Genomic DNA, 57,275 nt, shown 5'->3' with positions numbered 1-57,275 from the left:
CAGCTTTTATGGCGACCCTCAGGAAGCCGTCGAAATCTATACCCGCCAGTGTTCGGTGGATATCACCGTTGAGCAGCTCGCCAAAATGGGGGCCGTACTCGCCAATAAGGGCAAGTCGCCGTTCAACGGCAAGCAGTTGCTTAATGAACGTTACGTCCCGCAGGTGCTGGCGGAAATGGCGATTGCCGGACTGTATGACGGCAGCGGCAAATGGCTCTACACCGTCGGTATCCCGGCGAAATCGGGGGTTGCCGGCGGAATGGTCGCCGTCGTTCCCGGGCAATACGCTATCGCCGTCTACTCCCCTCCGCTGGATGCAGCCGGTAACAGCGTCCGCGCCCAGCAGACCATCGAGTATGTCGCACATGCGACGCAGGCCAATCTCTTTATAGCGAAATAGTGAGAAGTAAAATGTCGAAACCCTTTGTCTGGCAGGAACTTTTTGTTCAGAGTAACGATAGTACCGAATATGAACTGCTAACGAATCAACATGTTAAAGTGACAGAGTTAGATGGAGAAGAGGTTATTAAGGTTGCGCCCGATGCGTTAACATTGCTGGCTCAGCAGGCATTTTATGAGGCTTCATTTTTCCTGCGCGCCGGGCATTTAAAGCAGATCGCCAGCATCCTGCACGACCCGCAGGCCAGCGGTAACGATAAATACGTTGCGCTACAGCTGCTGCGCAACGCCGAAGTCTCGGCAAAAGGCGTGCTGCCAAACTGCCAGGATACCGGGACCGCCACCATCGTCGCGAGCAAAGGCCAGAACGTCTGGACCGGCGGTAACGACGCTGAAGCTCTGAGTCAGGGCATCTACACCACCTTTCAGGAAAACAATTTACGCTATTCGCAAAATGCCCCCCTTGATATGTATACCGAGGTCAACACCCAGACCAACCTGCCCGCGCAGATTGATATCAGCGCGGTGCCGGGCAGTGAATACCGCTTCCTCTTCGTCAATAAAGGCGGCGGTTCGGCCAACAAAGCGGCGCTATTTCAGGAAACAAAATCTATTCTGCAGCCGGAAAAACTCACCGCCTTTCTGATTGAAAAAATGAAGGCGCTGGGCACCGCCGCCTGCCCGCCGTACCACATCGCCTTTGTCGTGGGGGGCCTGTCGGCGGACCAGGCGTTGAAGGTGGCGAAGCTGGCTTCGACAAAATATTACGACAATCTGCCCACCAGCGGAAACGAACTGGGCCAGGCGTTTCGCGATACGTCGCTGGAAGCGGCGCTGCTCAAAGCCAGCCGCGAGTTCGGCATCGGCGCACAGTTTGGCGGCAAATACTTCGCCCACGACATTCGCGTGATTCGCCTGCCGCGGCACGGCGGCTCCTGCCCTATCGCAATGGCGCTTTCCTGCTCCGCCGACCGAAACATCAAAGCCAAAATCAACAAACACGGCATCTGGCTGGAGAAGCTGGAACATAACCCGGGCAAGTTTATCCCTGATTCTCAGCGCATAGAAAACGTGGCGCAGACCGTCCAGCTCAATCTGAACCGGCCGCTGCGCGACATCCTCCACGACCTGTCAGCCCTGCCCGTGGGCACCCGGCTGTCGCTGAGCGGTCCGATTGTCGTCGCCCGCGACATCGCCCATGCCAAAATCAAAGCGCGTCTGGATAACGGCGAACCGATGCCGGAGTACATGCGCAATCATATTGTTTACTACGCAGGCCCGGCGAAAACGCCGAATAATCTGGCCTGCGGCTCGCTCGGCCCCACCACCGGCGGACGCATGGATGGGTATGTTGACGCTTTCCAGGAAGCGGGCGGCAGTCTGATCATGCTTTCCAAAGGCAACCGTAGCCAGCAGGTGACCGAGGCCTGCCATAAACACGGCGGCTTTAATCTCGGCAGCATCGGCGGCGCGGCGGCCCTGCTGGCGCAGCAGTATGTGAAAAGTTTGCGCTGCCTGGAGTATCCGGAGCTGGGCATGGAAGCGGTATGGATGATGGAAGTCGAAAATCTGCCCGCGTTTGTGCTGGTTGACGACAAAGGCAACAACTTCTTTAGCCAGTTCGAGCAGCAGCACCGCTGCGCCACCTGTCCGGCAGGACACTAAGGAGCATTTATGCACGCGCGAGGCAATCCCGACCGCCATCGTCAGCGCCAGCAGAAGCTGAAAACGCAGGTTGCCACCCGCGTGGCGGCGGCAACGGAGCAAAAAGGCATTCTGATCGTCTTCACCGGCAACGGCAAAGGTAAATCCACCGCCGCCTTCGGTACGGCAACGCGCGCCGTCGGCCACGGTAAGCGCGTCGGTGCTGCCCAGTTCATTAAAGGCCAGTGGGATAATGGAGAGTACAACACGCTGCATCCGCTCGGCGTTGAGTTCCACATTATGGGCACCGGCTTTACCTGGGAAACGCAAAACCGGGAGGCCGATATCGAGGCGGCGTCGGCCGTATGGCAGGAGAGCAAGCGCATGCTGGCCGACCCGAGCTACGATCTGGTGGTGCTGGATGAACTCACCTATATGCTGGCGTATCACTATCTGGATACTCAGGAAGTGATCGCGGCGATAGAGAATCGTCCGCCGCGGCAGAACGTGATTGTCACCGGCCGCGGCTGCCACGCCCGGCTGCTGGAGCTTGCCGATACGGTTAGTGAGCTGCGGCCGGTGAAGCACGCCTTTGACAGCGGTGTTCAGGCGCAGGTGGGAATCGACTGGTAGTTTTACCCGGCTCGCGCTGCGCTTAGCCGGGCTACGGGTTCACAGCGTTCTGCGGGCCAGTAGCCCGGACAGATGCGCAGCATCGCCTCCGGGAAACTCAGCCACTCTGCGCTATGCTCCCGGGGGCGGCGCTCGACGCGCCTTGCCCGGGCTACGGGCTCACAGTTCTCTGCAAAGCGCCGTCAGGCAGCCGAGACCACCGATTTTTGCAGCAGCCACTCGCGGAATACCTGTAAATGACGGGATTCCGCTTTATCCTCCTGCCACGTCATAATGAAGCGGTTGCCGGTGCGAATCGGCACATCGCAGGGGATCACCATCTCACCGCTATCCAGGTCATGCTGAATGGCAAAACGCGGCAGCAGCGCCACCCCCAGGTTAGAACGCACCGCCGCAATCAGCATTGAGAGCAGGTCAAAACGCGGACCGATGTTGATCTGCGGGCTGGTGATATTCGACAGCGCAAACCACTCCTGCCAGCCGTGAATTCGCGTGCTTTGATGCAGCAGCGGAAACTCGCCCAGCAGCTCCTCGACCGCCAGCTTCTGCCCGGGTTCGGACAGCAGCCCGCAGCCGCACACCGGCAGAATTTCCTCTTCGAACAGATACTCAACCTCCGCCCACGGCGAGCAAAAATCCTCGCGCATAATGGCGGCATCGTACTCGCGGCTAAGAAAATCGCCAATATTAGCCAGCGAATGAATATTAACGATAATGCCCGGATGTAATTTATTAAACTCGCGCAGGTTGGGGATCAGCCAGTGGGTGCTAAAGGTAGGATTGACGGCCAGCTCAAGCACCTGCACCGTCGGTTGCCATGTCATAATGGAGTTGGTATCACGTTCCAGTTTGTTAAGCGTTTCCTTAACGATAGTCAAATAATGCTTGCCAGCCGCATTTAAAAAAATCCTTTTTTTAGCATGATTAAATAATGACGTATGGAGGAAATCCTCCAGCGCCGTGACCTGTCGGAACACGGCGCTTTGTGTTAAAGCCAACTCTTCCGCTGCTCGAGTATAACTTTCGTGGCGAGCCACAACCTCAAAGGTCACCAGTAATTCAGTTTTGGGGATTTTTCCTCTCATAACGTCTTCCATTTACGGCGTGCAAAAAATTGTTTAATAGATAAAAAAAGCGCGCAAGGACATCAGATTAGCCCCGGGTGTTATATTTTATTTTACCTTCAGATGTCATTGATCTATTCCATGATTAATGCACACTGCTATCGATCAAATAATAACCAATAATACCCAGGCACTACAATAAACACAATTTAAACAATGTGATTGCCATGCAAATAACAGCAATAAGTTGTCAATATTTTTTCACATTAACTTGTTTATTTGCGAAGTCAGTCAATGAGACGGTGAAATTTAATTGCCCGCTGGTGAGCATAAATGAAAATTTTTCCGCGATCGGCCACACATTATGAGCGCTCCAGGAAAAATCTGTATTAACGATAAAACGGCGGCTAATCGACTTACCGTGAAGCGGCTGCGAGATGCCGATCGCGGAACGACTGCGGGCTGGTGCGATGAGCGGCGCGAAACACCCGACAAAAGTAGCTGGTTTGCGCAAACTGAAGCTTACGCGCTACGCTGTCTACCGAATATGACGGATCGCCAAGCAGTTCTCCGGCACGCTGCATTTTGCGCTGATTAACCCAGACTTTAAAATTCACCCCCTGGCGTTTTTTAAAAAAACGACTAAAATAATTTGCGCTTAAACAAACGTGAGCAGCGACGGTCTCTAAAGACAGCTCACCATATAAATTTTCATCAATATAGCGCAATGCCGACAGCAGTTTTATTTCATACGACGATTTTTGCGAATAATAAAACTCTCTCTTATGCCGCAACGGTTTATCGTCCACTTCCCTGTTTTCTGTAATCGCAGACATATTATTAACGATAAAATGCAGTAATCTTATCGCCGCCGCCCGATGCTGGTTGTCGGTCGCGTTATGATGGTCGCAAATAATATAACCGGATAATGTATTGTTCTGAATCAGCGGTAAGGCAAAGAAATTTAACCCACCATAGCCAGCAGGTAATCGATTGTCATTCGCCTCAATCACCGTGGTCTCCAGCCCGGTAGCCCGCGAAAAAAGCGCTGCCAGCGAACTAAAGCCCTCCCATTGTTCATGCCTTTTCTTTCGCACCACATTATTCCCCACAGCCTTTTGCAAGCACTTAATATGCAAAATAGCGCGGATAAAAAGGATGATGCCGGACGCAAAAAATAATCTCATTTGCGCAGATGAATATGATTAAACGGCATGAAATCGCGGGCGAAAACGGCGTAACGCCTGATGGCGCAACGCCAGGCAAAAAAAAGGCCATCATCAGATGGCCAACCATGTCGAAATTGGACCAGCCCTTAACCATGCAGAACGTCAGGGCTGTTTTTTTTACTTATTACTTAATTACGGTTTTCAGCGCTTCGCCGATATCGGCCAGGCTGCGAACGGTCTTCACGCCAGCGGCTTCCAGCGCGGCGAATTTCTCATCCGCCGTACCTTTACCACCGGCAATGATGGCGCCCGCGTGACCCATACGTTTGCCTTTCGGCGCGGTCACGCCGGCGATGTAGCCGACAACCGGTTTGGTCACGTGATCTTTGATGTAAGCGGCCGCTTCTTCTTCCGCGCTACCGCCGATCTCACCGATCATGACGATCGCTTCGGTCTGCGGATCTTCCTGGAACAGCTTCAGGATATCGATGAAGTTAGAGCCCGGGATCGGGTCGCCGCCGATGCCCACGCAGGTGGACTGGCCGAAGCCGTAATCAGTGGTCTGCTTAACCGCTTCATAGGTCAGGGTACCGGAACGGGAAACGATGCCCACTTTACCCGGCTGGTGAATGTGGCCCGGCATGATGCCGATTTTGCATTCGCCTGGGGTGATCACGCCCGGGCAGTTTGGCCCGATCATGCGCACGCCCGCTTCATCCAGCTTCACCTTCACGGTCAGCATATCCAGCGTCGGGATGCCTTCGGTGATGGTGATAATCAGTTTAATACCTGCATCGATAGCTTCCAGGATGGAGTCTTTGCAGAACGGCGCCGGAACGTAGATAACGGATGCGGTTGCGCCGGTCGCTTCTACCGCTTCGCGCACGGTGTTGAACACCGGCAGGCCCAGATGGGTGGTGCCGCCTTTGCCCGGCGTTACGCCGCCAACCATTTGCGTACCGTAAGCGATGGCTTGTTCAGAGTGGAATGTACCCTGGCTACCGGTGAAGCCCTGGCAGATAACCTTGGTATCTTTATTAATTAAAACGGACATTATTTCCCCTCCACTGCGGCAACAACCTGCTGAGCTGCATCCGTCAGACTTTTCGCTGCAATAATATTCAGGCCGCTGTCAGCCAGTTTCTTCGCGCCCAGTTCGGCGTTGTTACCTTCCAGACGAACCACTACCGGGACGTTAACGCCCACTTCGGCTACCGCGCCGATGATGCCGTCGGCAATCAGGTCGCAGCGTACGATACCGCCGAAGATGTTAACCAGAACCGCTTTTACGTTGTCGTCAGAGAGGATGATTTTAAACGCTTCGGTGACGCGCTCTTTGGTTGCGCCGCCGCCAACGTCGAGGAAGTTAGCCGGTTCGCCGCCGTGCAGCTTAACGATGTCCATGGTGCCCATGGCCAGGCCCGCGCCGTTCACCATGCAGCCGATGTTGCCGTCCAGCGCGACGTAGTTCAGCTCCCACTGCGCCGCCTGAGCTTCGCGCGGGTCTTCCTGCGACTGGTCGCGCATTTCGCGCAGATCCGGCTGGCGGAACAGCGCGTTGCCGTCAGCGCCCAGTTTACCGTCGAGACAGATCAGGTCGCCCTGCTTAGTGATCACCAGCGGGTTGATTTCGATCAGCGCCAGGTCGCGCTCAAGGAAAATGGTCGCCAGGCCCATAAAGATTTTGGTGAACTGCTGAACCTGTTTACCTTCCAGACCCAGTTTGAACGCCAGTTCGCGGCCCTGGTAAGGCATCGGACCCGCCAGCGGATCGATGGCGATTTTGTGGATCAGGTGCGGGGTCTCTTCCGCCACTTTTTCGATTTCCACGCCGCCTTCGGTAGAGGCCATAAAGACCACGCGACGGGAGCTACGGTCAACAACCGCGCCCAGGTACAGCTCTTTATCAATATCGGTCGCCGCTTCAACCAGAATCTGGTTAACCGGCTGGCCGTTCGCATCTGTTTGATAGGTGACGAGGCGTTTGCCCAGCCAGTGTTCAGCAAATGCGCGAATGTCTTCTTTGCTCTTCACTACTTTCACACCGCCCGCTTTGCCGCGGCCACCAGCGTGAACCTGACATTTCACTACCCACGGACCCGCGCCGATTTTTGAAGCGGCTTCTTCTGCTTCACGCGGAGTAGTACAGGCATAACCCACCGGCGCCGGTAAGCCATAGCGGGCAAAGAGTTGTTTTGCCTGATATTCATGTAAGTTCATGTGTTCAGTCCATCCTTCAGGGAATAATTATAAACCTGTAGGCCTGATAACGGCGCTCGCGCGCTTTACCCGGCCTACGGTAGGTCATACTCTTGCTGACTACACGTCCAGCAGCAGACGAGTCGGGTCTTCCAGCAGCTCTTTAATCGCAACCAGGTAGCCAACCGACTCACGTCCGTCGATCAGACGATGGTCGTAGGAGAGCGCCAGGTACATCATCGGCAGAATTTCCACCTTACCATTCACCGCCATTGGACGATCTTTAATGGCATGCATACCCAGAATCGCGCTCTGGGGCGGGTTGATGATCGGCGTGGACATCAGAGAACCGAATACGCCGCCGTTGGTAATGGTGAAGTTACCGCCGGTCAGGTCGTCTACGGTCAGCTTGCCGTCGCGGCCTTTTACTGCCAGCTCTTTAATTTTCTTCTCGATATCCGCCATGCCCAGCAGATCGACGTCGCGCAGAACCGGGGTGACCAGGCCGCGAGGCGTGGAAACCGCCATGCTGACGTCGAAATAGTTGTGGTACACCACGTCGTCGCCATCGATAGAGGCGTTCACTTCCGGATAGCGTTTCAGCGCTTCGACGACCGCCTTCACGTAGAAGGACATGAAGCCCAGGCGGATACCGTGACGTTTTTCAAACGCGTCACCGTACTGCTTACGCAGATCCATAATCGGCTTCATGTTGACTTCGTTGAAGGTCGTCAGCATGGCGGTGGAGTTTTTCGCTTCCAGCAGACGCTCGGCAACGCGTTTGCGCAGACGGGTCATCGGCACGCGTTTTTCCGAGCGGTTGCCCAGCTGCGCCGCCGGAGCAGCAGCAGCGGGTGCAGCCGCCGGCGCTTCAGCTTTAGCCGGCGCGCTCGCCAGATGCTTCTCCACGTCTTCACGGGTCAGGCGGCCGCCAACGCCGGTGCCTTTAATGGCCGCCGCGTCGAGGCTGTGTTCCGCCAGAAGACGGCGAATCGCCGGGCTCAGCGCATCGTTGTTTTGTTCTTCCAGAGAAGCCTGCTGGCGCTGGGCCGGCGTCGACTCTTTGGCATCGGCTTTCGCACCGGACTCTTTGCCCGCGCTGTTGCCTTCACGCAGGCGGCCCAGGATCTGACGAGAGAGCACGGTGGCGCCTTCGTCTTCGATCACCGCGTCCAGAATGCCATCCGCTGAAGCCGGTACTTCCAGTACCACTTTGTCAGTTTCGATTTCTACCAGCACTTCGTCACGAACAACCGCATCGCCCGGTTTTTTATGCCAGGTGGCAACCGTTGCGTCAGCTACGGACTCAGGCAGGTCGGGAACCAGAATATCTACGCTACTCATTATGTATCCTTTAATTAATCGACGTTCAGCGCGTCATTGACCAGATCTTGTTGCTGTTTCTGGTGAACGGACAGGTATCCTACCGCCGGAGAGGCGGAGGCCGGGCGGCCTGCATAACGCAGAGAGGCCCCAAATGGAATCACTTCACGGAAGTGATGCTGGCTGCAGTACCACGCGCCCTGGTTGAGCGGTTCTTCCTGGCACCAGACAAAATCATGCACGTGCGCATACGGTTTCAGCGCTTCCTGTACCGCCTGGTGCGGGAACGGGTAGAGCTGCTCTATGCGAACGATAGCGACATCTTTTTGCTCTTTCTTGCGGCGCTGTTCCAACAGGTCGTAATAAACCTTACCAGAGCACAGCACAACACGCTTCACGGCTTTCGGGTCGAGATCGTCGATTTCACCGATTGCCGGCTGGAAGGTGCCGTTAGCCAGTTCGTCCATGCTCGATACCGCCAGCGGGTGACGCAGCAGCGATTTCGGCGACATCACGATCAGCGGGCGACGCATACCGCGCAGCGCCTGACGACGCAGCATATGGTAAACCTGCGCCGGCGTGGACGGTACGCAAACCTGCATGTTCTGCTCGGCGCAGAGCTGCAGATAGCGTTCCAGACGCGCGGAGGAGTGCTCCGGCCCCTGGCCTTCGTAGCCGTGCGGCAGCAGCATCACCAGACCGCACATACGGCCCCACTTCTGCTCGCCGGAGCTGATGAACTGGTCGATAACCACCTGCGCGCCGTTGGCGAAGTCGCCGAACTGCGCTTCCCAGATGGTCAGAGTACGCGGCTCTGCGGTGGCATAGCCGTATTCAAACGCCAGGACCGCTTCTTCCGACAGCACGGAGTCCCAGACTTTAAAATGGCCCTGACCGTTGTGGACGTGCTGCAGCGGCGTATAGGTTGAACCATTTTTCTGGTTATGGATCACCGCGTGGCGGTGGAAGAAGGTCCCGCGCCCGGAGTCTTCGCCGGACAGACGCACCGAAATACCTTCATCGACCAGCGTGGCGTAGGCGAGGTTTTCCGCGCCGCCCCAGTCGAACAGCTTCTCGCCGGCGGCCATTGCCTGACGATCGCCATAGATTTTCGCGACGCGCGACTGCATCTCAACGGCTTCCGGCACCGTACTGATGCGTTTCGCCAGCTCCTGCAGACGCTTAGGTTCAACTTTGTCCGGATAGCTCTCATCCCACTCGTGGTTGAGGTACGGGGACCAGGTAAAGGAGTGCATGTTCATCGGACGCCACTCCTGCACCACGCATTCGCCGGCATCCAGCGCGTCGCGGTAGAGGTTAACCTGCTCGGTAGCGTCTTCCAGCGTCGCGACCTTATCGGCTTCCAGCTTGTCAGCGTAGATTTTGCGCGGGGTCGGATGCTTTTTGATTTTCTGATACATCAGCGGCTGGGTTGCGCTCGGCTCGTCGGCTTCGTTGTGGCCGTGACGGCGGTAGCACACCAGATCGATGAAGACATCGCGTTTGAAGGTATTACGGAAATCCAGCGCCAGGCGGGTCACGAAAGCGACCGCTTCCGGGTCATCGGCGTTGACGTGGAAAATCGGCGACTGCACCATCTTACCGATGTCGGTGCAGTACGGGGTAGAACGCGCATCCAGCGGGTTAGACGTGGTGAATCCCACCTGGTTGTTAATCACGATGCGTACGGTACCGCCCACTTCGTAACCGCGCGCTTTGGACATGTTCAGGGTTTCCTGAACCACGCCCTGGCCGGTGACCGCAGCGTCGCCGTGAATGGTGATCGGCAGAACTTTGTTGCTGCTCGGTTCGTCGAGACGATCGAGGCGAGCGCGTACGGAGCCGATAACCACCGGGCTGACGATTTCCAGGTGCGACGGGTTAAACGCCAGCGCCAGGTGCACCAGGCCGCCTTCGGTTTCCATGTCGGACGAGAAGCCCATGTGGTACTTCACGTCACCGGTACCGAGGTGTTCTTTATGTTTACCGGCAAATTCGTCGAACAGGTCCTGCGGTTTTTTACCCAGCACGTTGACCAGTACGTTCAGACGACCGCGGTGCGCCATGCCCAGCACCACTTCGCGGGTGCCGCTCTTACCCGCGTGGCGGATAATCTCTTTGAGCATCGGGATCAGCGCATCGCCGCCTTCCAGCGAGAAGCGTTTTGCGCCCGGGAATTTCGCCCCGAGGTAGCGTTCGAGGCCTTCCGCCGCGGTCAGCTCGCTCAGGAAGCGTTTTTTCTCTTCGGCGCTAAAGCTCGCTTTGCCTGCTACCGACTCGATACGCTGCTGGATCCAGCGTTTTTCTTCGGTAGAAGTAATGTGCATATATTCCGCGCCGATGGAGCCGCAATAGGTTTGCTTCAGGGCAGAGATCAGATCGCCCAGCTTCATCGTGTCTTTACCGATGGCAAAAGAACCTACGTTATAGATCTCCTGGAAATCGGCCTCGGTCAGATCGTGGTAAGCCGGATCGAGATCCGCCACTCTCTCTTGCTGCCACAGTCCCAGCGGATCGAGATTCGCATGCTGGTGACCACGGAAGCGGTATGCGTTGATGAGCTGCAGGACTTTAACCTGCTTCACATTGGTGTCAGGGTCGGAAATCGAAGAAGTGTAACGCGAGGCATCCTTCGCCAGGCGGCGGAAATAATCACGCGTTTTGGAATGAAATTGATCCGGTTTGACTCCGGTGCCAGGTAACTGCTGGAACATAGAACGCCAGTTGGCGTCAACAGAGTCAGGATCGGTTAAGAAGTCTTCATAGAGCTGTTCTATCCAGCTCTGGTTCGAACCAGAGAGGTAAGAAGAGTCCAGCCAGGCTTTCATTGCGCCGTTCTGCATCGTGATCCCTTAAGCATTTATATGCTTATTTCGCCGTAGAAACTACCACGCACAGAAGTTGTACGTGCCGGGGTTCACTTGTTGCGGATGAGTTGTGGTTTCGTCCGCTAAGGAACCTTTAAAAACTGTCTAATAATCTTCTTTGTTCAGGCTGCGACTGTGTTGCGACCCTCACTCACTCCGGTCACATAGTTCACTATGCTCCCGGAGATTCGTTCTGCTCGCGCCTTGTCTCGCGCTGAACATCTCGATTATTACTATTAATGTGGCAGTTTTTAGAGGTTTCCTGCTATATCCCCGGCGGCACAAACGCTGCCGGGGCTACTGCTTTTGGTAGCCCGGATAAGCGCTAGCGCCATCCGGGACAGACCGGGTTACTTATGCACTGCGCTGCAGCAGCATCGACTTAATATGGCCGATGGCGCGCGTCGGGTTCAGCCCCTTAGGACACACACTGACGCAGTTCATAATGCTGTGACAGCGGAATACGCTGAAAGCATCGCTCAGCCCTTCGAGGCGCTCGCTGGTTTCGGTATCGCGGCTGTCGATCAGGAAGCGATACGCGGCCAGCAGGCCTGCCGGGCCGATAAACTTGTCCGGGTTCCACCAGAACGACGGGCAAGACGTTGAACAACATGCGCAGAGAATACACTCGTACAGACCATCGAGTTTCTCACGCTGCTCTGGCGACTGCAGATGCTCGCGAGCCGGAGGATTTTGCCCATTATTCAACAAGTAAGGCTTAATCTTCTCATATTGTGCATAGAATTGCCCCATGTCTACCACCAAATCACGGATAACCGGTAATCCTGGCAGCGGACGGATAACAATTTTCTTGCCCGGCTGATTCAGCGCGGAGATCGGCGTGATGCACGCCAGACCATTTTTCCCGTTCATGTTAAGACCGTCAGAACCACATACCCCTTCACGGCAGGAGCGGCGGAACGACAGCGACGGGTCTTTCTCTTTCAGCTGGATTAACGCATCCAGCAGCATCATGTCACGACCTTCTTCCGCTTCGAGGGTGTAGTCCTGCATGCGCGGAGCATCGTCTACGTCCGGGTTATAACGATAAACTGAAAACTCGAGTTTCATATTCCTGTCTCCGCATTAATAAGTACGAATCTTCGGCGGGAATGCCGGACGCAGCTTCGGTTCCATATTGACGCTACGACGCGTCATGGATTCCGACTCTGGCAGATACAGGGAATGGCACAGCCAGTTTTCATCATCACGATCCGGGAAGTCGAAACGGCTATGCGCGCCGCGGCTTTCGGTACGGTAGTTCGCAGACATTGCAGTGGCGTAAGCGGTTTCCATCAGGTTATCCAGCTCCAGACACTCAACGCGCTGGGTGTTGAACTCGCTGGAAGTATCATCCAGGCGGGCGTTTTTCAGACGCTCGCGGATGGCTTTCAGCTGCTCAAGGCCCTTCGCCATTGCATCCCCTTCGCGGAAGACTGAGAAGTTATGCTGCATACACTCTTGCAGCGCTTTGCGGATTTCGACCGGGTCTTCACCATTCCGGTTGCCGTTCCAGCGGTTCAGACGTTCCAGAGAAGCGTCGATCTCGTCATCCGTCGCATCGCGCAGTACGCCCTGCTCGGCGATAGACTCTTGCAGGTGCAGACCCACCGCGCGGCCAAAGACCACCAGGTCAAGCAGCGAGTTGCCGCCCAGACGGTTCGCGCCGTGTACCGATACGCAGGCGATTTCGCCTACCGCGAACAGCCCCGGAATCACCACGTCTTCGCCCTGCTCGTTGACGGTCAGCGCCTGTCCGCTCACTTTGGTCGGAATACCGCCCATCATATAGTGGCAGGTTGGGATAACCGGAATCGGCTCTTTTACCGGGTCGACGTGGGCAAAGGTGCGGGAGAGCTCCAGGATACCCGGCAGGCGGGATTCCAGCACTTCTTTACCGAGGTGATCGAGCTTCAGCTTGGCGTGCGGGCCCCACGGACCATCGCAGCCGCGACCTTCACGGATTTCGATCATGATGGAACGCGCCACCACGTCGCGACCCGCCAGGTCTTTTGCATTCGGGGCATAACGTTCCATGAAACGTTCGCCGTGTTTGTTCAGCAGGTAGCCGCCTTCACCGCGGCAGCCCTCTGTCACCAGAACGCCCGCCCCGGCGATACCGGTCGGGTGGAACTGCCACATTTCCATATCCTGCACCGGCACGCCGGCGCGGATCGCCATACCCACGCCGTCGCCGGTATTGATATGGGCATTGGTGGTGGACTGGTAGATACGACCGGCGCCGCCGGTAGCCAGCACGGTAGCGCGAGCCTTGAAGTAAACCACTTCACCGGTTTCGATACACAGGGCGGTACAACCGACCACCGCGCCATCGGCGTTTTTCACCAGATCCAGCGCGTACCACTCGGAGAAAATCGTGGTGTGATTTTTCAGGTTCTGCTGATAAAGGGTGTGCAGCAGGGCGTGGCCGGTACGGTCAGCCGCCGCAGCGGTACGTGCCGCCTGCTCGCCGCCGAAGTTTTTCGACTGGCCGCCGAACGGACGCTGATAAATCGTGCCATTTTCGAGGCGCGAGAATGGCAGACCCATATGATCCAGCTCCAGAATTGCTTCCGGGCCGGTTTTACACATGTATTCGATGGCGTCCTGATCGCCAATGTAGTCCGACCCCTTAACGGTGTCGTACATATGCCATTCCCAGTTATCTTCATGGGTATTACCGAGCGCGACGGTGATACCACCCTGCGCGGAAACGGTATGGGAACGGGTCGGAAAAACTTTAGAGAGCAGCGCACAGGTCTGGCCGCTCTGGGAAATCTGCAGCGCCGCGCGCATACCTGCGCCGCCGGCACCAATGACAACAGCATCAAATTCTCTGACAGGCAATTTCATTACACACCCCACACCACAACAAATCCATAAAGAACGTAAGCCACCAGCGCAACAACGATCAGCAGTTGCAGAATTAAGCGCACGGCCAGTGGTTTAACGTAGTCCGTTAATACCTGCCACATCCCGATCCAGGCGTGGATCAGAATGGAAACGAGAGCCAGCAGGGTGAAGACTTTAGTGAACGCGGAGGAGAAAAAGCCCGTCCAGACTTCCCATGAAATTTCACCGGTGGTGGCAAAAAAGCCAACCATATAGATGATGTAGAGGGTCAGAACGATAGCGGTAGCACGGACCAGAATAAAGTCATGTACGCCGTTGCGTCCTAGTGCTGAGGCGTTGCTTACCATACGAGGACTCCTGCGAGAAGTGAAAGCACGACAGTAATAACAAAAGAAATTTTGGCGGAGCGTGTCCCTGATTCAAGGGTTTCTTCAAGGTAGCCAAAATCCATCAGCAGGTGGCGAATACCGACCACCGCGTGATACGCCAGTGCGGTCAGGATGCCCCACATGATGAACTTCACAAAGAAGCTATCCATAATGGATGCCGCAGTGAGAAAACCTTCGGGAGAGGAAAGGCTGGTGCCCAGCAGCCAAAGCAGAATCCCGATCGCCACGAAGGTGATCACTCCGGATACGCGATGGAGAATGGACGCTATCGCCGTGATTGGGAACCGGATCGTTTGCAGATCCAGATTGACAGGTCTTTGTTTTTTCACATTTCTTACCATGAATAACGCCCACATGCTGTTCTTATTGTTTCCTTCCTCCGGTCTGCTTGCGGGTCAGACAGCGTCCTTATCTATAACTAAAAGTCATGTTAAAACGCCTTTCCAGGAGTTAAAGCGTGACAAAATAACGCTGGGTGGCTCGGGATTGCAGGGTGTTCCGGAGACCTGGCGGCAGTATAGGCCGTTCACAAAATCATTACAATTAACCTACATATAGTTTGTCGGGTTTTCTCCCGAACAGTGATCCATGTCACGATAACAACATATTTTTAATTTTTAATCATCTGATTTGACAAATATTAAACATTATTGTTACAACCATTACCAGATAAATGCAATAATACGCAAAAGTTATGGGGTCACTCTTTTACCTGAGAATAAGTTATGCAACAGTGAGAGAGTATTGACCGATGTAATCAGGACAGTTATTAGTGGTATATAGTTTTATAATATTCGGGCTGCTAAAACGCTGATTTGCTGTTGTTTCGTCGTAGGCTGAAGACGTACCATCAAGCGCCCTTGCTCTGTACCCTGCCCTTTTCGCGACGCAGAGCGATGTGCAACATAACAAACTGGTAATGTCATCTGCTACGGGCTGAATGCAAATCCACCACCCGGCAGCCTTAAGCAATAAAGGCGCTAAGGAGACCATAAATGTCTGATGCTAAAGCAAAAATCACCCTGGGTGGTGATACTGCTATCGAACTGGATGTGCTAAAGGGCACGCTCGGTCAGGATGTTATTGATATTCGTAGTCTTGGTTCAAAAGGCGTGTTTACTTTTGACCCTGGTTTTACCTCCACCGCATCCTGCGAATCTAAAATCACCTTTATCGACGGTGATGAAGGTATCCTGCTGCACCGCGGTTTCCCGATCGATCAGTTAGCAACCGACTCCAACTATCTGGAAGTATGCTACATCCTGCTGAACGGTGAGAAGCCGACCCAGGCCCAGTACGACGAATTCAAAACCATCGTTACCCGCCACACCATGATTCACGAACAGATTACCCGTCTGTTCCACGCGTTCCGCCGCGATTCTCACCCTATGGCCGTCATGTGCGGTATCACCGGTGCGCTGGCCGCGTTCTATCACGATTCGCTGGATGTGAATAACCCACGCCACCGCGATATCGCCGCATTCCGCCTGCTCTCCAAAATGCCGACGATGGCGGCAATGTGTTACAAATACTCTATCGGCCAGCCTTTCGTTTATCCGCGCAACGACCTCTCCTACGCGGGTAACTTCCTGAATATGATGTTCTCCACTCCGTGTGAAAAATATGAAGTGAATCCAATTCTGGAACGCGCCATGGACCGTATCCTGATCCTGCACGCCGACCACGAACAGAACGCTTCAACGTCCACCGTACGTACCGCCGGCTCTTCCGGCGCGAACCCGTTTGCCTGCATCGCTGCGGGTATTGCCTCCCTGTGGGGACCGGCACACGGCGGCGCCAACGAAGCGGCTCTGAAGATGCTCGAAGAGATCAGCTCCGTTGAACACATTCCGGAATTCGTCCGTCGCGCGAAAGACAAAAACGATTCTTTCCGCCTGATGGGCTTTGGCCACCGCGTGTACAAAAATTACGACCCGCGCGCCACCGTTATGCGTGAGACCTGCCACGAAGTGCTGAAAGAACTCGGTACCAAAGACGATCTGCTGGAAGTGGCCATGGAGCTTGAGCACATCGCGCTCAACGACCCGTACTTCATCGAGAAGAAACTCTACCCGAACGTCGATTTCTACTCCGGTATCATCCTCAAAGCGATGGGCATTCCGTCTTCTATGTTTACCGTTATCTTCGCGATGGCGCGTACCGTGGGCTGGATTGCGCACTGGAACGAAATGCACAGCGACGGCATGAAAATCGCCCGTCCGCGTCAGCTCTATACTGGCTACGAAAAACGCGACTTCAAGAACGATATCGCCCGCTGAGTCAGCTTTCGCAGCGACAAAAAACGCGCCTGAAGGCGCGTTTTTTTATTGCTGACATCCCGGGCACCAGTAAAACGGCCGCGACGATAGCATCGTTCTCTCGATTATTCCGCCGCAGCGCTCGCAGGCCTCACCCTGGCGATGAAAAACCTTAAAGCGAAACAGCGCACCGTGGTGCTTATTCTCGTCCACCAGACCGCGGGTGTTGTAGGACAAGCGCGGGATCTCCAGCAGCGCATGCGCCAGCGCATCGAGCTGATTTACATCCAGTTCAGCGGCTTTATGCCGCCCGGTCAGCCCCACCTGCCAGAGGATCTCGACGCGCAGATAGTTGCCTAATCCGGCAAGAAACGCCTGATCCAGCAGCAGACCGGAGAACTGGCGGTTGCGGAATTTCGCCGACAGCAGCCGCGCTTTGACCTGTTCAACGCTAAGGCGCAGATCGAGCACATCCGGCCCGACCCGCAGCAAAAACGGATGGCGGGCGAGCTGCTCGGGCGTCAGCATCTCAATATCAGAAGCGCTGTAGAGCAAAATCGCCCTGCGCGCGGTCTGCAGCCGAACGCGCAGAACGCGCGTGGTTTCTGGCTGCGCCCCCGCGTCCACCACTCGCCAGACGCCATACAGCTGATTGTGGCTATACAGCGTTAGTCCGCCGGAGAAATGGGTCAGCAGCGCCTTACCGCGAGTTTCAATGTGCGTCACTCGCTGGCCGACCAGCTGAGATTGGTAATGTTGTAACTGCGGGAAGGCGAACCACGCCCCGGTCAGGGGTTCGCCTTTAATCGCCGCTTCCAGGCTATCCGCCGCGCGGCGAATTTCCGGACCTTCCGGCATAATCTTGTCCTTGTGTTAATGCGTTGCCCCACCGCCGACTTTCACATCGCCATCCTGCTGCAGGGCAACGGCGATGGCCGTTTCCAGCGCGGCCTGCACCGTCTCTACCGCCATACTGGCGGCACCGGGGTGAGCCGCGGCCTGCTCCGGCAAATACGGAATATGGATAAACCCGCCCTTCGCGCCGCTGCGATGACGCAGGCTGTGCAGCAGGCCGTACATCACGTGATTACAGACAAACGTCCCCGCCGTCTGCGACACCGACGCCGGGATCCCCCGGCTGCGCAGGGCGGTTACGATCGCTTTTATCGGCAGCGTGCTGAAGTACGCCGCCGGCCCGCCGGCAGCGATCGGTACGTCTATCGGCTGCAGGCCTTTATTGTCCGGGATCCGCGCATCATCGACGTTGATCGCCACCCGTTCAACGGTGATATCGACGCGACCGCCCGCCTGGCCAATCGCCAGGGTCAGGACGGGATCCAGCTCATCCAGCGCGGCGTTCAGCGCCGTCAGGGCGTCGCCAAAGACGCACGGCAGCTGCCGCGCCGCCACCGACTGTCCGCAGATATTAGCGCCATCCAGCCGCTTTACCACTTCCCACGAAGGGTTAACCGCTTCGCCGCCGAACGGCTCAAAACCGGTAATCAATACGCCAGCCATGATCCCTCCTTACAGGAACATCAGGAAATAGAGCAAAAATACGTTCACGATAAGCAGCATAACGCCGGTCGGCACCTGGGCTTTGATGACCGCGTTTTTATCCGGCAGCTCCAACAGCGCGGCGGGGACGATATTGAAGTTCGCCGCCATTGGGGTCATCAGGGTACCGCAGTAGCCGGAGAACATGCCAATGGCCGCCATCACCGCCGGGTTCCCCCCGTGCTGCAGCACCAGAATCGGGATCCCGACACCCGCCGTCACGATGGGAAACGCGGCGAAAGCGTTGCCCATCACCATCGTCAGCAGCGCCATACCCAGGGTATAGACGGCCACGGCGATAAATCGGCTGTCTACCGCCAGATAGTGCTGGGTCAGCCAGGAGATGCTATTGCCGACGCCCGCGGCGGTAAACAGCAGCCCGAGCACCGCGAGGATCTGCGGTAAAATAAACGCCCAGCCCACTGAATCCAGCAGGCGACGAGCTTCCTGCAACGGCTGCGCCGCGGTTTCATGGGTCATGCGGATAGCCATCACCAGGCCGAGCAGCGTACCTGCGGTCATTGAAAACAGCGTGATCAGCGTGGCGTGATTGCCCGGACCAAAGATAGCGACCTGCAGCGAGGGGAGATTATTAAACAGCAGCACGCCGATCACCGTCACCACCGGTATCGCCAGCGCCGGGAGAAACAGCCGGTTGCCAAGACGCGCGGCGCTGGCGGTACGTTCTTCCTGCGAGCGCTGATGATAGCGGCCGAGGCGCACGCCGCCAAAACCGGCGATCAGCGCCAGTACCACCACCACCACGCCAACGCCGATATTGACGGTGCGCTTGTCGCCAACCAGCTCATAGGTCCAGTCGCCAAACAGAAACACCAGACCATACAGTCCCCAGAACAGGCCGGTTGTCAGCCTGCGCGGATTGGCTTTATCGCGCCATGACATCACTGCTACCAACAGCAGAACAACGCCCGCCAGCCAGTACAGCCAGGTTTGCTGAAAATTCATGCGGCACCGCCTTTCGCCTGACCGGCGTTAACCTTGTCCAGCTCGCGCTGGAGATGACGGTCGAGGCGCCACAGGCGGGCGGAGTGGATCAGGAAGGCGCAGACCGCCGTGGGTATCCCCCACAGGGCAATATGCAGCGGCTCGGTCTGAATGCCCCCCGACTCCAGCATAAAGTTATGCATAAAGATAATCGCGCCGAAGGCGACGAAAATATCTTCCCCGAAGAACAGGCCCACGTTGTCGGTCGCCGCCGACATCGCGCGCAGACGATAGCGCACCTCGCCGGGCAAGGCACCGAAGTTTTTCTCCGCCGCCCCTTCCGCCATCGGCGCCAGTAGCGGGCGCACCATTTGCGGATGTCCGCCCAGGCTGGTGAGGCCCATCGCCGCGGTTACTTCACGCACGAACAGATAGACGATAAGCAAACGACCGGCGGTGGCGCTGCGGATCTTCGCGATCCACGTCTGCGCGCGCTCTTTCAGGCCGTGCCGCTCCAGCAGGCCAATCACCGCCAGCGGCAGCAGCAGAATAAACGGCAGGTTGCGGGTATTGAGAAATCCTTCGCCCAGCTTCTCCAGAATGGTCGCGATCGGCATATGCGCCGTCAGACCCGTGATGATCCCGGAGACAATAACCACCAGCACCGGGTTGAAACGCAGAACAAATCCGACCACGATCGCGGCAATGCCGATCAGTGGCCAGAGAGATAATGACTCTCCCATAGTTACATCCTGTATGTTGTTGTGAGTTGTTGTCTAATTTTAATTGCTTGATAATATTGCTTTTATTCTTCTATTTCCGCACTGACCTGTATATTGCGCCCGGCAAACGCCGCGCGCAAGCGGCGCGCAAAATCCAGCGCGTGCTCGCCGTCGCCGTGCAGGCAGACGGTTTCCGCCACCACGTGCGCCCATTCGCCGGTGATGCTACGCACCCGGCTGTGCTGCACCATTTCCAGAGTTTGCGCCAGCGACTGCTCTTCGCTCTCGATCAGCGCGCCGGGCTGGGTGCGCGGCACCAGGCTGCCGTCCGCCAGATAGCCGCGGTCGGCGAAGACCTCCTGGCGGGTGGTCAGCTGATAACGCTGCCCGGCGCGAATCAGCTCGCTGCCCGCCAGGCCTACCAGCACCAGACCCGCGTCAACGTCATATACCGCTTTGGCGATAGCGTCAGCAAGCTGCGGATCTTTTGCCGCCTGGTTATAGAGCATGCCGTGCGGCTTGACGTGCTGCAGCTCGCCGCCCTGCGCGCGCACCAGTGCCGCCAGCGCGCCGACCTGATACAGCGTTTGCGCATAAACCGTTTCCGGCGGCAGCTGCATCGCCGTACGGCCAAAATTTTCCCGGTCAGGAAAGCTGGGATGCGCGCCCACCGCGACGCCATATTTCAGCGCTTCGCGGACGCACTGCAGCATCATCACCGCATCGCCCGCATGGAAACCACAGGCGATATTGGCGGAAGAGACCAGCTGCAGCAGCGCGCTATCGTTGGCGCAGCCTTCGCCCAGGTCGGCGTTTAAATCAATCTTCATCGTTCAGTCTCCATGCCAGCTGTTCAAAATAACGTTGTCTGTCGGCGCGCGCCTTCAGCGCCTCCTCCAGGGAGCAGGGAACAAAGTGGATCGGCTGTCCCAGCGGGATCTGCGCCAGCTGGTACATGTCGGCTTCGATAATGGTCGCAATCCGCGGATAGCCGCCGGTGGTCTGCGCGTCGTTCATCAGTACGATGGGCTGGCCATTATGCGGAACCTGTACCACGCCGGGCAGCAGGCCGTGCGAAAGCATCTCGCGGTCGGTCGTCCGCTTCAGCGGTTGCCCCTGCAGGCGATAGCCCATGCGATTGCTCTGCGGGCTAAGCTGCCACGGCGAGCGCCAGAACGTGTCCTGCGACACGCTATCAAACTCCTGGTACTCGGGCCCGGGCAGCGCGCGGATGCGGTTGCCGATGGGGAGCTGCTTCACGCCGCGCGGCCCGCGGAACTGCTTATCCGATTTCCCCAGCTTCAGCCGGTCTCCGTCCTGCAAACGTCGACCTTCCAGACCGCCAATCCCTACTTTCAGATCGGTGCTGCGCGAACCCAGCACCTTCGGCACCGCAATCCCTCCCGCCACCGCCAGGTAGCTGCGCACGCCGTGCTGCGGGTTCTTGAGCACCAGATGCTGCCCGGCCTTGACCGCCGTTCGCCAGCCCACCCATACCGGCTCGCCATCGAGCTTCGCCTCGCAGGCGGCGCCGGTCAGCGCAAACCAGCCGCTGCGTTCAAACTGAATATCCACCTGACCCAGCGTTATCTCCAGCGCCGCGGCGTTAGCGCCGTTACCCACCAGCAGATTAGCGGTGACCAGCGCCGGCTTATCCATAGCGCCACAGCGGCTGATGCCCAGCTGACGCAACCCTTCACGCCCGCCGTCCTGCACCGAGGTATACATACCGGCGCGGATAATTTTTAACATACGCCCTCCTTTTGCGGCACGAAACGCACTCTGTCGCCGGAACGCAGCAGCACCGGCTCCTTGCGCTTCGGATCAAACAGCGCCAGCGGCGTACGCCCCAGCAGCTGCCACCCCCCCGGCGTCGCCAGCGGATAGATCCCGGTTTGCGCCCCGCCAATACCGACGGACCCGGCGGGCACCAGCAGGCGCGGCTCCGCCCGTCGCGGCATCGCCAGCTGCTCCGGCAGGCCGCCGAAGTACGGGAACCCCGGCTGGAAGCCGAGGAACCACACCACGTACTCCACCGACGAATGCAGCTCAACCACCTGCTTTTCGCTCAGGCCGCTGTGGCGGGCAATTTCTCCCAGATCCGGTCCGTATTCGCCGCCATAAACTACCGGGACCGAGACCTCCCGCGATTCCGGTTCGAGCGTATCGCACTCCTCCCACCAGAGCTGCAGGCGCTCAATCGCGTCCCACGCCGTCTGCTGCGGGTTGCGCAATATCACGGTAATGTTGTTCATGCCCGGGATGGCTTCCACCACCTCGGTATGGCCTACCAGCCGCTGGGCTAACCGCCAGATCCGCTTCTGGCTTTCCAGCGTCACCGGAGGCTCAAGCTCCAGTACGACTGCCGTTTCACCTAATAAATAACAACGCGCTCGCTGCACTTTTGCCTCCGTTCATCAGGCCGGGTTCGGGATATCAATAAACGTGACGTCCAGTTCGGTATTTTCCGTCAGCCATTCGCTTAACGCGCGAATGCCGCCGCGCTCGGTGGCATGGTGCCCGGCGGCGTAGAAATGCAGCCCCTGCTCGCGCGCCGAGTGTATGGTTTGCTCTGAAACTTCACCGGTAATAAACGCATCGACGCCAAAGCGGGCCGCGCTGTCGATAAAGCTTTGCCCACCGCCGGTGCACCAGGCCACGCGGGCGACTTTATCCGGCCCGGTGTCGCCGCACCACAGCGGTTTGCGACCCAGGCGCGCTTTAATCCATGAAGCCAGCTCCAGGCCCGATACCGCCATCGACAGTTCGCCCCACGGTACCAGCGGTTCAATTTCCCCTATCACATTGATGCCGAGCAGCGACGCCAGCTGAGCGTTATTGCCCAGTTCCGGGTGAGCATCGAGCGGCAGGTGCCAGCCATAGAGGTTAATGTCGTTAGCCAGCAGCGTTTTGAGGCGATTGCGCTTCATGCCGCGAATGACCGGCGATTCGCCTTTCCAGAAGTAGCCGTGATGGACGATCACCGCATCGGCCTCGAGGCGGACGGCTTCATCCAGCAGCGCCTGGCTGGCGGTCACGCCGGTGACGACTTTTTGTATCGTTTCGCGCCCTTCCACCTGGAGCCCGTTGGGGGCGTAATCACTGATGGCCGCGCTATTGAGTTTTTCATTAATCAGTTGTTCCAGTTCACTATTTTTCATTGCCGTTCCACCAGGTCATCGTTCTGTACAGAGGAATAACATAACGGTATCCGTCCGGTCAGTCGATAGTTCTGCCGCTTCGCCGTCCATTTTGACTTTTCGCGAAATCCCGCAATTTGTCTACTCCCTCCTTCGCGCATTCGTGTATATTTATGCACTATTACAGCATATTAAATAACCAGAAAACCCATAAGGCCATGAATATCGCTAGTTAATAGCTATTCATGCAGAAAGATCGACTTTCTTTTTTACGGCAGGACAAGGCATTACATGAACACACAATCCTCACAGCCGCGGGCGATTTATTACGTCGTCGCGCTGCAAATCTGGGAATATTTCAGTTTTTACGGCATGCGCGCGCTGCTGATTCTTTATCTCACCAATCAGCTCAAGTATGACGATAATCATGCTTATGCGCTGTTCAGCGCCTACTGCTCTTTAGTCTACGTCACGCCGATTCTCGGCGGCTTCCTGGCCGATAAGCTGCTGGGCAACCGCATGGCGGTAATGCTCGGCGCGCTGCTGATGGCCATCGGCCATCTGGTGCTCGGCGCCAGCGAAATCGCCCCCACCTTCCTCTATCTGTCGCTGGCGATTATTGTCTGCGGCTACGGGCTGTTTAAATCCAACGTCAGCTGCCTGCTCGGGGAGCTGTATGAACCCACCGACCCGCGCCGCGACGGCGGTTTTTCGCTGATGTATGCGGCGGGCAACGTCGGGTCTATCATTGCGCCAATCGCCTGCGGCTACGTGCAGGAAGAGTACAGCTGGGCGATGGGCTTCGCGCTGGCGGCCGTCGGCATGATCGCCGGGCTGGTGATTTTCCTCAGCGGCAATCACCATTTCCGCCACACCCGGGGCGTCAATCGCGAAGCGCTGCGGGCGCGGACTTTCGTCTTACCAAACTGGGGCTGGCTACTGGTGCTGCTGATCGCCGCGCCGCTGCTGATCACCGTGCTGTTCTGGCAGGAGTGGTCGGTTTACGCGCTGATTGTGGCGACGGTTATCGGCCTGGCGGTACTGACGCGGATCTACCTGCGGGCGGAGACCGCCAGGCAGCGTAAAGAGCTGCGTCTGATCATGGTGCTCACCTGCTTCAGCCTGCTGTTCTGGGCCTTTGCGCAGCAGGGCGGCAGCTCCATCAGCCTCTATATCGACCGTTTTGTTAATCGTCATTTTATGGGCTATGAGATACCGACCGCGATGTTCCAGTCGGTCAACGCCTTTGCGGTGATGCTCTGTGGGGTGGTGCTGGCGTGGCTGGTGAAGGAGAATATTAACGGCAACCGTACCGTGCGCATCTGGGGCAAATTCGCGCTGGGCCTCGGCCTGATGAGCGCCGGTTTCTGTATCCTGACCCTCAGCGCACGCTGGTCGGCGGCTTACGGACAATCTTCAATGCCGCTGATGGTGCTGGGCCTGGCGGTGATGGGCTTCGCCGAGCTGTTTATCGACCCGGTGGCGATGTCGCAGATTACCCGTATTGAGATCCCCGGCGTGACCGGGGTGCTGACCGGTATATATATGCTGCTCTCCGGCGCTATCGCCAACTATCTGGCAGGCGTGATTGCCGATCAAACCTCGCAGGGGTCGTTCGACGCCGCCGGGGCCGTCAACTACTCCATCAACGCCTACATTGAGGTGTTCAGCCAGATAACCTGGGGCGCGCTGGCCTGCGTCGGCCTGGTGCTGGCTATCTGGCTGTATCACGCCGTTAAGATCCGGACTCGTCGCCTGGCGATGGAGTCTTAAGCTCTCTGGCGGCTTCCCAGGCCGCCAGCGTCGCCAGCCGCGCCTGCTTGTGGTCAACAATCGGGCGCGGATAATCCAGCGTTACGCCCTGTTTCTCCGCCCACAGCCACGGTTGATGTACCGCTTTTTCAGGTACCCCGGCCAGCTCCGGCAGCCATTGACGAATAAACTGCCCCGCTTTGTCGAAGCGCTCTCCCTGGGTCGTCGGGTTAAAAATACGAAAATAGGGCGCGGCATCGGTACCCGTTGAAGCCGCCCACTGCCAGCCGCCGTTATTCGCCGCCAGATCGCCATCAATAAGCTGTTCGATAAAGTAGCGCTCGCCCAGCCGCCAGTCGATGCGCAGGTCTTTCACCAGAAAACTGGCGACAATCATCCGCAGGCGGTTATGCATCCAGCCGGTCGCATTAAGCTGACGCATCGCGGCGTCGACAATCGGGAAGCCGGTTTGCCCGCGCTGCCAGGCCTGAAGCGCGGATTTATCATCCAGCCACGCCACGTTATCGGTCCAGTCGATAAAAGGCCGCCCCTTACATAAGTTTGGGTAGTAAACCATCAGGTGACGATAAAACTCGCGCCAGATAAGCTCGTTGAGCCATACCGATCCGGCTTCGCCATCCAGCGCCCGCGGCTGCTCGACCTGTAAACGGTGCAGGCACTGGCGCGGTGAGAGCGCGCCCACCGCCAGACACGGCGACAGTCGGCTGGTCCCCTCGATGGCGGGAAGATCGCGCTGCTGCTCATAGTCGGCGGCCTTTTGCTGGCAGAAGCCGCGAAGCCGGGCGATGGCGCTTTTTTCATCCGCGGCGAACAGCTCGCTATCAAATGGCGTCTGCGGATAATCTATTTTCACTTCAGACGCCGCAGCGATGGGCCCGCCCGCGCGGACTTTCGGCGCGGCGACGCACTCCGGCAGCGCTTCCTGCAAACGGCGAATAAAGGCATTTTTAAACGGCGTAAAGACCTTATACATTTCACGACTGCCGGTCAGTACGCTGCCCGGCGGCAGCAGAACGCTGTCATCAAAGCCCTGACAGGTCACCTCCGCTAAGGTTTTCTCCACCACCGCATCGCGCTGACGTTCATTGATTTCGTACTGGTAGTTGTAAAACAGATGGGTCACCTGCCGCTGCCGGCAAATGCTGGCGAGCAGCGCCACGCTGGCGGTGAAATCTGCGGCATGTTCGATCTGCAGCGGGATCCCCTTTTCGGCCAGCGCCGCTTGCAGGCTGTGAAGGTGGCTGACCATAAACGCCGCCTGGCGCGGTGCCATACCGTGCTGGCGCCATTGCCCTGGCGTGGCGATAAATAATCCCAGCACCTCGGCATGGGGATCGCGGCAGGCGGCGGCGAGCGCCAGATTATCGTGGATGCGCAAATCCGCGCGAAACCAGACCAGATGGGTGGCCATAGCATTCCTTTCATCATGAAAATTGATAAGTTCGACTTATATTTAACCCTCCCGCAGGATTAACCTTTGGGGAGTGAATAAGTGTAAGCCACTCATGGCAAAAAAAAACCGCCGGGTAAACCGGCGGCATGATGATAAGGCAATCTGTTGGCACGCTGTGTCGGGGAAAACAGGGTAAATAAACCAGGATATCAAGCCATTAGCTCGTTTCCGCAGCGCGCGCCCGCTGAACCATAAACCATTATTAATAAAAATCTGCGGAGACTTTTTCAGCCTGCGCCAGCCATACCGGCTGTTCGCTGGTTTTCGCCCACACGCGGTGCAGCCAGCTGTAAAAACGGGCGCGATCTTTCCAGAACAGCATTACCGGCAGCGCCAGCACGCCAGCCGCCACGGCGAAAGCGCGACGCGCAAAGATGATATGAGCAGGATAAGTTTTGTACAACGCCATAATTTCTCTCCCCTTTGTCAGGCCGGCAGGCAAAGCCGGTAAAGCCGGTAAAGTTAATCTGTTTCTCTGCTTAAAATAGTACCGCTTTGGCTGTAATTTTACTACTCATCCGACCACTAAAAAGCACGTATTTAGCCTTTATTTACATTCACCCGGTAACTTAGTTACAAAAAGGTTAAATTAATACTAACCATTAGTTAAATTGTGGTCTTGGCGATTTTTATATTTTTTTTACACCCCCGCCGCTGATTTTTGCGAAATCTTTGCGCCCGACTGCCTATTCTCCTCGTAAATCAAAAAGACACCCGGAGGTGGATTGTGAGTGCAGGCGTAATCGCTGGCGTAGCGCTGGTGTTCCTGTTGCTGGTTTATCTGGTTTATGCCCTGATACACGCGGAGGCATTCTGATGGCCGCTCAAGGATTTTTACTCATCGCGAGCTTTATTCTGCTGCTGATGATCCTGGCTCGTCCGCTGGGCACGGCGCTGGCGACGATGATCAATGATGCCCCGCTACCGGGCCTGGCCAGCATCGAACGCGGTTTATGGCGGGCGGCGGGCATTCGTTCTCAGGAGATGAACTGGTATCAATATTTATTCGCTATTCTGCTGTTTAACGCGCTGGGTCTGCTGGTCCTGTTCACGCTGCTGATGTTCCAGGGCTCGCTGCCGCTCAATCCGCAGCACCTGCCCGGCCTGTCGTGGGACCTGGCGCTGAATACGGCGGTGAGCTTTGTCAGCAACACCAACTGGCAGGCCTATGCCGGTGAAACCACCATGAGTAGCCTTAGCCAGATGGCCGGGCTGGCGGTGCAAAACTTCTTCTCCGCCGCCACCGGCATCGCGGTGATCTTTGCCCTTACCCGCGCTTACGCCCGGCAGAAAGTCAGCACCCTGGGCAACGCCTGGGTCGATCTGACCCGCATCACCCTCTGGCTGCTGCTGCCCATTTCGCTGCTCATCGCGCTGTTCTTTATTCAGCAGGGCGTGCCGCAGAGTTTTTCCCCGAATCAAGGCTTTACCTCGCTTGAAGGGGTACGCCAGATGCTGCCGATGGGGCCGGTGGCTTCACAGGAAGCGATCAAAATGCTGGGTACTAACGGCGGCGGCTTCTTTAACGCCAACTCAGCGCATCCGTTTGAAAACCCGACCGCGCTGACCAACCTGGTGCAGATGCTGGCGATCTTTCTCATCCCGGCGGCGCTGTGCTTCGCTTTCGGCGAGGTGGTGGGCGATCGCCGTCAGGGACGGGCCATTCTATGGGCGATGACGCTCATCTTCATCGTCTGCGTGGCGGTAGTGATGTGGGCGGAAACCCGCGGTAACCCGCATCTGCTGAGCCTTGGCGCCGACAGCAGTATCAATATGGAAGGCAAAGAGAGCCGGTTCGGTATTCTCGCCAGCAGCCTGTTTGCCGTGGTCACCACCGCCGCGTCCTGCGGGGCGGTCAACGCCATGCACGACTCCTTTACCGCGCTGGGCGGAATGGTCCCTATGTGGCTGATGCAGATAGGCGAAGTGGTCTTCGGCGGCGTCGGCTCGGGTCTGTACGGCATGCTGCTGTTCGTGATGCTGGCGGTATTTATCGCCGGGCTGATGATTGGCCGCACCCCGGAGTACCTCGGGAAGAAAATTGACGTCCGCGAAATGAAAATGATTGCGCTGGCGATCCTCGTGACCCCGACGCTGGTGCTCCTCGGCACGGCGCTGGCGATGATGAGCGAAGCCGGTCGCGCGGGCATGTTCAACCCCGGGCCGCACGGCTTCAGCGAAGTGCTGTACGCCGTCACCTCGGCCGCCAACAACAACGGCAGCGCCTTTGGCGGCCTCAGCGCGGCGACGCCGTTCTGGAACCTGCTGCTGGCGTTCTGCATGCTGGTTGGCCGCTTCGCGGTCATTATCCCGGTGATGGCGATTGCCGGTTCGCTGGTAACGAAGAAAATTCAGCCCGCCGGCAGCGGCACGCTCGCCACTCATGACGCGCTGTTTATCGGCCTGCTGATCGGCACCGTGCTGTTGGTTGGCGCCCTGACCTTTATTCCCGCGCTGGCGCTCGGCCCGCTGGCGGAACACTTTTCCTTACTTTAAGCGATTGCGGAGCAACCTGTTATGAGTCGCAAATCATTAGCCCTGCTGGAGCCGACGCTGGTGCGTCAGGCCCTGCTGGACGCCGTGAAAAAACTGAGCCCTGCCGTACAGTGGCGTAACCCGGTGATGTTTATCGTCTGGATTGGCAGTCTGCTCACCACCCTGCTGGCTCTTGCCATGGCAAGCGGGCAGATCGCCGGCAGCGCCGGATTTACCGCCGCCGTGAGTCTCTGGCTGTGGTTCACCGTCCTGTTCGCCAACTTCGCCGAAGCGATGGCGGAAGGCCGCAGTAAAGCGCAGGCTAACAGCCTCAAAGGGGTCAAAAAGACCGCCTTTGCCCGTAAGCTGCGCGCGCCGCAGCACGATGCGCAAATTGACCACGTCCCCGCCGAAGAGCTGCGTAAAGGCGACGTGGTGCTGGTCGAAGCGGGGGATATTATTCCCTGCGATGGCGAAGTTATCGAAGGCGGCGCGTCGGTGGATGAGAGCGCCATTACCGGTGAATCCGCCCCGGTTATCCGCGAGTCCGGCGGCGACTTCGCCTCGGTGACCGGCGGGACGCGTATTCTCTCCGACTGGCTGGTGATCCGCTGCAGCGTCAACCCCGGCGAAACCTTCCTTGACCGGATGATCGCCATGGTTGAAGGCGCCCAGCGCCGCAAGACGCCGAACGAAATCGCGCTGACTATCCTGCTTATCGCCCTGACTCTGGTGTTCCTGCTGGCCACCGCCACCATCTGGCCCTTCTCCGCCTGGAGCGGTAACGCGGTCAGCGTCACGGTGCTGGTGGCGCTGCTGGTGTGCCTGATCCCCACCACTATCGGCGGCCTGCTGTCGGCCATCGGCGTCGCCGGGATGAGCCGCATGCTCGGCGCGAACGTGATCGCCACCAGCGGCCGCGCGGTTGAAGCGGCGGGCGATGTCGACGTCCTGCTGCTGGACAAAACCGGCACCATTACCCTCGGCAACCGCCAGGCTTCGGCATTCCTGCCTGCGCAGGGCGTGGAAGAGAAAACCCTTGCCGATGCCGCCCAGCTGTCGTCGCTGGCCGACGAAACGCCGGAAGGCCGCAGCATCGTGGTGCTGGCAAAACAGCGCTTTAATCTGCGCGAGCGCGATCTGCAATCGCTGCATGCCACCTTCGTGCCGTTTACCGCCCAGACCCGGATGAGCGGCATCAACATCGACCAGCGGATGATCCGCAAAGGTTCCGTGGATGCCATTCGCCGCCACGTAGAGGCCAACGGCGGCCACTTCCCGGCCGACGTCGATAAACAGGTTGAAGACGTGGCGCGTCTTGGCGCCACGCCGCTGGTGGTCGCCGAAGGCGAACGCGTGTTGGGGATTATCTCGCTGAAAGATATCGTCAAAGGCGGCATCAAAGAGCGTTTTGCCCAACTGCGTAAAATGGGAATTAAGACGGTGATGATCACCGGCGATAACCGCCTGACCGCCGCCGCTATCGCCGCGGAAGCGGGCGTGGACGACTTTCTCGCCGAAGCGACGCCGGAGGCCAAGCTGGCGTTGATCCGCCAGTATCAAGCGGAAGGACGGCTGGTGGCGATGACCGGCGACGGTACCAACGACGCCCCAGCGCTGGCGCAGGCCGACGTGGCGGTCGCGATGAACTCCGGTACCCAGGCGGCGAAAGAGGCGGGTAACATGGTGGATCTGGACTCCAACCCCACCAAACTGATCGAGGTCGTACATATCGGTAAACAGATGCTGATGACCCGCGGTTCGTTAACCACCTTCAGTATCGCCAACGACGTGGCGAAGTATTTCGCCATCATTCCGGCCGCCTTTGCCGCGGTCTATCCGCCGCTGGCGATGCTTAACGTGATGCATCTGCACTCGCCTTCTTCGGCGATCCTGAGCGCGGTGATTTTTAATGCGCTGATTATCATCTTCCTGATCCCGCTGGCGCTGAAGGGCGTGAGCTATAAGCCGCTGACGGCCTCGGCGATGCTGCGCCGCAACCTGTGGGTCTACGGCCTGGGCGGACTGCTGGTGCCCTTTATCGGTATCAAAGCGATCGACCTGTTATTGACCCTGACCGGGCTGCTGTGAGGAAAAAACCATGTCATTCATTCGTCCTGCTGTTGTGCTGTTTATTCTGTTAACGCTGCTCACCGGCGGCGTCTATCCGCTGTTAACCACCGCGCTGGGACAGTGGTGGTTCCCGCAGCAGGCCAACGGCTCGCTGGTGCGGATTGACGGCGAAGTGCGCGGTTCCCGCCTTATCGGGCAGAACTTTACCGCGCCGGGCTACTTCCAGGGCCGCCCTTCCGCGACGGCGGAGATGCCGGATAACCCGCTGGCGTCCGGCGGCAGCAACCTCGCCGCCAGCAATCCGGCGCTGGACAAAGCCATCAGCGAACGGGTGCAGGCCCTGCGCGCCGCCAATCCGGACGCCAGCGCAACGGTTCCGGTGGAGCTGGTGACCGCCTCGGCGAGCGGACTGGATTACAGTCTGACGCCTGCCGCCGCTCTGTGGCAGGCGCCGCGCGTCGCCAAAGCGCGCCAGCTTAGCGTGGAGCAGGTCACGCAACTGGTGAACGAGGCAACGCAAAAACCGTTGCTCAGTTTTCTCGGCCAACCTGTGGTAAATATACTGCAGCTGAATATGTCGCTGGATGCCCTGAAGGATAAGTAAAATGAGTGACGAGCCGCTGCGTCCGGACCCTGACCGCCTGCTGCAACACGCCGCCGCCCCGCATCGCGGTAAGCTAAAGATATTTTTTGGCGCCTGCGCCGGGGTCGGTAAAACCTGGGCGATGCTGGCGGAAGCGCAGCGGTTACGCGCCCAGGGGCTGGATATTCTGATTGGCGTGGCGGAAACCCACGGACGCAAAGAGACGGCGGCGATGCTTGAGGGACTCAGTACCCTGCCCCAGCGCCGCCTTTCCCACCGCGGGCGCTACGTAAAGGAGTTTGACCTTGACGGCGCGCTGGCCCGTCGCCCGGCGCTGATTCTGGTCGATGAGCTGGCGCACAGCAACGCGCCCGGCTCGCGTCATCCTAAACGCTGGCAGGACGTCGAAGAGCTGCTGGAGGCCGGCATTGACGTATTTACCACCGTTAACGTCCAGCACCTCGAGAGCCTGAACGATGTCGTCAGCGGCATCACCGGCGTGCAGGTTCGCGAAACCGTCCCGGATCCGTTTTTCGACGCCGCCGACGATGTGGTGCTGGTGGACCTGCCCCCCGACGATCTGCGTCAGCGGCTCAATGAGGGAAAAGTCTATATCGGCGGCCAGGCCGAGCGGGCCATCGAGAACTTCTTTCGCAAGGGCAACCTCATCGCCCTGCGCGAGCTGGCGCTGCGCCGTACCGCCGATCGGGTCGATGAGCAGATGCGCGCCTGGCGCGACCGTCAGGGCCAGGAAAAAGTCTGGCATACCCGCGACGCCATTTTGCTGTGCATCGGCCATAACACCGGCAGCGAAAAGCTGGTCCGCGCCGCCGCCCGGCTGGCGGCCCGGCTGGGGAGCGTCTGGCATGCGGTGTATGTTGAAACCCCCTCTCTGCACCGCCTGCCGGAGGCGAAACGGCGGGCGATTCTCGCCGCGCTCAGGCTGGCGCAGGAGCTGGGCGCGGAAACCGCCACCCTCGCCGATCCTTCTGAAGAGAAGGCCGTTCTCCACTACGCCCGCGAACATAATCTCGGCAAGATAGTGATTGGCCGCCAGCAGAAAAGGCGCTGGTGGGATCGCAGCGGCTTCGCCGATCGCCTGGCTCGTCACGCGCCGGATCTCGACCTGGTGGTGATCGCGCTGGATGAAAAGGCCGCCTCCCTGCCGGCGCGCGCCAGCGATAGCCGGACGGCGATGGAAAAATGGCGTTTGCAGCTTCAGGGGTGCGTCGTCGCCATCGCCCTGTGCGCGGTTATTACCGTCGTCGCCATGCAGTGGCTGATGGCCTTTGAGGCCGCCAACCTGGTGATGCTGTACCTGCTCGGCGTGGTGATTATCGCCCTTCTGTATGGCCGCTGGCCGTCGGTACTGGCGACGGTGATTAACGTGGTCAGCTTCGATCTGTTTTTTGTCGCGCCGCGCGGCACGCTGGCGGTTTCTGACGTGCAGTATCTGCTGACCTTTGGCGTGATGCTGACCGTCGGGCTGCTTATCGGCAACCTCACCGCCGGCGTACGCTACCAGGCGCGGGTAGCGCGCTATCGCGAGCAGCGCACCCGGCATCTGTACGAAATGTCAAAAGCGCTGGCGGTGGGCCGCAGTCGCGAAGATATCGCCGCCACCAGCGAGCGGTTTATCGCCTCAACGTTTCAGGCGCGCAGCCAGCTGCTGCTGCCCGATGAAACATTAAGACTCACGCCGCTGACGAAGCCCGCGGCGGCAATCACCTGGGATGACGCGATTGCCCGCTGGAGCTTTGATAAAGGACAACCCGCCGGTGCGGGCACCGATACGCTTCCCGGAGTGCCCTACCAGATCCTGCCGCTGAAAAGCGCCACCCGCACCTGGGGACTGCTGGTCGTGGAGCCGGCCAACCTGCGCCAGCTGATGATCCCCGAACAACAGCGCCTGCTGGAAACCTTCACCCTGCTGGTCGCCAGCGCGCTGGAACGGCTGGCGCTCACCGCCAGCGAAGAGCAGGCCCGGCTGAACAGCGAACGGGAAAGCCTGCGCAACTCGCTGCTGGCGGCGCTGTCCCACGATCTACGGACTCCGCTTACGGTGCTATTTGGCCAGGCGGAGATCCTGACGCTCGATCTCGCCAGCGAAGGATCGAAGCACGCGCCGCAGGCCAACGAGATACGCCAGCACGTGCTCAATACCACCCGCCTGGTGAATAATCTGCTGGATATGGCGCGGATCCAGTCCGGCGGCTTTAATTTGCATAAAGAGTGGCTAACCCTGGAAGAGGTCGTCGGCAGCGCGCTGCGTATGCTGGAGCCGGGGCTCGGCGGGCGGCATATTCAGCTTGCGCTGCCGGACCCGCTGCTGCTGGTTCACGTCGACGGTCCGCTTTTTGAGCGGGTACTGATTAATCTTCTGGAAAATGCGGTGAAATACGCGGGAGCACAGGCGCAAATCGGCATTACCGCGGACGTCGATCCGCACACTTTAGTGCTTGAGGTATGGGATAACGGACCGGGTATTCCCGCCGGGCAAGAACAGGCTATCTTTGATAAATTCGCTCGCGGCAATAAAGAGTCGGCGATCCCCGGCGTCGGGCTGGGGCTGGCCATTTGCCAGGCGATCGTTGAGGTGCACGGCGGGACCATTAGCGCCGCGACGCGCCCGCAGGGCGGCGCCTGCTTCCGTGTTACACTGCCGAGGGAAACGCCCCCTGAACTGGAAGAGTTAGCCGAGGAAATGTGATTAACGTTCTGATCGTTGAAGACGAAAATGCAATCCGCCGCTTTCTGCGCACCGCGCTGGAAGCCGACGGCATGCGCGTATTTGAAGCGGAGACCCTGCAGCGCGGGCTGATCGAAGCCGCGACCCGCAAGCCGGATTTAACCATTCTCGATCTTGGCCTGCCCGATGGTGACGGCAACGCGTTTATTCGCGAGGTTCGCCAGTGGAGCCAAATGCCGATTATCGTGCTGTCGGCGCGCACCGAGGAGCAGGACAAAATCGCCGCGCTTGACGCCGGTGCCGATGACTATCTCAGTAAACCCTTTGGTATTGGCGAGCTGCAGGCGCGGCTGAGGGTGGCGATGCGCCGCCATGCCGGCGCCCAGGCCGACGAACCGCGGGTGCGTTTTGCCGATATTGACGTTGATATCCCCGCCCGCCGCATCGTACGCGGCGAGCAGGAGATCCACCTGACGCCGATTGAATTTCGCCTGCTGGCGGTACTGCTCAATAATCCCGGCAAGGTGCTGACCCAGCGGCAGTTGCTCAATCAGGTCTGGGGGCCGAATGCGGTGGAGCACAGCCACTATCTGCGCATTTATATGGGGCACCTGCGGCAAAAGCTGGAGGCCGATCCGGCGCGTCCGCAGCATTTGCTGACCGAAACGGGGATCGGCTATCGATTTATGCCCTAGCCGTTGTCCCCGGCTCGCGCTTCGCTTAGCCGGGCTACCGCCATCGTCTGCCAGGCGCTAGCCCGGACAGGCGCGTCAAGCGCCGCCTCCGGGAAATGTGCCAGGCTTCATAAATCAACGCTGTTTCATCCCGGTGGCGCTGCGCTGACCGGGCTACGGGTTCACCGTCGACTGCGAGCCGGTAGCCCGGATAAGGCGTTTACGCCGCAATCCGAGGAAGGCAGGCGATTATTGTCCGTAGTAGGCCCCTGCCCCGTGTTTACGCAAATAGTGTTTATCCAGCAGCGTCGCAGAGACCGGCTGTTCGTCAATGCTCAACTGGCGGGTCCACATATTCATATAGGCAATCTCCTCCAGCACCACCGCATTATGCACCGCGTTCGCCGGATCTTTTCCCCATGCAAACGGGCCGTGGCCGTGGACCAGCGCGGCGGGTACGCTGAGCGGATCGGTATGCTGCGCGCCCAGCGTTTCAATAATCACGTGACCGGTATTGGTTTCATAATCACCGCGGATTTCATCATCGCTGAGCGGGCGGGTACAGGGGATCGGCCCATAAAAATAGTCGGCGTGGGTGGTGCCCATCGCCAGCAGCGGCCTGCCCGACTGCGCCCAAATTGTCGCGTGGCGCGAATGAGTATGCACAATTCCGCCCACGCCGCTAAACGCCTTATACAGCTCCAGATGGGTCGGCGTATCCGACGAGGGCTTATAGCGCCCCTCCACCACCCTGCCGGTCGCCAGCTCCACCACCACCATATCCTCGGCCGTCATCACGGCGTATTCCACGCCGGAGGGTTTGATTACCACCAGCCCGGCCTCGCGATCGACACCGCTGACGTTGCCCCAGGTAAAGGTCACAAGATGAAATTTCGGCAGCGCCAGATTGGCGTCAAGAACCGCCTGCTTGAGGTTATCCAACATACTTCTCTCCTGAATTCACAATGCCTTCATACTGAGGCGGGCGAAACGCCTGCTGGTATTTATCCGTTAGCCACGCTTTAGCGTCGGCGATTCTCTCGCTGTCCCGCCCGTCATTTTTGGCCCACATCTCAATCAGCCAGGCGCCGCGATAGTTCAGCGCCGAGAGCGTACGAAATATCTCGGTAAAATCGACGCAGCCGGTACCGAATGGCACATCGCGAAACTGCCCCAGCGAAGCGTGGGAAACGGGCTGGGTATCCTTCAAATGAATGGCGGTGATTTTATGAATGCCCTTCCTCAACTCTTCGGGAACGTCGTTTTGCCAGGCGCTTAAGTTGCCAACGTCCGGGTAGACGCAAAACCACGGGCTGCAAACCTTCCGTTCAAGATCCAGCCAGCGGGAGATATTGCTCATAAAGGCGGTATCCATAATCTCCATCGACAGCATCACCTGCGCTTTCGCCGCTTCAGCCACCGCCCAGTTGATGCCCTCAATAAAGTATTCCCGGGTCTGCGCCGAAGAGGATTCGTAATAGACGTCATAGCCTGCCAGCTGGATGTTGCGAATGCCGACGTGGCTGGCAAAATCCAGCGCATCAAGCATCAGTTCCCGCGCCTTGAGCCGGGTATCACGATTGACGCTACCAAAGGGATGGCTGCGGTGCGCGGAGAGGCACATGCTCGGCACATCAATGCCGCTGTTAATTTTGTCGGCCACGAACGCCAGCCTCTGCCCCCGGTTCCAGCGCAGCCTGGCCTGGCGCTCGGGGCTTTCGTCAACGGAGATTTCAATAAAATCAAAAGCCAGGCCCGCCGCCATTTCGAAGCGTTGCGGCCAGTCCAGCGCCGCGGGGAGCGCTTTTTCGTAGATGCCAAGTCTGGGTTTCATTGCGCCGCTCCCGTCGCCCTGGAGAGGCTTTGCGCGACCGCTAAGTAACGGGCATAGCCTTCACGCAGCTGCTGATGCCGATTGCTGTCGGGTTGGTAGCAGACCACCTCGGGCTGCGTGGCGGCAATCGCTTCGCTGAAGTTAGCGTAGGCGCCGCTGCCGGCCGCGGCGCACAGCGCGGCGGCTCGACAGCCGGCCTGTTCGATATCCACCACTTCCAGCGGAAGATTGGCCGCATCGGCGTACATCTGCGTCCAGCCTCTCGACTGGCTCGGCCCGCCGGTAAAGCGAATTTTTTGAATATCCCGATTGAGTTCAATAATGCGGTCCTGATGCACCAGGTGAGAAAAAACGATGCCGCGATAGATGGCCGCAATAATATCCTTTTTCGTATGATGCCCCGCGAGGCCCACCAGCGCGCCGGGCAGATCCATCGCCAGATTAGAACCGAACAAATAGGGTAAAAAAATGAGGTTGCTGTCGGTATCTTGCGCGATCCAGCTTTCGAAATGGTCGTAGCAGCGGTCATCGTCAGGGAAAAACTGCTTCACAAACCAGGAGAGATTGCTCGCCGAAGTGGGGCTGCCCTCGTGAACGAAGTATTTGCCCGGAATGCAGTATTTCCCCCAGATGTAGGGAAAGTCGCTGGCAATAATGCTATCCGTCACCGAGGTGGCGATGCTCCAGGTGCCGGCCACCGCGCTCAGGGTATCGGCCCGGTCAATGCCCGAGGAGACGGCGGAGGCCACCACGTCGAAAAAGCCACCGAAAACCGGCGTCCCCGGGCATAAACCACAATCCAGTGAGGCCTGCAGGGTAATGTGGCCTACACAGTCCGTCGAGTTCACCACCGGCGCGGTTTTATCCGCCACTTCCTCAATGCCAAACAGCGCCATCATGTCGCGGTCATAGCGGGAGGTAAACTGGTTATAAAAATTGCTGCCGGAAATATTGGTGATCTCCGCCGTCGCCTCGCCGGTCAGGCGGAAACGAACGTAGTCGTGCACCATTAAAACGGCGTCGATCCTGTCGTAATTAGCCGGTTCATGCGCTTTCAGCCACGCCAGTAGCGACACCGGATGTCCGGTCCACAGCTGCTGCAATCCTTTTGGGTATGCCAGCTTGTCTATACCTTCGCGATACCATTTTTTAACAAACGCCAGCGCCCGGGTATCGGATGAGATAATCCCGTTGCGCACCGGCTCGCCTTTTTTGTCAATCGCGTAGAGCCCTTTGCCGTGTGAGGAGAAACCAATCCCGCCGATGCTTAGCGGCGGTACCTGGCTTTCATACAGCGCTTTTTTTATCACGCTGCAAACGGTATCCCATAGCTCATGCATGTTCCGCTCGGTAAAGCCCGGCTGTTCGGATAATACCTGCGCATATTGCGACGCCACGTGAATCTCTTGCCCTAATTCATTATATATACCGGCTTTGGTGACCGTACCACCGATATCAACCCCGATAAAATTCATATCCCTTCGCCTCATATTTAAAATAAATTAACGTCTGGCTGAGCTAATAAAGGTGGCGCCCCAAATAATAAGCCCTTTCACCACGTACTGAACGTAAGGTGAGATCCCCAGAAGGTTTAAACCATTATTCAGTACGCCGAGCATCATGGCGCCAATCAGCGTGCCGATAATCATTCCGCGACCGCCGGCAATGGATGCCCCGCCGAGCACCACGGCGGCAATGGCATCCAGTTCAAATCCGACGCCGGCATTCGGCTGGCCGCTCATCACCCGCGAGGTGAAAATAAGACCGGCAAAACTGGCGGTAAAACCGCTGATCACGTAAACCAGCAATTTATAATATTTCACCCGCAGGCCGCTGAGGCGCGCCGCTTCTTCATTGCCGCCGAGGGAATAAACATAGCGACCAAACGGCATATGATTCAGGACGATATAAAAGATGAGATATAAAACCACCATCAGAATAATAGGCACCTGAATACCGAACAGATATTCACGGCCCCAAAAAGCGAATGAATCCGGTAAGCCGGAGATGGGATAGCCGCCGGTATAGATCAGCGCCAGTCCCTTCGCAATAATCATTGCCCCGAGGGTCACGATAATCGGCGGCATTTTACCGTAGGCGGTTAAAAAGCCGTTCAGCGCGCCAAAGGCGACGCCGGAGCACAGGCCGATAAGAATGGCTAACCACGGATCTAAACCATAGTACTTCATTAATCCCGCCATCAGGGTACCGGCCAGGGCCATGACCGCGCCGACGGAGAGGTCGATCCCGCCGGTCAGAATGGCAAAGGTCATCCCGATGGCAATGATGGCATTAATCGATACCTGACGGGCGACGGTCGATAAGTTATCGACCGTTAAAAAGTAGTCATTAAAAATAGCCATGCAGGAGAACAGGAGTACCAGACCAACAAACGGCAGGAACGCGGGCATTTTTAATAAACCATGGAGCATCTTTTTATTTTTATCAGGAGATGCGGCGGGCGCTAATGACACGTTTTCATTACTCATTTAATACTCCCTAAATAATATTACCGGCAGCGTGCAGCATAATCACAGTGGAATTAATTTGGTCGTTCTCGAGTTCGGCAACGATATTACCGTCGCGAAAAACCATTACCCGGTCGCTAACGCCAATCACCTCTGGTAGCTCAGATGAAATCATAATTATTGAAATACCCTGGGCGGTGAGGTCGCGCATAATCTGATAGATTTCTGATTTCGCTCCGACATCAATACCGCGAGTCGGTTCGTCAAAAATAAGAATATTGACATCATGATTTAACCAACGGGAAATAACGACTTTCTGCTGGTTACCGCCGCTCAACGTCCCCACCGCGGTCCCGGCATCCGGCGTTTTCACACCAACGTGATTAATTAAACGCTCGGCGGTCAGGCGCTCTTCGTTATCGCGGATAAGCGAGAACTGGCAGGCGTGTTTGTTAAGCCAGATATTATCTTTAACCGAAAAAGGCAGCACCAGCCCCTGCGTTTTGCGGCTTTCCGGCAACAGACCAATGCCCAGACGCAGAGCCCGGTCGGTGGATTTTATCGTCACCTCTTTTCCGGCCAGGCGGACACGCTTTTTGAAGCATTTATCCGCGCCGGTGAGGGCCAGGATCGCTTCGGAACGCCCCGACCCCACCAGCCCGGCGAGGCCTAAGATCTCCCCTTTGCGCAGCGTCAGCCGATTGAGCTGGCTACTTTCGGTAAGCTGAATTTCGGCCTCCAGCAGTATCTCATCATGCGCCAGCGTCCGCCGCTCGGGATAGATATTCTCCACCTCACGGCCGACCATCATCTGGATCATCTCGGCGATATCGATATTGTCGACCTTTGCCGACCCGATATATTTGCCGTCGCGGAGAATGCTCAGGCTGTCGCAGATCTCATATATCTCCTCAAGATGGTGTGAGATAAAGAACATCCCGACGCCTTTAGCCTTTAAATCGCGCATCACGCGGAAAAGATGCTCCGCCTCGCTCGGGGTTAAGGTCGCGGTGGGTTCATCCAGAATGAGAATTCGCGCATCCAGCGACAGCGCTTTGGCAATTTCCACGAACTGCTGTTCGGCGACGCTGAGATGGCAAATTTGCTCATCGGGATCGAGGGTCACGCCAAGATCTTTAAAAATGCGTAACGCCTCGCGGCGCATCGCTTTACGATCCAGCAGGCCAAAACGATTTACCTTTTCGCGATTAAGGAAAATATTCTCATAAGCATTCAGATAGGGAATAAGAGAAAACTCCTGAAAGATAATCCCTACGCCGCAGGCAATCGCGTCACGATAGTTATGAAAATGCTGCTGCTTACCGTCAATAAAAATATTACCGGCGTCAGGTTGATATATCCCGCAAAGGATTTTCATTAACGTCGATTTACCCGCGCCGTTTTCACCTAATAAAGCATGTACCTCCCCTCTGCCAAGGGTGATATTGACATTATCCAGCGCCTTGACCCCGGGGAAGCTTTTACTGACGTTTTTGACTTCCAGTAAGCTGGGCATAAACATCGCTCCATAATGGCTCGATAAAATAGCGAGCCATACTTTAATAAGAATCCGGCACGGCTCACCTGAATAAGCGAGAGCCGCTGTGGCGTAATAATGCGATTACCAGTGGAAATCTTTGGCGTTGGTTTTATCGATAAGCTTCACATCAACAGGGATCTCTTTAGGAATATTCGCCCCCCAATGTTTGGCCAGGGCAATACCTAAACCAATACGCAGCTGATCGCGCGGGAACTGAGCGGCGGTGGCAATAAACGGCGTATTACCTTTAGCAATTTCAGCGACCGCTTCCGGAGAACCATCAACGCTCACCAGCTTCACATCGCGCCCTGATGCCTGAATCGCCGCCAGAGCGCCGAGTGAGCCAACATCATTCACGCTAAAAATACCGTTGAGCGTCGGGTTGGATTGCAGCATATTTTCCGTCACGCTCATGGAGGTATCGCGCTCTTGTTTACCATTCAGTTTGGTAATCACTTTAATATTGGGATGCTTTTTCATGGCATCTTCAAAGCCGCGCACGCGCTCCAGAATAGGTACCACCGGAATCCCGTCGAGAATCGCTACGTTGCCTTTATCACCCAGCGCTTTGGCTAAGTGTTCTCCGGCAATAAAGCCCGCATCATAGTTTTTTGAGCCGACAAAAGAATCTATCGGGCCATTAGCCTGAGCATCTATCGCCACCACCACCACGCCGGCTTTTTTAGCGGCCAGCACGGCGGTTTCCGCACCGACGCTATCAGCCGGGTTAATCAGCAAAATATCTATTTTCTTTTGCAGCATATCCTCAACGTCGCTAATCTGCTTGGAGACATCATGCGCCGCATCCGCTGTATAGACGGTGGCGTTAATATCTTTTGCCGACTGCTCAAGCGACTCTTTCATGGTGACGAAATATTCGTTATTCAATTCCTGGAACGACATACCGATAGTCAAAGGTTTGGCATTAACGCAGGCAACCATGCTCATCGCAAGAAGTCCTGAGAGTATTGCTTTAGTCTTAATTTTTACAGGCATTCACTATCTCCTTATTGAGTAATGCGCTGAGAAATAAAATTTATTTATCAGCGTTTTCATGGTACGGATGCTGCCTGATATACTGAGCAATAAATACACCGCTGGCAGATAGCCAGAAGCCACTGATATTGATCTCAGTTATCCCCATGATTGAAATCCAGTATTTAATGAACAGCCATCAGCGGTCATTGCGTAATAATTAAAAATGGCGAACTTAACTAATTAAAAAATTTATGGCTTAATGACGACCTTAATCGAATCGAGCGATTTAGCCATCTCAAAAGCGGCTTTCCACTCATCAATAGAATAGAAATGCGTCACCACGCCTTTGGCGGTCAGCAGACCGCGCGCAAAGAGATCGATGGCGATTTCATAGCTGTAAGGCCCCAGATGCGCGCCGCGGATATCCAGCTCTTTACGGTCGCCAATGATGGACCAGTCGGCGGTCGTTTCTTTACCAAACACGCTGAACTCAACGAAGCGTCCCAGCTTACGAATCATCTCCAGCCCCTGGGTCACGCCGATAGGGGCGCCCGTCGCTTCGATATACACATCGCAGCCGTAGCCATCGGTCATGGATTTTACGATAGCGATGGCGTCCTCTTGCGCCGCATTGATGACCACGTCGGCACCAAACGCTTTCGCCAGCGCCAGGCGGTCGTCCATCGTATCGATGACCACCAGTTTCTTCGGCGTTTTAAGATGAGCGACCTGCACCATACACAGCCCCAGCGGCCCGGCGCCGGCGATAACAACCACATCATCCAGTTCGATATCACCGCGGCGTACCGTGTGGATTGCGCAGGCCATAGGTTCGATCAGCGCGGCATCTTCTTCACTTAATGATTCAGGAATTTTGTGAATAATCGCCCGTTCGGAAAAACGCATATATTCAGCCATACCGCCATCAGCGACATCCTTCTGGAAACCGTAAATATCATGGGTTTCGCACATCCAGTATTTGCCGGTTTTACAGAAGCGGCACTCGTGGCAGGGGACAATCTGTTCAGCCAGGATGCGATCGCCAATTTTTAATTGATATTTTTCAGCGGAGCCCGGGCCTAACTCGGCAACCCGACCGTAAAACTCATGGCCGGGCACTACCGGCGTTTTTACCCACGGATTATCGCCCCAGAACATCGGCGCGCCGTCCTGGGCCTTGCAGTCGCCGGCGCAGATTCCACACCCGTCAACCTTAATGACCACTTCCTTTTCTTTGGCGACCGGACGGGGAATTTTCTCAAAGCGATAATCCTGGGGACCATGGCAGACAACCGCTTTCATATCTTCAGGTAATTGTTCCATCGTAAACCTCTTTTTCGGATAAATAATGAAGAGGGATGGTATTGCTGGCGCAATACCCCTCCATCGGGCACAAAGGCTATTAAATAATAATGCCGGTAGAATATCTGGCAGAGCGGCTATTTAGTCTCGACAATATGTACCTGGTGCTGGCGATAGGTATCAGCTGGTAATTCGTTAGTGATCAACACATCAATATCCGCCAGATCGCATATTTTATAGAGTGAATAGCGTTCAAACTTACTGCTATCGACCATCAGGATTTTTTGATCGGCAACTTTCAGCATCTCCTGCTTCAGCCGGACGTTGACTTCATTGCTGTCTTTTATTTCCAGCCCGGCGTCGAGACCCTGGCAAGAAAAAAATAGCTTATTGACCTTAAAGTTGTTGATAATGAACTCGGCGACCGGACCGTGAAAATCACCGTGGCGCTCAGAATATTCCCCCCCAACGCTGACGATTCTTATTTTCTTACGACAGGCTAAGGTTTGAATAATATTCAAAGAATTGGTAATCACGGTCAGCTCGATGTCAGGCAGCTGGCGCGCTAAAAACCAGCAGGAGCTGCTATTATCCATGATAATGCACTCGTGCTCATGAATAAACTGCAGCGCGCCTTTAGCAATACGCATCTTACGTTCCGGCTGCTCTTTGGTGCGCTTAATAAAGGCCTCGGCTTTATCGACAAAGTTCCCGTGATTTGTCGGCGTATCGGCAGCCAGAAATGATGCATTATTTTCAGAAATCATTGCACCGCCAAAGCTACGAACTATTTTTTTATTTCTCGCCAGCGCGGTTAAATCCCGGCGAATGGTTTCTGGAGATACGCCGAATATCTGTGAGAGCTCATTAACTCTGGCGCATCCTTTTTCTACGACATATTCCACAATTAATGAATGACGTTTAACTTGTAACATAGACGTTCTCAAGAAAGCATTCAGGATTTAATGACATAAATATAACAAAATCGTCCATATCAGTAAGTGACATAAATCATACAAAATCAAAACAAGTTTTTAGCTTTTTTTAGTTTGAAGTTGATCATATATATCAGGCAACTTTCATTTTGGATGGAATAAATTTGTGATTAAAATCGCAGAATTAGCCGTGATTGTTCGTTTGCTTCAGCCGTATATTCGCTAAAACGGGCAAACCCGGTCAAAGCAATAATACCCGTTTATGCCCGATTCAGTCAGCGTAATATCCGCCAAGCCTGTGCCGTCTGGATAACACATAACGTCAAACCTTGCGGCATCGCCATAATGTCACGACTTTTGCCGCTTCTGAAACCAGCAGCAGAGCAATAAAGAAGGCCGCACTTTTCAACGCCACAGCCTGCGCCAGCCAGACCACCAGCGAAAGCGACGGGAGCATAAAGGCCAGACGCAGCGGCGTCTGCGCATAGGCCAGCCACGGCGCATAGCGGCTCTGGCGCCAGAAGAGAACCATCGACGCGGGAATGCTGATAGTCAGAATAAAATGAAGGGTAAACAGCCAGGCGGCCGCGGAGCCCCAGGTTTGCAGCAGCGGTAAAAAGGAGAGGATATCATCGTAAAGCGGCACTCGCTGGTGGTAGATGTTCCAGCCAATAAACTGCAAGAGATAAAAGAGATCCATCCCGCCCCAAAACCAAAAAACGTTTTTTTGTTCCAGTTTCATCGCTATCCCTGCGAAAAAAATCAGGCCCTGAAAAGGGCCTGATTATCATGATGTCACTTACGCGTTTTTCAGCACTTCGCTGACAATCTCTACCGCTTCTTTCTCAATCTGCTGACGGTGTTCAGCGCCGAGGAAGCTTTCGCAGTAGATTTTATAGGCATCTTCGGTACCTGACGGACGCGCGGCAAACCAGCCGTTGTCGGTCATCACCTTCAGACCGCCAATCGCCGCCCCGTTGCCCGGCGCCGCGGTCAGACGCGCGGTAATCGGATCGCCTGCCAGGGTGCTGGCACTCACCATTTCCGGGGAGAGCTTAGACAGCGCCGCTTTCTGGGCAGACGTCGCGGAAGCCTGCAGACGGTTGTAGCTTGGCGCACCAAAGCGCTCTGCCAGCTCGTCGTAGTGCTGCTGCGGGTTTTTGCCGGTGACCGCGGTGATTTCCGCCGCCAGCAGGCACATGATGATGCCGTCTTTGTCGGTAGACCACGGCGTGCCGTCAAAGCGCAGGAACGACGCCCCCGCGCTCTCTTCGCCGCCGAAGCCGAAGCTGCCGTCAAACAGGCCGTCAACGAACCACTTAAAGCCAACCGGTACTTCCACCAGTTTGCGCCCCAGATCGTTGACTACGCGGTCAATCATCGCCGAGGAGACCAGGGTTTTACCGACAGCCACATCTTTGCCCCACTGCGGGCGATGCTGGAACAGGTAGTTAATCGCCACCGCCAGGTAGTGGTTCGGGTTCATTAACCCGGCCGGCGTGACGATACCGTGACGATCGTAATCCGGGTCATTGGCGAAGGCCAGGTCAAACTTGTCGCGCAGCGCCAGCAGGCCCGCCATCGCGCACTCGGAGGAGCAGTCCATGCGGATTGCGCCGTCTTTATCGAGGTGCATAAAGCGGAAGGTCTGATCGACATGGTCGTTAACGATGGTCAGGTTGAGATTGTAATGCTCAGCGATACGCTTCCAGTATTCGATACCGGAGCCGCCCAGCGGATCGACGCCCAGCGTCAGTCCGGCTTTCTGGATCGCCGCCATATCGACGATATCCGCCAGCCCTTCAATAAACGGCTGCACCAGATCCTGCTCTGTGACGTGGCCGGAGGCCAGCGCCGCATCAAGAGAAATACGCTTCACGCCCTGCAGACCGGCAGCCAGCAGTTCGTTGGCGCGATTCTCTACCACCTTAGTCACGTTGGTATCCGCCGGGCCGCCGTTAGGCGGGTTGTACTTGATACCACCGTCTTCCGGCGGGTTGTGGGACGGCGTGATAACAATACCGTCAGCCAGCGGGCCGCCCTTCTTGTTGTGCACCAGAATCGCATTGGAAATCGCCGGCGTCGGGGTGAAGCCGTTGTTTTCCTGAACGATGACGTCAACGCCGTTCGCCGCCAGCACTTCCAGTACGGAAATGAAAGCCGGTTCGGAGAGTGCGTGAGTGTCCTTACCGACATAGCATGGGCCGGCGATCCCGTTCTTCGCGCGATCTTCAGCAATTGCCTGAGCAATCGCCAGAATATGCTGCTCGTTGAAGTTGTGGCGTGCCGCGCTGCCGCGGTGACCGGAGGTGCCAAACTTCACTGCATGTTCCGCGTTGCCAACTTCCGGCTTCAGCACATAGTACTGGGCAGTCAGCTGGGCGACGTTAATCAAATCACTCTGTTGCGCAGGTTGACCCGCGCGCTTATCGATTGCCATTGCCTGATCCTTCTGGTGCAAAGTTAACTAACTAGATCGTACCGCAAACCTTTTCGATCAATTCCGCAGGGAACTGCATTGACTGCATGATATGTTCGATCATGCTGCATTTGCGACCGGTATTGGTATTTGTAATGACCCACCACGGCGTCCCCGGTACCTGCTTAGGTTTCGTCTGATTACCGTTTTTCTGCAGCGTGCGTTCATCCTCCGCGAAATAAACGCGAGTGCGCCCGTGCAGGGACTCGGTCGCCTCGGCAAACGCTTTGCTGTCTAAGGCGTAGAGGGTGGTCAGAACCAGCATGAAACGGTTTACCGCGCGCTTTTGTTCGGCGTACTCATCAGATAACAGCAGCTCACGCATCGCGCGAACTTTATCTTTCAGAGGATTGGCGGGTTTCACTTCAACGACAGGCGTTGCCGCAGGGGCCGGAGCGGCTTTCGCTACCGGTGCGACAGGCTGGGAAACGGCGGAAAACTTCAACATGCGCCGTAAAATGTCGGATGCGCTCTCGCCAATATGCTTGGTGTGGCTGGCAATATAGCTATAGAGTTCATCATCAACTTCAATTGTTTTCATCTTAATCCAGTGCGATATCTTTTTCTGAATACAAGTTGTCGGGATTATAGGGACAAATCCCAACCGCGGATAGCGTCAAACCAGGATGGCGGTAAAACTCGGATATCTTCCGGGTCTTGCAGCCGGATGGCAGAATGTCCAACATAATACCCTAACCCGACGGAGCGAAAAAAAGAACTTTGCCATGAAATTAAATAGCCGAGCGCAATCTGCACAGAATCCGCACAATAATCCCCCTATCGTCCTGGTCCACGGCCTTTTTGGCAGCCTGGATAATCTTGGGATCCTCGCCCGCGATCTGGTTCACGATCGCGATATTTTACAGGTCGACATGCGAAACCACGGTCTTTCGCCGCGCTCGCCGGAAATGACCTATTCCGCGATGGCCCAGGATCTGCTTGATACTCTCAATGAATCACAGATTGAGAAAGCTACCTTTATTGGTCACTCCATGGGCGGTAAAGCGGTGATGGCGCTGAGCGCGCTGGCGCCGGAGCGCATCGCGGGCCTGGTCGCTATTGATATCGCCCCGGTGGATTATCAGGTTCGCCGTCATGATGAAATCTTCGCCGCCATCAACGCCGTCACCGACGCGGGGGCCGCAACGCGTCAACAGGCGGCGGCAGTCATGCGTCAGCACCTTAACGAAGAGGGCGTAATTCAGTTTCTGCTGAAGTCCTTCGTAGACGGCCAGTGGCGGTTTAACGTACCGGTGCTGTGGGAGCAGTACGATAATATCGTCGGCTGGCAAACCGTTCCGCCCTGGCCGCATCCGGCGCTGTTTATCCCGGGCGGCAACTCCCCCTACGTCACCGATGCCTACCGCGAAACTTTATTAGATCAGTTTCCCCAGGCGCGCGCGCACGTTATCGCCGGCGCCGGGCACTGGGTGCATGCAGAAAAACCGGAGGCCGTTATCCGCGCGATCCGTCGTTATTTGACCTCTACCGCCGCGTAACTGCCTAAAATATACGCGACCGCGCGGCTTAATGCCCGCGGCCGTTGGCGCAGCCCGTCGCCTGATGTATTATGGCGCGCTGTCTGCGTCGGCTATGCCCGATAGCTTGTTTCCCCCGAAGTCACTCTGAATCATGGCAAAAGAACAAACGGACCGTACGACATTAGATTTGTTCGCAACTGAGCGTCGGCCGGGTAGACCGAAAACGAATCCGCTTTCGCGCGATGAACAGCTGCGCATCAACAAACGCAATCAGCTTAAACGCGATAAGAGTCGCGGTCTGAAGCGCGTGGAGCTAAAGCTCAATGCCGATGCTGTCGATGCGCTTAATGAGCTGGCCGAAGCCCGTAACATGAACCGCAGCGATCTCATCGAAGAGATGCTGATGAACCAGCTGGCAGCCCTGCGCGGCCAGGATAAAGCCTAAAACCCTCAAAAAATAAGCTTTCGTGTAGCAGAGTGTGCAGTTGGGCGTGATTGCTGTTTCCGCGCCCTTCTCAGTTCTGCTATCATTGCCCCTATCTGCGGGCATTACGCCACTACCACATCATTAAGTTTCAAGAGGTTATTTTACTCATGGCAATCATCGGCATCTTTTTTGGCAGCGACACCGGCAACACCGAAAATATTGCAAAAATGATCCAAAAGCAGCTTGGTAAAGACGTTGCTGATGTTCACGACATTGCCAAAAGCAGCAAAGAGGATCTGGAAGCTCACGATATCCTGCTGCTCGGCATTCCCACCTGGTACTATGGCGAAGCCCAGTGCGACTGGGACGATTTCTTCCCGACGCTGGAAGAGATCGATTTTAATGGCAAACTGGTGGCTCTGTTTGGCTGTGGCGATCAGGAAGACTATGCTGAATACTTCTGTGATGCGCTGGGGACCATCCGCGACATCATCGAACCGCGCGGCGCAACTATCGTTGGCCATTGGCCGACCGCCAGCTACCATTTTGAAGCCTCTAAAGGCCTGGCCGATGACGATCACTTTGTTGGCCTGGCCATTGACGAAGACCGCCAGCCTGAGCTAACTAACGAACGCGTGGAAAAATGGGTAAAACAGATTTCTGAAGAGCTGCACCTCGAAGAAATCAAGAATGCCTGAGCCTGAACGGCGTAATCATCAGTTTTCGCCGAATTAATAGATAAAAGCAATCAAAGTTATAGCTACAAGTTTTTAACTTTTAATCACATATCTGTACAATGTCCTCTGATTTAACGGGGTCGCGTGAAGCACTTTGTAGCGAGTGCCTCGTTTTTGACAGCATACAAGGCCCGATGCTTGCAGTTTTCATTTCACCATGGCAGTTCTATAATGAGACGCATTACATCGGGTGATTCTCTGTATTACTTCCGCTGATGGAAGTAGATCGTTTAGCAACAGGACAGATTCCGCATGACTGACAACAATACCGCATTAAAGAAAGCTGGCCTGAAAGTGACGCTTCCGAGATTAAAAATCCTGGAAGTGCTACAAGGACCGGATAACCATCATGTCAGTGCGGAAGACTTATACAAACGCCTGATTGATATGGGTGAAGAGATTGGCCTGGCCACCGTCTACCGCGTACTGAACCAGTTCGACGACGCCGGCATCGTCACCCGTCATAATTTCGAAGGCGGTAAATCCGTTTTTGAACTGACGCAGCAGCATCATCACGATCACCTGATTTGCCTCGACTGCGGCAAAGTGATCGAATTTAGCGATGATTCCATCGAAGCGCGCCAGCGTGAAATTGCCGCAAGGCACGGTATTCGCCTGACTAACCACAGCCTGTACCTTTACGGCCACTGCGCAGAAGGCGACTGCCGCGAAGATGAACATGCCCACGACGCGGCAGAGAAATAATCACCGCATCGTATACCGCCAAAAGCCAACCTGAAGGTTGGCTTTTTTTGCCCGGAATCTGCCGCCTCTTTCTCTCGCGCTGCAATACGTTTACTGTCAGTGCATCCTGACGTGTACGGAGAGTCGACATGGAGCTTCGCCAGCTACGCTATTTTGTGCGCATTATTGAAACCGGCAGTATGGGCCGCGCCGCGCTTGACCTGGATATCGGCGTCTCCGCGCTTAGCCAACAGATGGCGCGCCTGGAGAACGAACTCGCCATTCGCCTGCTGCAGCGGACGTCTCGCGGCGTAATGCCGACCAGCGCCGGTCTCGCCTTCTACTCCCAGGCGCAGCTCGCGCTGCGTCACGCCGATGATGCGGTTCTCGCCGCGCGCGAGGCGCGCCTTTCCGGCCACGTCAGCGTCGGTATGGCCCCCAGCACCGCCTCCGTTCTCGGGGTGCCTTTTATTCACGCGATGCGCGAAAGCTATGCCGACGTCCGCCTGCATTTGGTCGAGAGCCTCTCCGGTAACCTTGAACGCATGATCAACACCCGCCAGCTTGACTTAGCTATCGTGTTCCAGAAGGAGAAGCTTGTGCGCTGGAGCGCGAGGCCGATTCTTGAAGAGCGTCTGTTTCTGATTGGCACCCATAAGGTACTGGCTCCCCTTCCCGACGATAGCATCTCGCCGGACCAGCTCTCCGCTGTCCCGCTGATTATGCCAAGCCTGGGGCATGGGCTGCGCGGCAGGCTGGAGGCGATCTGCCAGGAGCATGCACTTAATGTCGATGTGGTCGCTGAAATCGACGGTCTGGCCCTGCTGATGCGCGCCGTCCGCGACGGCCTCGGCGCCACTTTGCAGCCGGGAGCGGCGATTTCTCATCTCGACGGCGAGCCCCTGAGAGTGATCGGCGTCAACAATCCGATACTCAGTCGGCCTAATTTTCTCGTCAGTCTTTCCGATGATGAACTGACCCCATCGGGTCTCGCCGCGCGAGTCATACTGGCAAAAGTCATGCGTCAGCTGGTCGAATCTGGCCGCTGGCCCGGCGCCAGCCTTTACGCACACTAAACCCCTATTTAGCAATACGCCATAGCGTCCTGCCGCCCTGGGCGCATACATTTCCATTACAAATTTAACAATCAAGCAAACCGTAATGGAGCCAAAAATGGTGGATGTACTGGTGATTGGCGGCGGCAACGCTGCGCTATGCGCCGCCTTGACCGCCCGGGAATCCGGCGCGTCCGTGCTGCTGCTGGAGGCCGCGCCGCGCGAATGGCGAGGCGGCAACTCTCAGCACACGCGGAATCTTCGCTGTATGCACGATGCTCCGCAGGATGTTTTGGTCGATAGCTATCCGGAAGAAGAGTACTGGCAGGACCTGCTGCGCGTCACCGAGGGCAACACCAACGAAGCGCTGGCGCGCCTGGTGATCCGCACCTCATCGCAGTGCCGGGACTGGATGCGCCAGCACGGGGTTAACTTTCAGCCACCGCTCTCCGGCGCCCTGCACGTGGCCCGCACCAACGCCTTTTTTATGGGCGGCGGCAAAGCTCTTATAAATGCCTATTACCGCAGCGCGGAGCAGATGGGCGTAAAGATCCGCTACAACACGCCGGTACAGGCGCTCGAATTAGATAACGGCGAATTCGTCGCCGCGCTGGCGGGTGAAGAAAGGATCGTCGCCAAATCCTGCGTCCTCGCCGCCGGCGGATTTGAATCTAACCGCGAGTGGCTGCGTGAAGCATGGGGACAGAACGAGCGCGGTGAATGGCCAGCCGATAACTTTCTCATCCGCGGCACCCGCTTCAACCAGGGCGTGCTGCTCAAATTTATGATTGACGCCGGGGCTGACATCATCGGCGATCCTTCGCAATCCCACTGCGTCGCCATTGACGCCAGGGCGCCACTCTACGATGGCGGGATCTGTACGCGCGTGGATTGCGTGTCGCTGGGGGTGGTCGTCAACCGTGACGCCGGGCGCTTTTATGACGAAGGGGAAGATTTCTGGCCCAAACGTTATGCCATCTGGGGCAGGCTGGTCGCCCACCAGCCCGGCCAAATCGGCTACTCGATCATCGACAGCAAAGCGATCGGCCACTTTATGCCGCCCGTTTTCCCCGGCGCCCAGGCCAATACCATTGAAGCGCTGGCTCGCCAGCTGGGGCTGGACGCGGAACGCCTGGCGCAAACCATCGCCCGCTACAATGCCGCCTGTACGCCGGGCCAGTTCGATCATACCCGCCTTGATAACTGCGCGACATCCGGCCTGACGCCGCCGAAAACCCACTGGGCGCGGCCCATCGACACCCCGCCCTACTATGGCTATGCCCTACGGCCGGGGATCACCTTTACCTACCTTGGACTGCACGTTAATGAACACGCCGCCGTTCATTTTGCGGGCAAGCCGAGCCGCAATCTGTTCGTCGCCGGCGAAATGATGGCCGGCAACGTGCTGGGCAAGGGATATACCGCCGGCGTGGGCATGTCCATCGGTACTACGTTCGGCCGCATTGCCGGCCAGCAGGCCGCCCGTGCGGCGCAGCAGGAGACACACCATGAAATCGCTTGAAAAGCTGATCATTGACGCGCAAATCATCACCGAGTCGGAAGCGGAAGTCGAACGGGTGATGCAGGTCTGTAACGCCTGCCGCTATTGCGAAGGGTTTTGCGCCGTTTTTCCGGCCATGACCCAGCGCCTGGCTTTTGGTAAAGCGGATATAAACTATCTGGCCAACCTGTGCCATAACTGCGGCGCCTGCCTGCATGCCTGCCAGTACGCGCCGCCGCACGAGTTTGCCATTAATGTCCCGAAGGCGATGGCGGAAGTGCGCCTGGAAACCTATCAACACTATGCTCAGCCCTCGGCTTTCGGCAGCCTGTATCGTCGGGCCGGCGTAACCACGGTACTGGCGCTGGTCGGCGGGCTGATCCTCTTTCTGCTGCTGGCGATGGGGCTCAAAGGCTCCCTGCTTCATCCGCCGCTGGCCGGCGATTTCTACCAGATTTTTCCCCATAACCTGCTGGCGTGGATGTTTGGCACAGTCTTCATACTGGCCGTGGGGTTACTGATGGCCGGGGTGATCCGCTTCTGGCGCGAGATCTCGCCGGGTCAGCCTCAGGCCATCGACATCGCTAAAGCCTCGCATAATGCGCTCACGCTGAAGTATCTCGACGGCGGGCACGGTAAAGGCTGCAACGAGGCCGATGACGCGTTTACCCTGCTGCGCCGCCGTTTCCATCACTTTACCTTCTACGGGTTTCTGCTCTGTTTCGCCGCCACCGTGGTGGCCACGGGTTATCACTATATCGCCGGCTGGGAGGCCCCCTACCCGTTCTTCAGCGTACCGGTTGTGCTGGGCACGCTCGGCGGCATCGGCCTGCTGGTGGGCCCGGCGGGTTTGCTATGGCTGAACCTGCGCCGCTCGCCGCTGCACGGCGACCCGCGGCAAAAACCGATGGATCGCGGCTTTATTCTGCTGCTGCTGCTGACCAGCTTCACCGGCCTCGCCCTGCTGGCGGGACGAGACACCTCGTGGATGGGCATTCTGCTTGCCATTCACCTCGGCGTGGTCATGGCGCTGTTTTTGACCCTGCCATACGGAAAATTCGCCCACGGATTTTATCGCTGTGCGGCGTTACTCAAGTGGGCGATTGAGAAACGGCGCGGAAAACAGGCGGCAGTCGCAGGCGACTAGTCCGCTCATCTTACCTCTATAAAAACAAGATAAAGACAATGGAGAGCAACCCCTATGACGCAACCCTCATCGCGCGCCGGTACCTTTGGCGCCATTCTCCGCGTGACCAGCGGTAATTTTCTCGAACAATTCGACTTTTTTCTGTTTGGCTTTTACGCCACCTATATCGCCAGAACGTTCTTTCCGGCGGAGAGCGAGTTTGCGGCGTTAATGCTGACCTTCGCCGTGTTTGGTTCGGGCTTTCTGATGCGCCCCATCGGCGCGATAGTGCTGGGGGCCTATATTGACAGGATCGGACGGCGTAAAGGGCTGATGGTGACGCTGGCGATTATGGGCTGCGGGACGCTGCTGATAGCGCTGGTTCCCGGCTATCAAACCATCGGCATTCTCGCCCCCGTTCTGGTATTAGTGGGTCGCCTGCTGCAGGGATTCTCGGCGGGCGTCGAGCTCGGCGGCGTGTCGGTCTATCTGTCGGAAATCGCCACGCCGGGGAAAAAAGGGTTCTATACCAGCTGGCAATCCGCCAGCCAGCAGGTGGCTATCGTCTTCGCGGCGCTGATTGGCTATGCGCTGAATGAAACGCTCGGCCACGATGAGATAGCCGAATGGGGCTGGCGTATTCCCTTCTTTATTGGCTGTATGATTATTCCGCTGATTTTTGTGCTGCGGCGTTCGTTGCAGGAAACCGAAGCCTTTCTGCAGCGCAAGCATCGCCCTGACACGCGGGAGATCCTGGGCACGATTGCCAAAAACAGGCGCATCATCACGGCGGGGACCTTGCTGGTGGCGATGACCACCACCACCTTTTATTTTATTACCGTCTATACGCCGACCTACGGTAGAGCCGTTCTGCATCTGAGCGCCCGCGACAGTCTGCTGGTGACCATGCTGGTCGGCATCTCTAACTTTATCTGGTTACCGATTGGCGGCGCAATTTCTGACAGAATAGGCCGTCGGCCGGTGCTGATGGGCATTACCCTGCTGGCGCTGCTCACTACCTGGCCGGTTATGCACTGGCTCACCGCCGCGCCGGATTTCACCCGCATGACGCTGGTCCTGCTCTGGTTCTCGTTCTTCTTTGGTATGTATAACGGCGCGATGGTGGCCGCGCTGACGGAAGTGATGCCGGTCTACGTCCGCACCGTGGGCTTTTCACTGGCCTTTAGCCTCGCCACCGCGATCTTCGGCGGCCTGACGCCGGCCATTTCCACCGCGCTGGTCGAGATAACGGGCGATAAAAGCTCGCCGGGCTGGTGGCTGATGTGCGCCGCGCTATGCGGCCTGGCCGCTACCGCGATGCTCTTCGTACGCCTGGGCCGCGGCTACCAGCCGGCAGAAATACCCCGCTAAAATAGCAACGGGCGGAGTTGACGCTCCGCCCGTTTGCTTGCCGCCGTCTGGCTTAACGCGGCGTATTGTTGCTGTGGATCTCTTTCCAGATCTGATCGCAGCGCGCCTCTACAGCCTGATCGTTCCCGGTTTTGCGCGCCTGGATACACTGCTGGTAATCCAGCACCCGCACGCTTTCCTGGGTCGCGAACTGCTGATGCTGTTTCTCCTGCTTCAGCACGTTCAGTACGCTCTGACAGGCTTCCACTTTATCCGGATTGCCCTCTGCGGTATTAATGCAGGCGCTGTAGGCATCTTTTAACTTTGAGTCTTCCTTAGGCGCTGGCGACTGGGTACAGGCAACCAGACCTGCTGCCATAATGGCGACAAGTATTAACTTTTTCATCATGAACCTCGGGAAATTGCGGCGGGTTTCCCCCGCCGCAGTGGCATCAGAAAATGGTGAACGGAGCGATAACCATGAACTTCACGTCGCGTTCATCCTGGAAGATGTTGCCGTAACCGCCGCTCCAGCTTGGGATATCGGAGTGGTTGTCGTATTGCGTAAAGTGGAGTTTGAACAGCGTGCCCTTAGCGCGTCCTTCCTGAACGGTGTACATGGCATCCAGGCTATAGGCGGACTCTTCCAGGCGTTTATCCGGGTTGTAGTACGCATCAGGCGAGGACATTCTCCCCGGCTTCGCATCCCAGGCATAAACGTAGGAGGCGCCGAAGGCCCAGCCCGGCATGTTCCAGTTCTTCATGTCATACATCGCGCCGAAGAACACCGCTTTTTCACCGTTGGCGTTGAAGTCCGAACGGTTATCCCACCAGATATCCAGTCGCCCGTTAGACGATGCGTAAGTTGGCGTCATACGCTGCAGGAAGTAGCCCTGCTGACCATCAGCTTTAACCCAGGTTCCTTCCAGACGCAGGTCCAGAACGTCGGCAACCTTATAGCCAAAGGTCAGTGCCTGCAGCCACGCGGTGCCGTCATAGATATCGTTAACCCCGCCGTTGCTGACCTTATCGCGGGTGCCGTAGAACTGATAGCTGGTGGTTAACGGCGTGCCTGCAACATCAAACTTATAGCTGGCCTTGGCAAAATACTGGTCGATGTAACCCTGTGCCTGACCAAACGCCGCTTCCAGCACAAGGTCGTTTTTAAAATCATATTTGGCGCCGAGAGAGTGAAGGTAATCCACCTTGGTTTTCTTGTCGTTCTGGTAGAACTCATCCATCTCAATATGCCACGGCGCTTTATATTCGTTCGTCCACATATAGGAGAAACTCAGCGCGCCCGCATCGCCATAGTCAAAGTTCGCACCGGCTTCAGCCCCCTGATAGGTCCCCGGCATAAAGCTCCAGTGCGGCGCCAGCAGCGTCTGGCCGGTTGGCTGAATATAACCCGCGCGCGCCCAGGTCGGGCCAAATTTAAATTTTGCGGCTGCTTTATACAGGCTGATCCCGCTCTTATCGCCGGAATAGTCTTCATCGTAGGTTTTATTGCGCGAGGAGAAAGCGATTTCGTTCGGGTGACCGCTCTCGCTGCTTTCGCCCATTTCGATGGCGGTAAAGGCAGCAACGTCAATACCGAACATATCGGCGGCATAGCCGGACTGGAAGTCGAGGTTGGCGTTCCAGGTGGAGTGCGACAGGTTAGTTTTATATTTATCGCCGTCGGTCACATCTTTACGGTCGCGCTCACGCTGCCAGTAATAGATGCCGCCGGTTAACGTTGAATCATCAATGAACCCTTCTGCTTTTGCATCCGGCACCATTGCAAATCCTGACAGGGCTGTGACACCGGCAATAGCCAGCGCCAGCGTACTACGTTTGCCACTAAACGTACGCATATGCATATCCTCTTTGACGTTTTAAAGTGCGGTTACCAAAGGCAACGCGCAAAAAAATAAAATAAGACTGCTTAAAAAAAGTGGTGCGGTAAAAATTCGCATAACCACTGGGTATAGACTATTTTTCGTGACGCGAATTATCAATCTCTTTCGCCGACCAAAGATGAAGATTATGACAAAGCGCACATAATTTATGTCTTTTTGTTTCAGTCGTAGATGTCACACGTTTGTCGGGTGAAGTGCTTGCAAAAAAAGAGAAAATTAGGGGAAATGAAAGCGATTACATATTTATATGCAATGGATGGAAAGGGTTAAAAAAAGCGGTTATTACAATCTGTAAACAAGATTAATTCGCATCGCAAAAATATGAGGATTTAATTCTCTGATTCTGAATAAAAAAAACGCCGCAGTAAGCGGCGTTCTCAATAACGGCGGGTAGCTACGCGCCGACTTTCGCCCATGTGTCGCGCAGACCGACGGTGCGGTTAAACACCAGTTGGGTTGCGGTTGCATAGCGGCTATCCAGGCAGAAATAACCTTCGCGCTCGAACTGATATGCTTTTTCCGGCTGCGCCTGCGCCAGGCTCGGCTCGGCAAAACCCTGTTTGATCACCAGCGATTCCGGATTCATCACCGAGAG

At 56.7% G+C, this 57,275-nt stretch carries 53 protein-coding genes (2 of these 53 cut by a window edge); 19 read left to right on the top strand and 34 right to left on the bottom strand.

The annotated features are described in order from the left end of the window. The 3 genes in view from glsA to cobO are tightly spaced (at most 11 nt apart) and all read left to right on the top strand, a layout consistent with a single transcriptional unit that may run on beyond the window. Nucleotides 1-400: the end of a glutaminase A gene (glsA, locus tag HMPREF1144_RS01525; protein WP_004848935.1), read on the top strand. 602 nt of this gene lie to the left of the window's left edge; 400 of the gene's 1,002 nt are visible here — the last part of the coding sequence; its start codon lies beyond the left edge, outside the window; the stop codon is at nt 398-400. Between the two features lie 11 nt (nt 401-411). Beyond that, complete coding sequence (locus HMPREF1144_RS01520) at nt 412-2,064, top strand: class I fumarate hydratase (protein WP_009651652.1); 1,653 nt, start codon at nt 412-414, stop codon at nt 2,062-2,064. Between the two features lie 9 nt (nt 2,065-2,073). After that, nucleotides 2,074-2,676, top strand: coding sequence for a cob(I)yrinic acid a,c-diamide adenosyltransferase (gene cobO / locus HMPREF1144_RS01515; protein WP_009651654.1), 603 nt, complete (start codon nt 2,074-2,076; stop codon nt 2,674-2,676). Between the two features lie 182 nt (nt 2,677-2,858). Here the strand turns inward: cobO and HMPREF1144_RS01510 are convergent, their stop codons facing one another. The 10 genes from HMPREF1144_RS01510 to sdhC all read right to left on the bottom strand — a co-directional run bounded on the left by HMPREF1144_RS01510 (nt 2,859) and on the right by sdhC (nt 14,896). Then, nucleotides 2,859-3,761, bottom strand: a complete 903-nt coding sequence (locus tag HMPREF1144_RS01510) for a LysR family transcriptional regulator (protein ID WP_004848928.1) — start codon at nt 3,759-3,761, stop codon at nt 2,859-2,861. Between the two features lie 395 nt (nt 3,762-4,156). After that, nucleotides 4,157-4,927 carry a helix-turn-helix transcriptional regulator gene (locus HMPREF1144_RS01505; RefSeq protein WP_042926774.1) on the bottom strand — a complete coding sequence of 257 codons (771 nt, stop codon included), beginning with the start codon at nt 4,925-4,927 and terminating at the stop codon, nt 4,157-4,159. Nucleotides 4,928-5,093: 166 nt separating this feature from the next. Then, a complete protein-coding gene (gene sucD, locus HMPREF1144_RS01500; RefSeq protein WP_004100288.1) occupies nt 5,094-5,963 on the bottom strand; it encodes a succinate--CoA ligase subunit alpha in 870 nt (289 codons plus the stop codon). Further along, nucleotides 5,963-7,129 carry an ADP-forming succinate--CoA ligase subunit beta gene (sucC, locus tag HMPREF1144_RS01495; RefSeq protein ID WP_004848923.1) on the bottom strand — a complete coding sequence of 389 codons (1,167 nt, stop codon included), beginning with the start codon at nt 7,127-7,129 and terminating at the stop codon, nt 5,963-5,965. The genes sucD and sucC overlap by 1 nt, the downstream gene beginning before the upstream one ends. A 99-nt stretch (nt 7,130-7,228) precedes the next feature. Next, nucleotides 7,229-8,452: a 2-oxoglutarate dehydrogenase complex dihydrolipoyllysine-residue succinyltransferase gene (odhB, locus tag HMPREF1144_RS01490; RefSeq protein WP_004848921.1), complete on the bottom strand. Its 1,224-nt coding sequence runs from the start codon at nt 8,450-8,452 to the stop codon at nt 7,229-7,231. 14 nt (nt 8,453-8,466) lie between these two features. Further along, nucleotides 8,467-11,274, bottom strand: a complete 2,808-nt coding sequence (sucA, locus tag HMPREF1144_RS01485; RefSeq protein WP_004130528.1) for a 2-oxoglutarate dehydrogenase E1 component — start codon at nt 11,272-11,274, stop codon at nt 8,467-8,469. A gap of 378 nt (nt 11,275-11,652) precedes the next feature. Next, a complete protein-coding gene (gene sdhB / locus HMPREF1144_RS01480) occupies nt 11,653-12,369 on the bottom strand; it encodes a succinate dehydrogenase iron-sulfur subunit SdhB (RefSeq protein ID WP_004130526.1) in 717 nt (238 codons plus the stop codon). 15 nt (nt 12,370-12,384) lie between these two features. Then, complete coding sequence (gene sdhA / locus HMPREF1144_RS01475) at nt 12,385-14,151, bottom strand: succinate dehydrogenase flavoprotein subunit (RefSeq protein ID WP_009651647.1); 1,767 nt, start codon at nt 14,149-14,151, stop codon at nt 12,385-12,387. Beyond that, complete coding sequence (sdhD, locus tag HMPREF1144_RS01470) at nt 14,151-14,498, bottom strand: succinate dehydrogenase membrane anchor subunit (RefSeq protein ID WP_004100278.1); 348 nt, start codon at nt 14,496-14,498, stop codon at nt 14,151-14,153. The genes sdhA and sdhD overlap by 1 nt, the downstream gene beginning before the upstream one ends. Next, nucleotides 14,492-14,896: a succinate dehydrogenase cytochrome b556 subunit gene (gene sdhC / locus HMPREF1144_RS01465; protein ID WP_009651643.1), complete on the bottom strand. Its 405-nt coding sequence runs from the start codon at nt 14,894-14,896 to the stop codon at nt 14,492-14,494. Before sdhC ends, sdhD begins: the two co-directional genes overlap by 7 nt. A gap of 639 nt (nt 14,897-15,535) precedes the next feature. On the opposite strand from sdhC, the gene gltA reads away from it, so the two are divergent. Then, nucleotides 15,536-16,819 (top strand): citrate synthase, encoded by a 1,284-nt coding sequence (gene gltA / locus HMPREF1144_RS01460; RefSeq protein WP_004100276.1) that lies wholly within the window; start codon nt 15,536-15,538, stop codon nt 16,817-16,819. Between the two features lie 45 nt (nt 16,820-16,864). Here gltA and nei read toward each other — a convergent pair whose 3' ends face one another. From nei to HMPREF1144_RS01420, 8 genes are all read right to left on the bottom strand, one after another. Further along, entirely contained in the window at nt 16,865-17,656 is a 792-nt protein-coding gene (gene nei, locus HMPREF1144_RS01455) for an endonuclease VIII (RefSeq protein WP_009651646.1), read from the bottom strand. A gap of 15 nt (nt 17,657-17,671) precedes the next feature. Next, nucleotides 17,672-18,316 carry a pyroglutamyl-peptidase I gene (pcp, locus tag HMPREF1144_RS01450; RefSeq protein ID WP_009651674.1) on the bottom strand — a complete coding sequence of 215 codons (645 nt, stop codon included), beginning with the start codon at nt 18,314-18,316 and terminating at the stop codon, nt 17,672-17,674. A 9-nt stretch (nt 18,317-18,325) separates the two neighbouring features. Next, a complete protein-coding gene (locus HMPREF1144_RS01445) occupies nt 18,326-19,321 on the bottom strand; it encodes a DUF979 domain-containing protein (RefSeq protein WP_009651665.1) in 996 nt (331 codons plus the stop codon). Continuing rightward, complete coding sequence (locus HMPREF1144_RS01440; RefSeq protein ID WP_004130515.1) at nt 19,318-20,043, bottom strand: DUF969 domain-containing protein; 726 nt, start codon at nt 20,041-20,043, stop codon at nt 19,318-19,320. The genes HMPREF1144_RS01445 and HMPREF1144_RS01440 overlap by 4 nt, the downstream gene beginning before the upstream one ends. Before the next feature lie 62 nt (nt 20,044-20,105). Next, nucleotides 20,106-20,852 (bottom strand): 5-oxoprolinase subunit PxpA, encoded by a 747-nt coding sequence (gene pxpA / locus HMPREF1144_RS01435; protein WP_009651661.1) that lies wholly within the window; start codon nt 20,850-20,852, stop codon nt 20,106-20,108. Next, nucleotides 20,842-21,774, bottom strand: coding sequence for a 5-oxoprolinase subunit PxpC (gene pxpC / locus HMPREF1144_RS01430; RefSeq protein ID WP_009651642.1), 933 nt, complete (start codon nt 21,772-21,774; stop codon nt 20,842-20,844). Before pxpC ends, pxpA begins: the two co-directional genes overlap by 11 nt. After that, a complete protein-coding gene (gene pxpB / locus HMPREF1144_RS01425; protein ID WP_004848901.1) occupies nt 21,768-22,424 on the bottom strand; it encodes a 5-oxoprolinase subunit PxpB in 657 nt (218 codons plus the stop codon). The genes pxpC and pxpB overlap by 7 nt, the downstream gene beginning before the upstream one ends. A gap of 15 nt (nt 22,425-22,439) precedes the next feature. Next, on the bottom strand, nt 22,440-23,183 hold the full coding sequence (locus tag HMPREF1144_RS01420) for a type 2 GTP cyclohydrolase I (RefSeq protein WP_009651671.1): 744 nt from the start codon (nt 23,181-23,183) through the stop codon (nt 22,440-22,442). 270 nt (nt 23,184-23,453) lie between these two features. Here HMPREF1144_RS01420 and dtpD point away from each other — a divergent pair, with 270 nt between their 5' ends. After that, nucleotides 23,454-24,935, top strand: a complete 1,482-nt coding sequence (dtpD, locus tag HMPREF1144_RS01415; RefSeq protein WP_004848896.1) for a dipeptide permease DtpD — start codon at nt 23,454-23,456, stop codon at nt 24,933-24,935. Here dtpD and phrB read toward each other — a convergent pair. Both phrB and HMPREF1144_RS01405 read right to left on the bottom strand, forming a co-directional pair. Next, nucleotides 24,898-26,346, bottom strand: a complete 1,449-nt coding sequence (gene phrB / locus HMPREF1144_RS01410) for a deoxyribodipyrimidine photo-lyase (RefSeq protein WP_009651650.1) — start codon at nt 26,344-26,346, stop codon at nt 24,898-24,900. The genes dtpD and phrB overlap by 38 nt on opposite strands. A gap of 244 nt (nt 26,347-26,590) precedes the next feature. Further along, on the bottom strand, nt 26,591-26,797 hold the full coding sequence (locus HMPREF1144_RS01405) for a DUF2517 family protein (protein WP_004848892.1): 207 nt from the start codon (nt 26,795-26,797) through the stop codon (nt 26,591-26,593). A 318-nt stretch (nt 26,798-27,115) separates the two neighbouring features. On the opposite strand from HMPREF1144_RS01405, the gene kdpF reads away from it, so the two are divergent. The 6 genes from kdpF to kdpE are packed head-to-tail and all read left to right on the top strand — an operon-like array spanning nt 27,116 to nt 34,903. Continuing rightward, nucleotides 27,116-27,205 (top strand): K(+)-transporting ATPase subunit F, encoded by a 90-nt coding sequence (gene kdpF, locus HMPREF1144_RS32305; RefSeq protein WP_009651669.1) that lies wholly within the window; start codon nt 27,116-27,118, stop codon nt 27,203-27,205. Further along, the gene (gene kdpA / locus HMPREF1144_RS01395) at nt 27,205-28,884 is read left to right on the top strand and encodes a potassium-transporting ATPase subunit KdpA (protein ID WP_009651648.1); all 1,680 of its coding nucleotides are present in this window, start codon (nt 27,205-27,207) and stop codon (nt 28,882-28,884) included. Before kdpF ends, kdpA begins: the two co-directional genes overlap by 1 nt. Nucleotides 28,885-28,905: 21 nt before the next feature. Further along, the gene (kdpB, locus tag HMPREF1144_RS01390) at nt 28,906-30,954 is read left to right on the top strand and encodes a potassium-transporting ATPase subunit KdpB (RefSeq protein ID WP_004848888.1); all 2,049 of its coding nucleotides are present in this window, start codon (nt 28,906-28,908) and stop codon (nt 30,952-30,954) included. Nucleotides 30,955-30,964: 10 nt separating this feature from the next. After that, nucleotides 30,965-31,540 carry a potassium-transporting ATPase subunit KdpC gene (gene kdpC / locus HMPREF1144_RS01385; protein WP_004848885.1) on the top strand — a complete coding sequence of 192 codons (576 nt, stop codon included), beginning with the start codon at nt 30,965-30,967 and terminating at the stop codon, nt 31,538-31,540. Between the two features lies 1 nt (nt 31,541). Beyond that, the gene (kdpD, locus tag HMPREF1144_RS01380) at nt 31,542-34,229 is read left to right on the top strand and encodes a two-component system sensor histidine kinase KdpD (RefSeq protein WP_004848883.1); all 2,688 of its coding nucleotides are present in this window, start codon (nt 31,542-31,544) and stop codon (nt 34,227-34,229) included. Then, nucleotides 34,226-34,903: a two-component system response regulator KdpE gene (gene kdpE, locus HMPREF1144_RS01375; RefSeq protein ID WP_004848880.1), complete on the top strand. Its 678-nt coding sequence runs from the start codon at nt 34,226-34,228 to the stop codon at nt 34,901-34,903. The genes kdpD and kdpE overlap by 4 nt, the downstream gene beginning before the upstream one ends. 228 nt (nt 34,904-35,131) lie before the next feature. Here kdpE and araD read toward each other — a convergent pair whose 3' ends face one another. The 11 genes from araD to seqA all read right to left on the bottom strand — a co-directional run bounded on the left by araD (nt 35,132) and on the right by seqA (nt 46,959). After that, nucleotides 35,132-35,827 carry an L-ribulose-5-phosphate 4-epimerase gene (gene araD, locus HMPREF1144_RS01370; protein WP_009651678.1) on the bottom strand — a complete coding sequence of 232 codons (696 nt, stop codon included), beginning with the start codon at nt 35,825-35,827 and terminating at the stop codon, nt 35,132-35,134. Beyond that, the gene (locus tag HMPREF1144_RS01365) at nt 35,817-36,716 is read right to left on the bottom strand and encodes an L-ribulose-5-phosphate 3-epimerase (RefSeq protein ID WP_009651662.1); all 900 of its coding nucleotides are present in this window, start codon (nt 36,714-36,716) and stop codon (nt 35,817-35,819) included. Before HMPREF1144_RS01365 ends, araD begins: the two co-directional genes overlap by 11 nt. Continuing rightward, complete coding sequence (locus tag HMPREF1144_RS01360; RefSeq protein ID WP_004848873.1) at nt 36,713-38,191, bottom strand: FGGY-family carbohydrate kinase; 1,479 nt, start codon at nt 38,189-38,191, stop codon at nt 36,713-36,715. Before HMPREF1144_RS01360 ends, HMPREF1144_RS01365 begins: the two co-directional genes overlap by 4 nt. A gap of 27 nt (nt 38,192-38,218) precedes the next feature. Beyond that, nucleotides 38,219-39,148: an ABC transporter permease gene (locus HMPREF1144_RS01355; RefSeq protein ID WP_046878552.1), complete on the bottom strand. Its 930-nt coding sequence runs from the start codon at nt 39,146-39,148 to the stop codon at nt 38,219-38,221. A 67-nt stretch (nt 39,149-39,215) separates the two neighbouring features. After that, a complete protein-coding gene (locus HMPREF1144_RS01350; RefSeq protein WP_004848870.1) occupies nt 39,216-40,700 on the bottom strand; it encodes a sugar ABC transporter ATP-binding protein in 1,485 nt (494 codons plus the stop codon). Nucleotides 40,701-40,805: 105 nt separating this feature from the next. Further along, nucleotides 40,806-41,672: an ABC transporter substrate-binding protein gene (locus HMPREF1144_RS01345; RefSeq protein WP_014228426.1), complete on the bottom strand. Its 867-nt coding sequence runs from the start codon at nt 41,670-41,672 to the stop codon at nt 40,806-40,808. A gap of 279 nt (nt 41,673-41,951) precedes the next feature. Continuing rightward, nucleotides 41,952-43,025: an erythritol/L-threitol dehydrogenase gene (locus tag HMPREF1144_RS01340; RefSeq protein WP_004848867.1), complete on the bottom strand. Its 1,074-nt coding sequence runs from the start codon at nt 43,023-43,025 to the stop codon at nt 41,952-41,954. Between the two features lie 116 nt (nt 43,026-43,141). Beyond that, nucleotides 43,142-43,939: a DeoR/GlpR family DNA-binding transcription regulator gene (locus tag HMPREF1144_RS01335; protein ID WP_004848865.1), complete on the bottom strand. Its 798-nt coding sequence runs from the start codon at nt 43,937-43,939 to the stop codon at nt 43,142-43,144. A gap of 322 nt (nt 43,940-44,261) precedes the next feature. Then, the gene (locus tag HMPREF1144_RS01330; RefSeq protein ID WP_004848863.1) at nt 44,262-44,681 is read right to left on the bottom strand and encodes a hypothetical protein; all 420 of its coding nucleotides are present in this window, start codon (nt 44,679-44,681) and stop codon (nt 44,262-44,264) included. Nucleotides 44,682-44,738: 57 nt separating this feature from the next. Next, on the bottom strand, nt 44,739-46,379 hold the full coding sequence (gene pgm, locus HMPREF1144_RS01325) for a phosphoglucomutase (alpha-D-glucose-1,6-bisphosphate-dependent) (RefSeq protein WP_004848861.1): 1,641 nt from the start codon (nt 46,377-46,379) through the stop codon (nt 44,739-44,741). 31 nt (nt 46,380-46,410) lie between these two features. After that, on the bottom strand, nt 46,411-46,959 hold the full coding sequence (gene seqA / locus HMPREF1144_RS01320) for a replication initiation negative regulator SeqA (RefSeq protein WP_009651664.1): 549 nt from the start codon (nt 46,957-46,959) through the stop codon (nt 46,411-46,413). 184 nt (nt 46,960-47,143) lie between these two features. On the opposite strand from seqA, the gene ybfF reads away from it, so the two are divergent. The 8 genes from ybfF to HMPREF1144_RS01280 all read left to right on the top strand — a co-directional run bounded on the left by ybfF (nt 47,144) and on the right by HMPREF1144_RS01280 (nt 54,800). Further along, entirely contained in the window at nt 47,144-47,917 is a 774-nt protein-coding gene (gene ybfF / locus HMPREF1144_RS01315; RefSeq protein WP_009651658.1) for an esterase, read from the top strand. A gap of 133 nt (nt 47,918-48,050) precedes the next feature. After that, complete coding sequence (gene ybfE, locus HMPREF1144_RS01310) at nt 48,051-48,344, top strand: LexA regulated protein (RefSeq protein WP_004848855.1); 294 nt, start codon at nt 48,051-48,053, stop codon at nt 48,342-48,344. A 149-nt stretch (nt 48,345-48,493) separates the two neighbouring features. Next, nucleotides 48,494-49,024, top strand: coding sequence for a flavodoxin FldA (fldA, locus tag HMPREF1144_RS01305; protein ID WP_004848853.1), 531 nt, complete (start codon nt 48,494-48,496; stop codon nt 49,022-49,024). A 291-nt stretch (nt 49,025-49,315) separates the two neighbouring features. Beyond that, nucleotides 49,316-49,768, top strand: a complete 453-nt coding sequence (gene fur, locus HMPREF1144_RS01300; RefSeq protein WP_004130476.1) for a ferric iron uptake transcriptional regulator — start codon at nt 49,316-49,318, stop codon at nt 49,766-49,768. A 128-nt stretch (nt 49,769-49,896) separates the two neighbouring features. Then, nucleotides 49,897-50,823 (top strand): tricarballylate utilization LysR family transcriptional regulator TcuR, encoded by a 927-nt coding sequence (gene tcuR / locus HMPREF1144_RS01295; protein WP_004848850.1) that lies wholly within the window; start codon nt 49,897-49,899, stop codon nt 50,821-50,823. A 97-nt stretch (nt 50,824-50,920) separates the two neighbouring features. Then, nucleotides 50,921-52,324, top strand: coding sequence for an FAD-dependent tricarballylate dehydrogenase TcuA (tcuA, locus tag HMPREF1144_RS01290; protein ID WP_009651659.1), 1,404 nt, complete (start codon nt 50,921-50,923; stop codon nt 52,322-52,324). Beyond that, nucleotides 52,311-53,450, top strand: coding sequence for a tricarballylate utilization 4Fe-4S protein TcuB (gene tcuB / locus HMPREF1144_RS01285; RefSeq protein ID WP_009651663.1), 1,140 nt, complete (start codon nt 52,311-52,313; stop codon nt 53,448-53,450). Before tcuA ends, tcuB begins: the two co-directional genes overlap by 14 nt. Nucleotides 53,451-53,504: 54 nt before the next feature. After that, nucleotides 53,505-54,800 carry an MFS transporter gene (locus HMPREF1144_RS01280; protein WP_009651673.1) on the top strand — a complete coding sequence of 432 codons (1,296 nt, stop codon included), beginning with the start codon at nt 53,505-53,507 and terminating at the stop codon, nt 54,798-54,800. 52 nt (nt 54,801-54,852) lie between these two features. Here HMPREF1144_RS01280 and chiQ read toward each other — a convergent pair whose 3' ends face one another. From chiQ to glnS, 3 genes are all read right to left on the bottom strand, one after another. Next, nucleotides 54,853-55,185 (bottom strand): ChiQ/YbfN family lipoprotein, encoded by a 333-nt coding sequence (gene chiQ / locus HMPREF1144_RS01275; RefSeq protein ID WP_004848843.1) that lies wholly within the window; start codon nt 55,183-55,185, stop codon nt 54,853-54,855. A gap of 46 nt (nt 55,186-55,231) precedes the next feature. Beyond that, entirely contained in the window at nt 55,232-56,635 is a 1,404-nt protein-coding gene (gene chiP / locus HMPREF1144_RS01270; RefSeq protein ID WP_004130464.1) for a chitoporin ChiP, read from the bottom strand. 439 nt (nt 56,636-57,074) lie between these two features. Beyond that, nucleotides 57,075-57,275: the 3' end of a glutamine--tRNA ligase gene (gene glnS, locus HMPREF1144_RS01265; protein WP_004848839.1), read on the bottom strand. The gene runs 1,467 nt beyond the window's last position; the window shows 201 of its 1,668 coding nt (coding positions 1,468-1,668); its start codon lies off the right edge, out of view — the gene reads right to left on this strand; the stop codon is at nt 57,075-57,077.

The organism is Klebsiella sp. OBRC7, from assembly GCF_000293135.1.
Lineage (GTDB): Bacteria > Pseudomonadota > Gammaproteobacteria > Enterobacterales > Enterobacteriaceae > Klebsiella > Klebsiella michiganensis.
This window is presented reverse-complemented; position numbering and strand designations above follow the sequence as displayed.

Excerpts from the sequence above, each read along its gene's own strand:
- nei (WP_009651646.1), bottom strand. The coding sequence starts at position 17,656 with ATGCCGGAAGGTCCGGAAATTCGCCGCGCGGCGGATAGCCTGGAAGCG.
- tcuR (WP_004848850.1), top strand. The coding sequence starts at position 49,897 with ATGGAGCTTCGCCAGCTACGCTATTTTGTGCGCATTATTGAAACCGGC.
- pxpA (WP_009651661.1), bottom strand. The coding sequence starts at position 20,852 with ATGAAGATTGATTTAAACGCCGACCTGGGCGAAGGCTGCGCCAACGAT.
- HMPREF1144_RS01420 (WP_009651671.1), bottom strand. The coding sequence starts at position 23,183 with ATGAAAAATAGTGAACTGGAACAACTGATTAATGAAAAACTCAATAGC.
- kdpD (WP_004848883.1), top strand. The coding sequence starts at position 31,542 with ATGAGTGACGAGCCGCTGCGTCCGGACCCTGACCGCCTGCTGCAACAC.
- HMPREF1144_RS01345 (WP_014228426.1), bottom strand. The coding sequence starts at position 41,672 with ATGAGCATGGTTGCCTGCGTTAATGCCAAACCTTTGACTATCGGTATG.
- sdhD (WP_004100278.1), bottom strand. The coding sequence starts at position 14,498 with ATGGTAAGCAACGCCTCAGCACTAGGACGCAACGGCGTACATGACTTT.
- HMPREF1144_RS01280 (WP_009651673.1), top strand. The coding sequence starts at position 53,505 with ATGACGCAACCCTCATCGCGCGCCGGTACCTTTGGCGCCATTCTCCGC.
- sdhB (WP_004130526.1), bottom strand. The coding sequence starts at position 12,369 with ATGAAACTCGAGTTTTCAGTTTATCGTTATAACCCGGACGTAGACGAT.
- sucA (WP_004130528.1), bottom strand. The coding sequence starts at position 11,274 with ATGCAGAACGGCGCAATGAAAGCCTGGCTGGACTCTTCTTACCTCTCT.
- HMPREF1144_RS01440 (WP_004130515.1), bottom strand. The coding sequence starts at position 20,043 with ATGGGAGAGTCATTATCTCTCTGGCCACTGATCGGCATTGCCGCGATC.
- HMPREF1144_RS01505 (WP_042926774.1), bottom strand. The coding sequence starts at position 4,927 with ATGAGATTATTTTTTGCGTCCGGCATCATCCTTTTTATCCGCGCTATT.
- HMPREF1144_RS01510 (WP_004848928.1), bottom strand. The coding sequence starts at position 3,761 with ATGAGAGGAAAAATCCCCAAAACTGAATTACTGGTGACCTTTGAGGTT.
- HMPREF1144_RS01445 (WP_009651665.1), bottom strand. The coding sequence starts at position 19,321 with ATGAATTTTCAGCAAACCTGGCTGTACTGGCTGGCGGGCGTTGTTCTG.
- kdpA (WP_009651648.1), top strand. The coding sequence starts at position 27,205 with ATGGCCGCTCAAGGATTTTTACTCATCGCGAGCTTTATTCTGCTGCTG.
- HMPREF1144_RS01350 (WP_004848870.1), bottom strand. The coding sequence starts at position 40,700 with ATGCCCAGCTTACTGGAAGTCAAAAACGTCAGTAAAAGCTTCCCCGGG.
- HMPREF1144_RS01355 (WP_046878552.1), bottom strand. The coding sequence starts at position 39,148 with ATGCTCCATGGTTTATTAAAAATGCCCGCGTTCCTGCCGTTTGTTGGT.
- sucC (WP_004848923.1), bottom strand. The coding sequence starts at position 7,129 with ATGAACTTACATGAATATCAGGCAAAACAACTCTTTGCCCGCTATGGC.
- ybfE (WP_004848855.1), top strand. The coding sequence starts at position 48,051 with ATGGCAAAAGAACAAACGGACCGTACGACATTAGATTTGTTCGCAACT.
- HMPREF1144_RS01340 (WP_004848867.1), bottom strand. The coding sequence starts at position 43,025 with ATGGAACAATTACCTGAAGATATGAAAGCGGTTGTCTGCCATGGTCCC.
- fldA (WP_004848853.1), top strand. The coding sequence starts at position 48,494 with ATGGCAATCATCGGCATCTTTTTTGGCAGCGACACCGGCAACACCGAA.
- cobO (WP_009651654.1), top strand. The coding sequence starts at position 2,074 with ATGCACGCGCGAGGCAATCCCGACCGCCATCGTCAGCGCCAGCAGAAG.
- sdhA (WP_009651647.1), bottom strand. The coding sequence starts at position 14,151 with ATGAAATTGCCTGTCAGAGAATTTGATGCTGTTGTCATTGGTGCCGGC.
- gltA (WP_004100276.1), top strand. The coding sequence starts at position 15,536 with ATGTCTGATGCTAAAGCAAAAATCACCCTGGGTGGTGATACTGCTATC.
- kdpB (WP_004848888.1), top strand. The coding sequence starts at position 28,906 with ATGAGTCGCAAATCATTAGCCCTGCTGGAGCCGACGCTGGTGCGTCAG.
- araD (WP_009651678.1), bottom strand. The coding sequence starts at position 35,827 with ATGTTGGATAACCTCAAGCAGGCGGTTCTTGACGCCAATCTGGCGCTG.
- dtpD (WP_004848896.1), top strand. The coding sequence starts at position 23,454 with ATGAACACACAATCCTCACAGCCGCGGGCGATTTATTACGTCGTCGCG.
- HMPREF1144_RS01330 (WP_004848863.1), bottom strand. The coding sequence starts at position 44,681 with ATGAAACTGGAACAAAAAAACGTTTTTTGGTTTTGGGGCGGGATGGAT.
- tcuA (WP_009651659.1), top strand. The coding sequence starts at position 50,921 with ATGGTGGATGTACTGGTGATTGGCGGCGGCAACGCTGCGCTATGCGCC.
- odhB (WP_004848921.1), bottom strand. The coding sequence starts at position 8,452 with ATGAGTAGCGTAGATATTCTGGTTCCCGACCTGCCTGAGTCCGTAGCT.
- HMPREF1144_RS01335 (WP_004848865.1), bottom strand. The coding sequence starts at position 43,939 with ATGTTACAAGTTAAACGTCATTCATTAATTGTGGAATATGTCGTAGAA.
- pxpC (WP_009651642.1), bottom strand. The coding sequence starts at position 21,774 with ATGTTAAAAATTATCCGCGCCGGTATGTATACCTCGGTGCAGGACGGC.
- chiQ (WP_004848843.1), bottom strand. The coding sequence starts at position 55,185 with ATGAAAAAGTTAATACTTGTCGCCATTATGGCAGCAGGTCTGGTTGCC.
- phrB (WP_009651650.1), bottom strand. The coding sequence starts at position 26,346 with ATGGCCACCCATCTGGTCTGGTTTCGCGCGGATTTGCGCATCCACGAT.
- HMPREF1144_RS01360 (WP_004848873.1), bottom strand. The coding sequence starts at position 38,191 with ATGAATTTTATCGGGGTTGATATCGGTGGTACGGTCACCAAAGCCGGT.
- tcuB (WP_009651663.1), top strand. The coding sequence starts at position 52,311 with ATGAAATCGCTTGAAAAGCTGATCATTGACGCGCAAATCATCACCGAG.
- HMPREF1144_RS01520 (WP_009651652.1), top strand. The coding sequence starts at position 412 with ATGTCGAAACCCTTTGTCTGGCAGGAACTTTTTGTTCAGAGTAACGAT.
- seqA (WP_009651664.1), bottom strand. The coding sequence starts at position 46,959 with ATGAAAACAATTGAAGTTGATGATGAACTCTATAGCTATATTGCCAGC.
- HMPREF1144_RS01405 (WP_004848892.1), bottom strand. The coding sequence starts at position 26,797 with ATGGCGTTGTACAAAACTTATCCTGCTCATATCATCTTTGCGCGTCGC.
- fur (WP_004130476.1), top strand. The coding sequence starts at position 49,316 with ATGACTGACAACAATACCGCATTAAAGAAAGCTGGCCTGAAAGTGACG.
- pcp (WP_009651674.1), bottom strand. The coding sequence starts at position 18,316 with ATGGCTGGCGTATTGATTACCGGTTTTGAGCCGTTCGGCGGCGAAGCG.
- kdpC (WP_004848885.1), top strand. The coding sequence starts at position 30,965 with ATGTCATTCATTCGTCCTGCTGTTGTGCTGTTTATTCTGTTAACGCTG.
- HMPREF1144_RS01365 (WP_009651662.1), bottom strand. The coding sequence starts at position 36,716 with ATGAAACCCAGACTTGGCATCTACGAAAAAGCGCTCCCCGCGGCGCTG.
- sdhC (WP_009651643.1), bottom strand. The coding sequence starts at position 14,896 with ATGTGGGCGTTATTCATGGTAAGAAATGTGAAAAAACAAAGACCTGTC.
- pgm (WP_004848861.1), bottom strand. The coding sequence starts at position 46,379 with ATGGCAATCGATAAGCGCGCGGGTCAACCTGCGCAACAGAGTGATTTG.
- sucD (WP_004100288.1), bottom strand. The coding sequence starts at position 5,963 with ATGTCCGTTTTAATTAATAAAGATACCAAGGTTATCTGCCAGGGCTTC.
- chiP (WP_004130464.1), bottom strand. The coding sequence starts at position 56,635 with ATGCGTACGTTTAGTGGCAAACGTAGTACGCTGGCGCTGGCTATTGCC.
- ybfF (WP_009651658.1), top strand. The coding sequence starts at position 47,144 with ATGAAATTAAATAGCCGAGCGCAATCTGCACAGAATCCGCACAATAAT.